General features: G+C 71.4%; 55 protein-coding genes and 1 tRNA gene (2 of these 56 running past the window's edge). 36 read left to right on the top strand and 20 right to left on the bottom strand.

All coding sequences use genetic code 11. The annotated features are described in order from the left end of the window. The 5 genes from K8Z49_RS16115 to K8Z49_RS16095 form a co-directional block, all read left to right on the top strand. On the top strand, positions 1-929 hold the 3' portion of the coding sequence (locus tag K8Z49_RS16115; RefSeq protein ID WP_412519470.1) for an amidase. 475 nt of this gene lie to the left of the window's left edge; only the last 929 of its 1,404 coding nucleotides appear in the window; the start codon falls outside the window, past its left edge; its stop codon occupies positions 927-929. Continuing rightward, positions 926-1,663: an enoyl-CoA hydratase/isomerase family protein gene (locus tag K8Z49_RS16110; RefSeq protein ID WP_111829884.1), complete on the top strand. Its 738-nt coding sequence runs from the start codon at positions 926-928 to the stop codon at positions 1,661-1,663. Before K8Z49_RS16115 ends, K8Z49_RS16110 begins: the two co-directional genes overlap by 4 nt. Beyond that, on the top strand, positions 1,660-2,820 hold the full coding sequence (locus K8Z49_RS16105; RefSeq protein WP_111829883.1) for an acyl-CoA dehydrogenase family protein: 1,161 nt from the start codon (positions 1,660-1,662) through the stop codon (positions 2,818-2,820). Before K8Z49_RS16110 ends, K8Z49_RS16105 begins: the two co-directional genes overlap by 4 nt. Further along, positions 2,817-3,614, top strand: a complete 798-nt coding sequence (locus K8Z49_RS16100) for a MaoC/PaaZ C-terminal domain-containing protein (protein ID WP_412519467.1) — start codon at positions 2,817-2,819, stop codon at positions 3,612-3,614. Before K8Z49_RS16105 ends, K8Z49_RS16100 begins: the two co-directional genes overlap by 4 nt. Before the next feature lie 1,060 nt (positions 3,615-4,674). Further along, positions 4,675-6,453, top strand: a complete 1,779-nt coding sequence (locus K8Z49_RS16095) for an IS481 family transposase (RefSeq protein WP_412521085.1) — start codon at positions 4,675-4,677, stop codon at positions 6,451-6,453. Between the two features lie 94 nt (positions 6,454-6,547). Here the strand turns inward: K8Z49_RS16095 and K8Z49_RS16090 are convergent, their stop codons facing one another. The 3 genes from K8Z49_RS16090 to K8Z49_RS16080 form a co-directional block, all read right to left on the bottom strand. Then, positions 6,548-7,972, bottom strand: a complete 1,425-nt coding sequence (locus tag K8Z49_RS16090) for a hypothetical protein (RefSeq protein ID WP_412519465.1) — start codon at positions 7,970-7,972, stop codon at positions 6,548-6,550. A 44-nt stretch (positions 7,973-8,016) separates the two neighbouring features. Beyond that, positions 8,017-8,553 carry a 2'-5' RNA ligase family protein gene (locus K8Z49_RS16085; RefSeq protein ID WP_412521083.1) on the bottom strand — a complete coding sequence of 179 codons (537 nt, stop codon included), beginning with the start codon at positions 8,551-8,553 and terminating at the stop codon, positions 8,017-8,019. A gap of 80 nt (positions 8,554-8,633) precedes the next feature. Next, positions 8,634-9,959, bottom strand: a complete 1,326-nt coding sequence (locus K8Z49_RS16080; RefSeq protein WP_412519463.1) for a helix-turn-helix domain-containing protein — start codon at positions 9,957-9,959, stop codon at positions 8,634-8,636. Positions 9,960-10,513: 554 nt separating this feature from the next. Between K8Z49_RS16080 and K8Z49_RS16075 the strand changes: the two genes are divergently transcribed. The 10 genes from K8Z49_RS16075 to K8Z49_RS16030 all read left to right on the top strand — a co-directional run bounded on the left by K8Z49_RS16075 (position 10,514) and on the right by K8Z49_RS16030 (position 17,757). After that, complete coding sequence (locus K8Z49_RS16075) at positions 10,514-10,828, top strand: hypothetical protein (protein WP_412519461.1); 315 nt, start codon at positions 10,514-10,516, stop codon at positions 10,826-10,828. Continuing rightward, positions 10,828-11,046 carry a hypothetical protein gene (locus K8Z49_RS16070; protein WP_250358785.1) on the top strand — a complete coding sequence of 73 codons (219 nt, stop codon included), beginning with the start codon at positions 10,828-10,830 and terminating at the stop codon, positions 11,044-11,046. The genes K8Z49_RS16075 and K8Z49_RS16070 overlap by 1 nt, the downstream gene beginning before the upstream one ends. A gap of 129 nt (positions 11,047-11,175) precedes the next feature. Continuing rightward, positions 11,176-11,907 (top strand): GntR family transcriptional regulator, encoded by a 732-nt coding sequence (locus K8Z49_RS16065; RefSeq protein WP_412521082.1) that lies wholly within the window; start codon positions 11,176-11,178, stop codon positions 11,905-11,907. Between the two features lie 223 nt (positions 11,908-12,130). Then, on the top strand, positions 12,131-12,472 hold the full coding sequence (locus K8Z49_RS16060) for a plasmid replication, integration and excision activator (RefSeq protein ID WP_412519459.1): 342 nt from the start codon (positions 12,131-12,133) through the stop codon (positions 12,470-12,472). After that, entirely contained in the window at positions 12,472-12,750 is a 279-nt protein-coding gene (locus K8Z49_RS16055) for a hypothetical protein (protein WP_412519457.1), read from the top strand. The genes K8Z49_RS16060 and K8Z49_RS16055 overlap by 1 nt, the downstream gene beginning before the upstream one ends. Next, a complete protein-coding gene (locus K8Z49_RS16050) occupies positions 12,747-13,043 on the top strand; it encodes a hypothetical protein (protein ID WP_412519455.1) in 297 nt (98 codons plus the stop codon). The genes K8Z49_RS16055 and K8Z49_RS16050 overlap by 4 nt, the downstream gene beginning before the upstream one ends. A gap of 82 nt (positions 13,044-13,125) precedes the next feature. Further along, positions 13,126-14,583 (top strand): FtsK/SpoIIIE domain-containing protein, encoded by a 1,458-nt coding sequence (locus tag K8Z49_RS16045; RefSeq protein WP_412519453.1) that lies wholly within the window; start codon positions 13,126-13,128, stop codon positions 14,581-14,583. Positions 14,584-14,639: 56 nt separating this feature from the next. Then, positions 14,640-16,268: a replication initiator gene (locus K8Z49_RS16040; protein WP_412519451.1), complete on the top strand. Its 1,629-nt coding sequence runs from the start codon at positions 14,640-14,642 to the stop codon at positions 16,266-16,268. After that, on the top strand, positions 16,265-16,462 hold the full coding sequence (locus tag K8Z49_RS16035) for a helix-turn-helix transcriptional regulator (protein ID WP_412519449.1): 198 nt from the start codon (positions 16,265-16,267) through the stop codon (positions 16,460-16,462). Before K8Z49_RS16040 ends, K8Z49_RS16035 begins: the two co-directional genes overlap by 4 nt. Next, on the top strand, positions 16,459-17,757 hold the full coding sequence (locus tag K8Z49_RS16030) for a tyrosine-type recombinase/integrase (protein ID WP_412519447.1): 1,299 nt from the start codon (positions 16,459-16,461) through the stop codon (positions 17,755-17,757). The genes K8Z49_RS16035 and K8Z49_RS16030 overlap by 4 nt, the downstream gene beginning before the upstream one ends. 289 nt (positions 17,758-18,046) lie before the next feature. On the opposite strand, the gene K8Z49_RS16025 is transcribed toward K8Z49_RS16030, so the two are convergent. Next, a tRNA-Arg gene (locus K8Z49_RS16025) sits at positions 18,047-18,120 on the bottom strand. 105 nt (positions 18,121-18,225) lie between these two features. On the opposite strand from K8Z49_RS16025, the gene K8Z49_RS16020 reads away from it, so the two are divergent. Genes K8Z49_RS16020 through K8Z49_RS16005 form a run of 4 tightly spaced genes read left to right on the top strand, consistent with a single transcriptional unit; the run spans position 18,226 to position 22,083 of the window. After that, the gene (locus tag K8Z49_RS16020; protein WP_412519445.1) at positions 18,226-19,017 is read left to right on the top strand and encodes a phosphotransferase enzyme family protein; all 792 of its coding nucleotides are present in this window, start codon (positions 18,226-18,228) and stop codon (positions 19,015-19,017) included. Next, complete coding sequence (locus tag K8Z49_RS16015; RefSeq protein ID WP_338071930.1) at positions 18,992-19,897, top strand: cobalamin biosynthesis protein; 906 nt, start codon at positions 18,992-18,994, stop codon at positions 19,895-19,897. Before K8Z49_RS16020 ends, K8Z49_RS16015 begins: the two co-directional genes overlap by 26 nt. After that, a complete protein-coding gene (locus tag K8Z49_RS16010) occupies positions 19,894-21,405 on the top strand; it encodes a cobyric acid synthase (RefSeq protein ID WP_412519442.1) in 1,512 nt (503 codons plus the stop codon). The genes K8Z49_RS16015 and K8Z49_RS16010 overlap by 4 nt, the downstream gene beginning before the upstream one ends. A 45-nt stretch (positions 21,406-21,450) precedes the next feature. Next, positions 21,451-22,083 carry a hypothetical protein gene (locus K8Z49_RS16005; RefSeq protein ID WP_021592203.1) on the top strand — a complete coding sequence of 211 codons (633 nt, stop codon included), beginning with the start codon at positions 21,451-21,453 and terminating at the stop codon, positions 22,081-22,083. Between the two features lie 6 nt (positions 22,084-22,089). Here K8Z49_RS16005 and K8Z49_RS16000 read toward each other — a convergent pair whose 3' ends face one another. Then, complete coding sequence (locus tag K8Z49_RS16000; protein WP_412519440.1) at positions 22,090-23,628, bottom strand: ArnT family glycosyltransferase; 1,539 nt, start codon at positions 23,626-23,628, stop codon at positions 22,090-22,092. A gap of 120 nt (positions 23,629-23,748) precedes the next feature. Between K8Z49_RS16000 and K8Z49_RS15995 the strand changes: the two genes are divergently transcribed. Beyond that, positions 23,749-24,390, top strand: a complete 642-nt coding sequence (locus K8Z49_RS15995; protein ID WP_412519438.1) for a LysE family translocator — start codon at positions 23,749-23,751, stop codon at positions 24,388-24,390. Between the two features lie 4 nt (positions 24,391-24,394). Here K8Z49_RS15995 and K8Z49_RS15990 read toward each other — a convergent pair whose 3' ends face one another. After that, positions 24,395-26,206, bottom strand: a complete 1,812-nt coding sequence (locus K8Z49_RS15990) for a serine/threonine-protein kinase (protein WP_412519436.1) — start codon at positions 26,204-26,206, stop codon at positions 24,395-24,397. A gap of 113 nt (positions 26,207-26,319) precedes the next feature. Between K8Z49_RS15990 and K8Z49_RS15985 the strand changes: the two genes are divergently transcribed. Next, positions 26,320-27,270, top strand: coding sequence for an alpha/beta hydrolase (locus K8Z49_RS15985; RefSeq protein WP_235206385.1), 951 nt, complete (start codon positions 26,320-26,322; stop codon positions 27,268-27,270). A gap of 45 nt (positions 27,271-27,315) precedes the next feature. Here K8Z49_RS15985 and K8Z49_RS15980 read toward each other — a convergent pair whose 3' ends face one another. The 4 genes from K8Z49_RS15980 to K8Z49_RS15965 all read right to left on the bottom strand — a co-directional run bounded on the left by K8Z49_RS15980 (position 27,316) and on the right by K8Z49_RS15965 (position 32,280). Then, the gene (locus tag K8Z49_RS15980) at positions 27,316-29,043 is read right to left on the bottom strand and encodes a serine/threonine-protein kinase (RefSeq protein WP_075022586.1); all 1,728 of its coding nucleotides are present in this window, start codon (positions 29,041-29,043) and stop codon (positions 27,316-27,318) included. Positions 29,044-29,121: 78 nt separating this feature from the next. After that, positions 29,122-30,483, bottom strand: a complete 1,362-nt coding sequence (locus K8Z49_RS15975) for a DUF4389 domain-containing protein (RefSeq protein WP_024935015.1) — start codon at positions 30,481-30,483, stop codon at positions 29,122-29,124. A gap of 73 nt (positions 30,484-30,556) precedes the next feature. Further along, positions 30,557-31,519 carry a quinone oxidoreductase family protein gene (locus tag K8Z49_RS15970; RefSeq protein WP_075022588.1) on the bottom strand — a complete coding sequence of 321 codons (963 nt, stop codon included), beginning with the start codon at positions 31,517-31,519 and terminating at the stop codon, positions 30,557-30,559. Between the two features lie 80 nt (positions 31,520-31,599). Then, on the bottom strand, positions 31,600-32,280 hold the full coding sequence (locus K8Z49_RS15965) for a TetR family transcriptional regulator (protein WP_412519433.1): 681 nt from the start codon (positions 32,278-32,280) through the stop codon (positions 31,600-31,602). Between the two features lie 300 nt (positions 32,281-32,580). Between K8Z49_RS15965 and K8Z49_RS15960 the strand changes: the two genes are divergently transcribed. From K8Z49_RS15960 to K8Z49_RS15950, 3 genes are all read left to right on the top strand, one after another. After that, positions 32,581-32,853, top strand: coding sequence for a hypothetical protein (locus K8Z49_RS15960; RefSeq protein WP_024935014.1), 273 nt, complete (start codon positions 32,581-32,583; stop codon positions 32,851-32,853). A 106-nt stretch (positions 32,854-32,959) separates the two neighbouring features. Then, positions 32,960-33,235 carry a DUF6504 family protein gene (locus K8Z49_RS15955; protein WP_083597953.1) on the top strand — a complete coding sequence of 92 codons (276 nt, stop codon included), beginning with the start codon at positions 32,960-32,962 and terminating at the stop codon, positions 33,233-33,235. Between the two features lies 1 nt (position 33,236). After that, positions 33,237-36,575: a DNA polymerase III subunit alpha gene (locus K8Z49_RS15950; protein WP_412519431.1), complete on the top strand. Its 3,339-nt coding sequence runs from the start codon at positions 33,237-33,239 to the stop codon at positions 36,573-36,575. A gap of 21 nt (positions 36,576-36,596) precedes the next feature. Here K8Z49_RS15950 and K8Z49_RS15945 read toward each other — a convergent pair whose 3' ends face one another. The 4 genes from K8Z49_RS15945 to K8Z49_RS15930 all read right to left on the bottom strand — a co-directional run bounded on the left by K8Z49_RS15945 (position 36,597) and on the right by K8Z49_RS15930 (position 39,649). After that, a complete protein-coding gene (locus K8Z49_RS15945; protein ID WP_021598496.1) occupies positions 36,597-37,274 on the bottom strand; it encodes a DUF4328 domain-containing protein in 678 nt (225 codons plus the stop codon). Positions 37,275-37,368: 94 nt separating this feature from the next. Next, positions 37,369-37,701, bottom strand: a complete 333-nt coding sequence (locus tag K8Z49_RS15940) for a hypothetical protein (RefSeq protein ID WP_021598497.1) — start codon at positions 37,699-37,701, stop codon at positions 37,369-37,371. A gap of 84 nt (positions 37,702-37,785) precedes the next feature. Beyond that, entirely contained in the window at positions 37,786-38,433 is a 648-nt protein-coding gene (locus K8Z49_RS15935; protein ID WP_075022592.1) for a response regulator, read from the bottom strand. Between the two features lie 25 nt (positions 38,434-38,458). Then, a complete protein-coding gene (locus K8Z49_RS15930) occupies positions 38,459-39,649 on the bottom strand; it encodes a sensor histidine kinase (protein ID WP_024935013.1) in 1,191 nt (396 codons plus the stop codon). A gap of 317 nt (positions 39,650-39,966) precedes the next feature. Between K8Z49_RS15930 and K8Z49_RS15925 the strand changes: the two genes are divergently transcribed. Together K8Z49_RS15925 and K8Z49_RS15920 are read left to right on the top strand one after the other, a co-directional pair. Further along, the gene (locus tag K8Z49_RS15925) at positions 39,967-40,182 is read left to right on the top strand and encodes a hypothetical protein (RefSeq protein ID WP_021597557.1); all 216 of its coding nucleotides are present in this window, start codon (positions 39,967-39,969) and stop codon (positions 40,180-40,182) included. 141 nt (positions 40,183-40,323) lie between these two features. Continuing rightward, positions 40,324-41,124 carry a methyltransferase domain-containing protein gene (locus K8Z49_RS15920; protein ID WP_021597556.1) on the top strand — a complete coding sequence of 267 codons (801 nt, stop codon included), beginning with the start codon at positions 40,324-40,326 and terminating at the stop codon, positions 41,122-41,124. A gap of 7 nt (positions 41,125-41,131) precedes the next feature. Here the strand turns inward: K8Z49_RS15920 and K8Z49_RS15915 are convergent, their stop codons facing one another. The 5 genes from K8Z49_RS15915 to K8Z49_RS15895 form a co-directional block, all read right to left on the bottom strand. Beyond that, positions 41,132-41,551, bottom strand: a complete 420-nt coding sequence (locus tag K8Z49_RS15915; protein WP_021597555.1) for a DUF3592 domain-containing protein — start codon at positions 41,549-41,551, stop codon at positions 41,132-41,134. Positions 41,552-41,576: 25 nt separating this feature from the next. Then, entirely contained in the window at positions 41,577-43,286 is a 1,710-nt protein-coding gene (locus K8Z49_RS15910; RefSeq protein WP_024935012.1) for an acetolactate synthase large subunit, read from the bottom strand. A 98-nt stretch (positions 43,287-43,384) separates the two neighbouring features. Continuing rightward, positions 43,385-44,404, bottom strand: a complete 1,020-nt coding sequence (locus K8Z49_RS15905; RefSeq protein ID WP_111830921.1) for an LLM class F420-dependent oxidoreductase — start codon at positions 44,402-44,404, stop codon at positions 43,385-43,387. A gap of 123 nt (positions 44,405-44,527) precedes the next feature. Next, positions 44,528-44,728, bottom strand: coding sequence for a DUF397 domain-containing protein (locus K8Z49_RS15900; RefSeq protein ID WP_021597552.1), 201 nt, complete (start codon positions 44,726-44,728; stop codon positions 44,528-44,530). Beyond that, entirely contained in the window at positions 44,725-45,570 is an 846-nt protein-coding gene (locus tag K8Z49_RS15895; protein WP_021597551.1) for a helix-turn-helix domain-containing protein, read from the bottom strand. Before K8Z49_RS15895 ends, K8Z49_RS15900 begins: the two co-directional genes overlap by 4 nt. A 199-nt stretch (positions 45,571-45,769) precedes the next feature. Between K8Z49_RS15895 and K8Z49_RS15890 the strand changes: the two genes are divergently transcribed. Further along, complete coding sequence (locus K8Z49_RS15890) at positions 45,770-46,282, top strand: ATP-binding protein (protein WP_021597550.1); 513 nt, start codon at positions 45,770-45,772, stop codon at positions 46,280-46,282. Here the strand turns inward: K8Z49_RS15890 and K8Z49_RS15885 are convergent. Next, positions 46,279-46,923 carry a TetR/AcrR family transcriptional regulator gene (locus K8Z49_RS15885; protein ID WP_075022595.1) on the bottom strand — a complete coding sequence of 215 codons (645 nt, stop codon included), beginning with the start codon at positions 46,921-46,923 and terminating at the stop codon, positions 46,279-46,281. The genes K8Z49_RS15890 and K8Z49_RS15885 overlap by 4 nt on opposite strands. 74 nt (positions 46,924-46,997) lie before the next feature. On the opposite strand from K8Z49_RS15885, the gene K8Z49_RS15880 reads away from it, so the two are divergent. The 9 genes from K8Z49_RS15880 to K8Z49_RS15840 form a co-directional block, all read left to right on the top strand. Further along, positions 46,998-47,633, top strand: coding sequence for a GNAT family N-acetyltransferase (locus K8Z49_RS15880; RefSeq protein WP_075022596.1), 636 nt, complete (start codon positions 46,998-47,000; stop codon positions 47,631-47,633). After that, the gene (locus K8Z49_RS15875; RefSeq protein WP_075022597.1) at positions 47,630-48,109 is read left to right on the top strand and encodes a hypothetical protein; all 480 of its coding nucleotides are present in this window, start codon (positions 47,630-47,632) and stop codon (positions 48,107-48,109) included. The genes K8Z49_RS15880 and K8Z49_RS15875 overlap by 4 nt, the downstream gene beginning before the upstream one ends. A gap of 2 nt (positions 48,110-48,111) precedes the next feature. Beyond that, positions 48,112-49,356, top strand: coding sequence for a bifunctional cobalt-precorrin-7 (C(5))-methyltransferase/cobalt-precorrin-6B (C(15))-methyltransferase (locus K8Z49_RS15870; protein WP_111829873.1), 1,245 nt, complete (start codon positions 48,112-48,114; stop codon positions 49,354-49,356). A 13-nt stretch (positions 49,357-49,369) separates the two neighbouring features. After that, entirely contained in the window at positions 49,370-49,966 is a 597-nt protein-coding gene (locus K8Z49_RS15865) for a precorrin-8X methylmutase (protein WP_021597545.1), read from the top strand. Continuing rightward, positions 49,963-51,027 (top strand): Rv2231c family pyridoxal phosphate-dependent protein CobC, encoded by a 1,065-nt coding sequence (gene cobC, locus K8Z49_RS15860; protein ID WP_412519425.1) that lies wholly within the window; start codon positions 49,963-49,965, stop codon positions 51,025-51,027. Before K8Z49_RS15865 ends, cobC begins: the two co-directional genes overlap by 4 nt. A gap of 15 nt (positions 51,028-51,042) precedes the next feature. Then, positions 51,043-52,140, top strand: a complete 1,098-nt coding sequence (gene cobT / locus K8Z49_RS15855; RefSeq protein ID WP_412519423.1) for a nicotinate-nucleotide--dimethylbenzimidazole phosphoribosyltransferase — start codon at positions 51,043-51,045, stop codon at positions 52,138-52,140. A 130-nt stretch (positions 52,141-52,270) separates the two neighbouring features. Further along, on the top strand, positions 52,271-53,509 hold the full coding sequence (cobA, locus tag K8Z49_RS15850) for a uroporphyrinogen-III C-methyltransferase (protein ID WP_021593094.1): 1,239 nt from the start codon (positions 52,271-52,273) through the stop codon (positions 53,507-53,509). Further along, on the top strand, positions 53,506-55,602 hold the full coding sequence (locus K8Z49_RS15845; protein WP_256255467.1) for an AAA family ATPase: 2,097 nt from the start codon (positions 53,506-53,508) through the stop codon (positions 55,600-55,602). The genes cobA and K8Z49_RS15845 overlap by 4 nt, the downstream gene beginning before the upstream one ends. Beyond that, positions 55,599-56,221, top strand: the 5' portion of a protein-coding gene (locus K8Z49_RS15840) for a GTPase family protein (protein WP_412519421.1). It continues 1,087 nt past the right edge of the window; the window shows 623 of its 1,710 coding nt (coding positions 1-623); the start codon lies at positions 55,599-55,601; its stop codon lies beyond the right edge, outside the window. The genes K8Z49_RS15845 and K8Z49_RS15840 overlap by 4 nt, the downstream gene beginning before the upstream one ends.

Raw genomic sequence — 56,221 nt, 5'->3', positions numbered from 1 at the left:
CCAGCGGCGGCGCCGCCGCCTCCGTCGCCGCCGGCATGGCCGCCGTGGCGGTCGGGTCGGACGGCGGCGGCTCCGTCCGCATTCCCGCCGCGTTCTGCGGGCTCGTCGGCGTCAAGCCGACCTGGGGCCTGTGCCCCGACGAAGGCGGCTTCCGCGCGATGACCGAGTTCGCCTCGCCCGGGCCGCTGGCCCGGTACGTCGACGACGCCCGGGTGATGCTCGGAGTCCTCGCCGACTCCGGCTACCCGCGTCGCAAGGTGCCGACCGAGCTGCGCGTCGCCTGGTGCCCGCGTCCCGAGGACCGCCCGGTGGCCCCCGGCGTGGCCGCCCTCGTCAAGGAGATCGCCATGCTCCTCGCCGAGCAGGGACACCGGGTCGAGGAGCACGACGCGCCCGTCGGAGGCTGGCAGGAGATCTTCGGTCCTCTCGTCCTGGACGACGAGGACCGCGAGCGCAGGCACCTCCTCGTCGAGTCGCCCGACCTGATCACCGGATATCAGCTGAGCACGCTGCGTGCCGCCCGCCACCTGCCCGCCGCCGAGGTGGACGCCGCACGCCGGGCCCTGCCCCGCTACCGTGCGCGGGTCGAGGCCCTGTTCGAGTCGTTCGACATCCTCGTCACCCCAGCGACCGCCGTTCCGGCCTTCCCGCTGGGAGAGCGCCCGAGGCGAATCGATGGACAGCCCGTGTCCTCACTGTGGGGCGCCTTTCCGTTCGCCGTGCCGTTCAACGTCGCGGGCGTACCGGCCCTCAGCCTGCCCTGCGGCACTACCGCGAGCGGCCTGCCCGTGGGCGTCCAGCTCGTTGCCGCGCCGCGGGCCGAGCACCTGCTGCTGGACGTCGCCGAGGACATCGAGGACGCGGTGGCCTTCGACCGTGAGCCGCTACGGCGTCGCTGGTCGCCGACCGCCGCGGGCACGGACCGATGACCATCGACGTGCGCCGTGACGGCCCGCTGTGGAGTGTGCGGCTGGCCGCACCGGAACGGCGCAACGCCCTCTCCCGCCTGATGCTGGCCGAACTGCGGAGAGTCCTCGCATCGGCGGACGACTGCGGCGGGATGGTCCTCACCGGCGAGGGCGGCGCCTTCAGCGCGGGCGCCGACCTGCACGACCTCTCCGGTACACCGGACGATCTCGCCTACGACGACGACCTGTCCGGAACGGTCCACCTCATCCGGACGGCCCCGTTCCCCGTACTGGCGGCGCTCGAAGGCCCGTGCGTCGGAGCCGCGGTCGAGCTCGCACTGGCCTGCGACCTGCGCGTGGCGGCATCGGACGCCTTCCTGCAGATACCCGCGGTCAAGCTCGGGCTCCTCTACAACCCGCGCACGATCGCCCGCCTGCACCGGACCCTCCCGCGCGACACGGTCACCCGCCTGGTCCTGCTCGGCGAGCGCTTCACCGCACGCTCGGCCCAGGCGGCGGGCCTGGTCAGCGAGGTGGCCCAACCCGGCGCGGCCGCCGCACGAGCCGAGGAGATCGCCACCGGGATCGTGCCGGGTCCCTCGGCCTCGTTCGCGGCGACCAGGCGGCTGCTGGCCGACCTGGACCTCGGAGCATTCGACGCCGAGCACTGGCACCGCGTCCGGCTCGACCTGCTCGGCTCGGACACCCGCCGCCGTGCCGTCGCGGCGGCCAAGGACAGATTGGAGCAAAAATGATCAACCCCGCAGACTTCCTGGACGTGGAGATGTCCCTCGGCGACGAGGAGCGCATGATCCAGGAGACGGTCCGCCGGTTCGTCCACGAGCGCGTCGCACCCCACGCCGGAGGCTGGTTCGAACGCGGCGAGTTCCCGCGGGAGCTGGCGAAGGAGCTCGGCGCGCTCGGCCTCCTCGGCATGCACCTGGACGGTTACGGGTGCGCCGGGAGCAGCGCCCTCGCCTACGGCCTGGCCTGCCTGGAACTGGAGGCGGGAGACAGCGGACTGCGCAGCTTCGTCTCGGTGCAGGGGTCGCTGGCGATGTTCCCGATCCACCGCTACGGCTCGGCCGAGCAGAAGGAGCGCTGGCTGCCCGGCATGGCGACCGGCGAGCTGATCGGCTGCTTCGGGCTGACCGAACCTGATTCGGGCAGCGACCCGGGCGGGATGCGCACCACCGCCCGGCGCGACGGCTCCGACTGGATCCTCAACGGCACCAAGATGTGGATCACCAACGGCTCCCTCGCGGACGTGGCCGTCATCTGGGCACGGACCGACGACGGGATACGGGGCTTCCTGGTGGACACCGCCACCCCCGGATTCGCCGCGAGCCCGATCGAGGGAAAGCTGTCCCTGCGGGCCTCGGTGACCGCCGAACTCACCCTCGACGAGGTCCGGGTGCCCCAGGCGGCGATGCTGCCCGGCGCGCACGGCCTGCGCGGACCGCTGTCCTGCCTGAACGAGGCCAGGTTCGGCATCCTGTTCGGCGCGGTCGGCGCGGCCCGCTCCTGCTTCGAGACCGCGCTGGACTATGTGCTGCACCGCGAGCAGTTCGGCAAGCCCATCGCCGGCTTCCAGCTCACCCAGCACAAGCTCGCGGACATGCTCGTCCGGGTGAACAGGGCGCACCTGCTGGCCCTGCATCTGGGCGGGTTGAAGGACGCGGGGCGCCTCACACCGGAACAGGTCAGCTTCGGGAAACTGGACAACGTCCGGCAGGCGCTGCACGTGGCACGCGAGGCCCGCGGGCTCCTGGGCGCCAACGGCATCTCCCTCGAATACCCGGTCATCCGGCACATGACCAACCTGGAGTCCGTCTCCACCTACGAAGGGACCACCGAGGTGCACACCCTGGTGCTCGGCCAGGCCATCACCGGAATGGCGGCCTTCCGATGATCGCCGTCCCCGACCTGGCCGGACACGACCTCGGCACCCGCACCATCGCCTACACCGAACGGGACGCGATCCTCTACGCCCTGAGCGTCGGCGCACGCGCCGGCGACCTGGACCTGGTCTACGAGCGCGATTTGCGCGTCCTGCCGACCTACGGCCTGGCCCTCGGCCTGTGGACGGTCGAGGCCGCGGGCGCGCTGGGCGCCTACGATCCCCTCCGCTCCCTCCACGCCGCCCAGAGCCTGGAGGTCCGCCAACCCCTCCCACCGGCCGGAACCCTCGACCTGACCGGCCGCATCGCCGCCGTGTGGGACAAGGGAACGGCCGCGATCATCGAAGTCGAAACACGGTGCCCGCAGTTCACCGCGACGTACTCGATCTTTCTACCCGGCCACGGCGGCTTCGGAGGCGAACGCGGCCCGTCCATACCACGCACCACCACGCCGGGCGACTGGCACGCCGACCATCCGACCAGCGAGTCGCTGGCGGCCCTGTACCGGCTGACCGGCGACCTCCACCCAGTCCACATCGACCCGGATGTGGCCGCCGAATCCGGCTTCGACGGGCCGATCCTGCACGGGCTGTGCACGCTGGGCATAGCCGCCCGAACCGTCGCCGCCGCAGCGGACGCCCACCCCTGCGACCTCACCGAACTGCGGGCCCGCTTCGCCGCCCCCGTCCGCCCCGGCGCCGTCCTTCGCCTCTCCGCGACCGTCCCGGAAAAGAGAACAGTGACCTTCGCCGCCCTGGTCAACGAAAAGCCAGTACTCAACAGCGGCTACGCCCGCTTCACCTAGCCCGAGCCTCGAAATGAGCCGAGCGCCGGCGTGATGTGAACACAGCGAGGTCCCCGTCGAACGCGTGCTGTGGTTGAACGCGGGCGTCCATGCTCCCGAGGCGGGCGAACGGGCTGGGCGCGGTGTCGAGCCGATGTTGCGTGTTTACGCTATGTGCATAGACCGGCAACGGGACGTCGCCAACCAGCGCCATCAAGGGTGTGTTGGCATGATCGGCAACTGCCGTGGAGAGGCATCGGGGTATTCCGGGGCCTGGTCAGAGCCCGGATGGCCTGGTTGAAGGGGCGCGCCCGGCAGGATTCGAACCCGCGACCGTCGGATTAGAAGATCGGTTCCGCTTCGACCTGCCCCACCACCGATGACCTGGGCGAGATCATCCGACCACCGCTCCGCCACTCAAGATCATTCCGTACATACTCCGGATCTTGTGTTCGTGGCTTGTTGCCGCGCGCTCGGCGGTCTCTGTGGTGCCCGTAGGCGTGCGGCGTAGCCGCTGTTCTTCCCCACCTTCCTTCCCCCGACCCGTCGAGACCCGTACCTAGCGGCGGACGGGTTCTGTCAAGGGTGGCGAAGCCATCACGAAGTGACGCCCGTAGGGCGCCGTTGACAGGTTCCGGCCGCCGCCATCCTCAAGCCATCGGGTCGGGGGAGCCCCGTGCCATTCCACGCCAGTTGGCAACATCCCTGTACTGCCGATGGCTGGTGCCTCGGATCGAACGCCAGCTCTGGGCGGCGGCGCGACCTCGTGACGGCCGTCTGTTTGGCGCACAGGCCGGCGGCGTCGCGATGCGCGGCCCGGCGCGGCCGTCCGGTGACCGGCGCCCACGCCGCACGCTCCGGGCGGCCAGGCGCGGGGCCGCGCAGCGGCCCAAGCGCCGCCGCCCCTTGATCCTAAACAGCCCAATTCGGCAGCCATCCGTACTTGCGCAGTGTCCTGTCCCGGGACATGCTTGACATCTCTGTCCCATCACATGCTTGACGGGTGCCTGTTCGGCTTGGCTGTCGCGTGTTCGTTTGCGGGCGTCGCGTGTCAGGGAGGCCGGGATTGGGCCTGGTCGAGTTGTCGGTGGTGGAGCAGCGGTATCGGGCGGTGCTGCAGGTGCTGGCGGGGGTGCCGGTGATCGAGGTGGCGGCCCGGTTCGGGGTGTCGCGTCAGAGCGTGCATGCCTGGGTGAAGCGTTATCGGGCTGAGGGGCTGGCGGGGCTGGCTGATCGGTCCCGGCGTCCGGTGTCTTCGCCGGGTCAGATGAGTGCGCAGGTGGAGGCCGTGGTGTGTGAGCTGCGGCGGGAGCATCCGCGGTGGGGTCCGGTGCGGATCGTGCATGAGATCGGTCGGCTGGGTGTGGTGCCGGTGCCGTCGCGGATGGGCGTGCATCGGGCGCTGGTGCGGCATGGGTTGATCGAGCCGGGCCGGCGGCGCCGCAAGCGGGAGGAGTTTCGCCGCTGGGAGCGCGAGGAGCCGATGGCGTTGTGGCAGATGGACATCGTCGGCGGGGTGTTGTTGGCCAATGGGTCGGAGTGCAAGGTGGTCACCGGGGTGGATGACCATTCGCGGTTCTGTGTGGTCGCTGAGGTGGTGCCGCGGGCGACGGGCCGGGCGGTGTGCCTGGCGTTCGCGGCGGCGTTGCGTGAGTTCGGGGTGCCGGGTGAGGTGCTGACCGATAACGGCAAGCAGTTCACCGACCGGTTCGGGCATGGCGGTGAGGTGCTGTTCGACCGGATCTGCCGGGACAACGGCATCGTGCACCGGCTGACGCAGCCTCGCTCACCGACCACGACGGGCAAGGTCGAGCGGTTCCACCAGAGTCTGCGGCGAGAGCTGCTGGATGACGCGGTGCCGTTCGATGACCTGCCTGCGGCCCGGGCTGCAGTGGCGGGCTGGGTGGTCGAATACAACACCCGCCGCCCGCATCAATCGTTGGGCATGGCGTTCCCGGCCGACCGGTTCGACACCCGCACCGCCCAGGGCGAGCAGGAGCTGCTGCCGTTGCGGCTGCCCGCCGCGGTCCGCCTGGCCGCCGTCCCACCGGCCGCCCAAGAAGCCGAACCCGCCGACCCTGCCGGCACCGATGTGCAGGCGCAAGCCGCCCAGATAAGGGTGTGGGACGGCGGGGCAGTGGAGTTCGAACGAACCGTTCCGGCCAGCGGGAACATGTTCGTGGCCGGTCGCCAGTTCTGGCTCGGCCCCGCCCAGGCCGGTGTCACGGTGACGTTCTGGGCCGACACCGATGTCATCCACCTGCTCAACGCCGGGTCCCGGATCAAATCCGTGCGCTCACACCTGTCGACCGCCGACCTGACCGCACTGGCCGCCCGCGGAGCCCGTAAAGCCGGGCCACCCCCGTTGCCGCCACCCGAAGACGGCGAGGCGGGAGAGGTCGACCGGACCGTCAACAAGGACGGCAACGTCGGCCTGGGCGGCCGCATGGTGCTGGCCGCAGAGATCCTGCGCGGCCGCCGCGTCGGCATCCGCATCGAACCCGCCACCCTGATGTTCTTCGACCCCCAAACCCGCGAACTGCTGCGCACCCGCCCCAACCCGTTCACACCCGACCAGGTCCAGGCGCTGCGCGGACTACGGCGGGCCGGTCCACCGCCCCGGCCCCGCACCGAACCGGTCACCGTTCAGCGGCGGGCCAGCAACAGCGGCGTGGTCATGGTCACCGGGCAAAAGATCGCACTGGGCCGCCTGCACGCCGGCCGGGTGGTGACCATCCACGTCGCCGACACCACCCTGGCCATCGAACTGGGCGACGACGACGTGCGGACGGTCCGCCGGACCACCACCCAGCCCGTCCGAAGCATCAAGGCTCACCGGCCCCGCAAGGCCGCCCCATGATTCCTAGAACATCCGTCAAGCATGTCCTGGGACCAAAACGTCAAGCATCTCCTGGGACTAGACATCCGTACTTGCGCAGTACCAAACGCACTGATCAGGGCTTCAGAAGTGAAACCTGTCCCTTGGCTACAAACTTTCCAGCGCGATCAACAAACAAGCCAAAAGCATTGAACGATGAGCATACATTGGAAAATTCTCTTTCCTTGCGGAATGAAAAATGCTCCTGCTCGGCATCAACCCCGGCGAGGTCGAGGGCCAATAGACGCACGACCAAGGTTGCGACCTTTTGGACAAGAAGAGTCTCCTCGGGTTTTGGAAACTGTCCGCGATCGTAATGCTTGATCGTATTGTAATTGTTTGCCATTGCTTTGGCTAGGCCAACGCGAGAGTTTGCTATCCCGGCGCACGAAACTCCTGTTTTAGATAGGCACCGAAAAGCGAACGTCGCCGTGGTCGGGCGATTCGACCCGGAATAAGTTTCACGTTCTCCACTAACAAGCCCGATAATGTTTCCTGCCGCCTCGATCGCCATCGACGCGTTGACTACTGAGTTTTCTAGGCCAACTTCCTTGGCATTCATTGAACTCAAAGCCGGATAGATAAATCGTTCCCAATCTTTGAATCTGTCCGCCCAGTCCCGTAGGGCTGGTCCACCTACCTCGCTAGCCGAAGCCAGCGGCTCGCTGAGCATTTTGCTGTCAGGCTTGGCTCGCCTGTACTCCTGCACAGTATCTCGGCTAATTAATTCACAGAAGGAAAAATGCCTGAGCTTTCCACTCATCGCTCTCTCAGGAAAGCGTTTGTCTCGGACGAAGTGTTTCCGGTAATAGACCATAGCCCCGTGAACCAGGGCTACCAGAGTTTTGACCTTGCGGTGCTCATCCAGGTGAGTGGATATCGGTCGCGGGTCGTGAAATGTGCTTTCCAGGTACACGACCTCATCTACAAGATAGCCGCCGCCCGGAGATTTGGCTGACCAATTGATAGAAAGAGTCATTTTGGCCGCACCTTGCCACCAGGTGATGCTCTGTGTAGTTTCGATTTCAACCACAACCTTCTTCACAAGGTTGCTCTTGTCTACAACTTGTTTATCCTTTATTGAGCTGAAGTTCGTCCATTCGGCAAGTCCGTCGAAGTGCGACCGAAGCGTCTTTACTGTTAAGGGATCACCTAGATCCCCCTCTCGCTGCTTAAGAACCACCTCGGCGGGGGCAATTTTCCCCAGAGCTATTCCTAGACCCAGCTGGGCTGAATAACCAGAAAATCGACAATCGAAAAGTGTTAGGATGCCATCGTTTGACACAAATAGAACGTTTTTGGGCGGAACTTTTTCACTAAACCATTTTTTAGCACTATCAAACTGTCCAGTACTGGCGTACTCAAAATAGGGAACTTCAACACGAATGCCGCGTCCCTCATTGAACAACAGATTGCCGACCACGTAGGGAGTTCCTTCAACTCCATCGATCATAATCCCAGTCAGTGAGTCTCCGGGAGTTAGAGATTTGATGTTGGCCATTCCACACTCCATTTTGCCGAGTATTCTTGTATCTTACCAATTGATCAAGTGCACACCCGTCCGACGGGGTGCCAATTCCAGAGGCGTTCGGGGCCCTGTTGGTTGACGAGAGTTACGGCGTTGATCGTAAACTGGTTGGTTGGGATTTCTCGGCCTAGTGCGGTGATGAGTGGTTCGGCCGGTTGCTCGGTCTCGCTGTAGGCGAGAGTCATATGCGGGGTCCACTGGGTGGGACCTTCGGTGTGACCCTCGCGGCCGGTCACTTTAAGGGTGGCCGTCTGGATGGCGTTGCGGATTTGCTTCAAGGGCTCGGCGGGCTGGACTTCTGCGGCGATGGCCTCGGGGTGATAGAGGATTCGACCGAGCCGAACGGCGACAGGTGGGAGTTCGGCGAGTAGTTCGGATGCGGCGCCGAGCATGTCCTGTTGCTGCTCGCCGGTGATCTCCTCAGTGGGCCCGACCACGAGTGTGGTGACGTGAAGCCATTCGAGCGGTGGCATGTGGAGGCCCGGGAAGTCGGCGAGTCGCTTCCGAGCAGTCTCGGCGGCGTTGCGGGCTTCGGGTTGATCGCCGAGGAGGATGTGCCAATAGATCGTGCCCTGGCCGGGTCTGGGTTCTTCGCGGTTCTGTCAACGGTTGATCATCTGCGTGGGCAGAGGGCTCATGGACTCTCCAGGTCGGGATCGTCGGTCAAGGCTGCGGCGTTAAAGTCGCGGATCTGCTGTCGGAGTTGGATCGCGAGCGGGCTGTCTCGGTATTGAGGATGGCTGAGGCGGCGGTCCAGGTCGGCTAGATAGCGCGTGACGGTTGTCAGGCGCATTCCGGGGTCGAGCGTAAGCAGCTCGGCGAGTTGTTCGGCGGTGCCCTCGAGGTCGCCCTTGAGTAGATGTGCCACGCCGGTACCGACGCGGATCTGAGCCCAGATCGCGGGCGCGACGGGGGCTCCGTTCGCCCATGCGGTGTCAGCCATCTCGGCGGCTTGTAGTGCTGCGTCGGGATCGCCTGTCCGGTTGGCCACAGACAAGGCAAAGAGGGCCTGGCGCTCGTGGGGGAAGGACCAGACCGACAGATCCGCGGTGCCGTCGTGGAGGTTCTCGGCGGACTTTTCGGCGCGGGTGACGGCTTCGCGTGCTCTGCTCTTGTCTCCGACGATGGCGGCGGCGTTCGCCTCGTACCACGCGAGTTGTGTCTTCATCGGTGTGTGCGGACTGGCCTCGTAGCCCTGTCGGGAGAGGTCGGCGGCTTCGATGAGGCGGTTTTGCCAGCGGGCCGTCTTGGCTTGGGCGTACCACGCGTACGACTCGTTGGCTCCGGCCTCCCGGGCGAGCATGAGCGCGGTGGTTCCGTACTGCTCGGCCTTGGCGTCGATGTCGACGTCACCGAAGATCACGGCTGCGTGTGCGAGGAGATCGGCGTTGATGCGCAGTAGCTCGCGTATGTGGCGCGGCCGAGGGCGGCGGTTTTCCAGTAGGCACTGTGTGCGGCGATGAAGGTGCAGCACTTGGGGGAGAAGCCGTTTCGCCGGCACCTGCGTATGCGCGGCAGCCAGAGACGAGGTTGACCGTGCCAGTCCCTCGATCGTCTCGTCGGTGGTGTCGCTGGCGGTAAGCCACCGAGTCAAACGAGAGATGTCATCGGCGCCTGCCAGCTCTCCCGCCTTGGAGGAATCAGCCTTGGGGTCCGTGCCCTGTGTGGGCGTTGGCTGAGTGCTCGAACGTGGCCGGGGGATGGTGACGGCTGATGCGCTCGGGCGTCGTCGTGGTGCCAGGCCCAGGGTCATGCGGGCGGTCTCGGGCATGTGGAGCCCGTCGGCGATGCGCTCGAAGACTTCCAGGGTGGTGACCTGGCGACTGCCCTTCATGGTCTCGCTGACCTTGCCCTGAGACATGCCGCAGGCGATGGCGATCTGGGTCTGGCTGGCGCCTGCGTACTGACGCAGCAAGTGGAAGACGGTGCGGATGTCTCGCGAGGTCAGTGCCTGGGTCATCTGCGGGTGGTCCCACAGTGATGCGGGGATGGCGATCGGGTCTGACGCCCGCCTCGACATCGGGTCTCCCTCCGCGTGACTCGTCATGGCTGAGCGTATATCCCGTGGCGGGATACCGCCTGGGAATGGGTCCCGGCCGAAATCTGGCAGATGTTGGTCGGCATGACGCAGCAGCAGGCAACGGGCAAGGCGGACTGCGGCTCCTGTGGCGGCCGTGGGTGGAAGTTCGTGCACCCTCGGCGGGCGGTGCTGGTGGGTCTGCCGGGTGGTTCGGGTCCGGTGGTGCAGCGCAGGCCGTGCCGGTGGTGTGTGCCGGTGGGCGGGGCGCGTGCGGCGTAGTCCAACAAGCTGCGGGGCCGGCGGGCGTTGGTGGTGGCTGTCGGTGTGGTCGTGCCGGTGCTGGGTGCGGCTGTGCTGGCTAGGGGTGTGGGTCACTCCGGGTCGCTGGGCCTGTCGGTCCCGCTTCTGTTTCTCGTGGGGAGTGGTGGCGTATGCGTGAGCCGGTGAGGGCTCGGGCGGTGGATGGCGCGTGGCGCCCGGCCGCTAAGGCGTTGGTGGCCGAGCTGGAGCGGCGCGGGCTGGTGGCGAGGGTGATGGGGCATGGTGCGGTGCGGGTGCGGAACCCGGCCGGTGAACCCGTCCCCGGCGTCGCGCAGGGGCAGGGGTTCGGCCCGGGGCTGGGGCAGGAGGTGGTGTGCCGCCGCCGTGACGGGGTGCTGTGGTGGTTGTGGGTGTGGTCGGGACCGACCCGCCAGTCTCCGCCGGAGTTGGAGCCGTTGTGCCCGGTGGCGGACGCTGCGGTCGCGGTGGAGCGGATCACGCGGGTGCTGGCTGTGCCGTTCGCCAGCTCGCCGAACGGGTGCCGGTGATGGGGGTCTCGTGGATCGCCTCGGCCGAGGAGACGAGCGCGGCGGTCGCGCGGATTGAGCGGGAGTTCTCCGGGGTGGTGGCCTGGTACGGGCGAGCCACTGGCGCGTGGTGGGCGATGGTGCGCCTCCCCAACGATGTGCGCCTGGTGGAGGCGGTGAGTCCGCGGGAGTTGCGGGAGGCGATCGTGCACGCGCGCGGCTGGCCGTGGCCGAGGTGACCGGGTGGGGGCACGGTGTGTTCATGGTGGTCGATGTGGTTCCGGGGGCGTGACGGCTGAGACTGTGGGCGCTACGCTGCCGTGAGGTGCGCTTATGCGGTCAAGCGTCAGAGTCGTCAGGTGGTCGTCATGTCGAGCTTGGAGTTCGAACCCCCGAAGTATGCGCGGGTGGTGCTGGAGTTGCGTCGCCGGATCGAGAACGGTGACTACCCGCCCGGCGCCCTGCTCCCCTCGGAATCGCAGCTCGTGCGGGAGTTCGCAGTAGGGCGGACCACCGTGGTGCGGGCGTTGCAGATGCTTCAGCAGGACGGATGGATCATCCGCGAACACGGGCGCGGCTCGTTCGTCAAGGGGCGCCCCGCCTCGTCGGCGCGGCCGTCTCGTCCGGGCCTGGCGGTGCTGGATCAACCCGAGACCACTGCGGGCGTGCGGCTGGTCGACGTCGGCCCGGTCGATGCCCCGGCGCCGGTCGCCGAACTATTCGGTGCGGGTGGTGGTCGGGTGGTGGCGCGTCGGTGGGTGACCGAGCGGGACCGGGTCGCCTCGGAGGTGGTGACGTGCTGGTTCCCGCAAGAGCTGGTGTATGGCACCGACCTGGACAAGCCTGACCCGCTACCGGTCGGGCTGCGGGCGCATCTGCGCACGGTCAAAGACCTGCGCATCGACCACATCGTCGAACGGCTGACCGCGCGGCTCCCGGCCGGCGACGAGACCCGCCAGCTCGGGATCAAGAAGTCTGAGCCGGTGTTGTCGGTGCTGGCGAGCCTGCATGACGCTGCGGACGCGGTGCGGTTCGTCGCCGAGGTCGTGATGCCGGGGTCGCTGCATGAACTGGAGGACGTGTACAGCGTCCCGGACTGACCCGGCGCCCGGCTGACCTGCCCATCTCTGAAATGTGATGCAGGTCACCCTCACGATTACTTGTCCGGTCGAGTGTGCGAGGTACTTTCAATACATGCACTCGTCCGAACAAGCGGACGAGTGAATGTCTGGAGGTGGCCGCTGTGGCGGTGCAGGGTCCGTTCAAGGTCGCGTTCGGGGATGTGTTCCGTTCGGGGCGTTCGTCAAGGGCGGGGTGGAGCCGGTGCGGGACTTCGACCGGTCGACCCGGGAGAACTTCGTGCAGGCGCGGGACAAGGACACCGGCGAACTCGTCTGGGCCGTGGAGGTCCTGGACGCTGACCCGGAGTCCAAGGGCACGTTCAAGGTCAAGCTGGCCGGGCCGGTGCAGCCGGTGGTGCCGGAGGCTCCGTCGGGGTTCCCGTTCGTGCCGGTGGAGTTCGACGGTCTGAGTGTGACGCCGTACGTCAACAGCGGCACGGGCCGTTTGGCCTACTCGCTCAAGGCGTCGGCGGTGCGTCCGGCCAACTTCAAGGGCGGCGCGGGCCGCGCGGGCAAGGACAACGCGGCGAAGGATGCGGCGTGATGGCGGGCGGGCGCATGTCGTCGCTGTCACTGCCCGTCGACACCTCGGCCTCGGTGCAGTTCAAGCCGTTCCGGGCGCGTACGCCACTGTTCACCGTGTCGGCGGGTCGGGTGCTGGTCACCCTCACCCTTCCCGAACGGGTCAACGCCGGGGACGTGGAGTTCGCGCGGGCGCTGGCCGAGCAGGCGGCGGCGTACGCGGTGGAGGTGGAGCGGCTGTACCGCCCCGGCGCCCCTCCCTCGTCGGGGCGGTCCTCGCGTAAGGGGGTGGCGGCGTGAAGGAGGGATACGGCTCGCTGGGCGTCCACTTCGGCGCGGACACGCGCTTTGACTGCCACGTCTACCCCGACGACCCGCCGACCGCGCCGATTCTGACGGTCTCCACGCCGGGCCTGTCGCTGGCGCTGTCCAACCGGGGACGTGGTCTGGAGGAGGGCGACCTGCACAACGCGCGGCGGCTGCTGGAGGTCGTCACCCGGTTCACGGCCGAGGTGGAGCGGCTCCACGCCCTCTACGGCTTCACGGCCGAGTCCCCCGAGTCCCCCAGGTCCGCCGAGAGCACGGCGGCCTGATGTAGGTGGGGCGGCTGGAGCTGGTACCTCCGGCCGCCCCGCTTCCCTCTCCCCTCAAACCCCCAAGAAGAGGTCATCCATCATGGCATGGGAGTTCCGCAAGCTCCGTCCCGGCGACAACGTCGCCGTCGAAGCACAACGCGACCCGTTCGCCGCCCCCAAGTGGGCGCCCCCGGTCTGGCACATGCCCGAAGGGCTCGTGCTCCTGGTCAACGCCGTCCGCGTCCTGGTCCGCACGCTCGTGTTCCTGGCCCGCAACATCGTCCCCGTTTCGGTCCTGTCCGGCCTGGCCTGGCTCGGCGTCCGGTTCGGACGGACGGTCCCCGTCCTGGTCCTGGCCCTCGTCGCCGTGGCGCTGGGTGTGTGGGCCGGAGTGGACCGTCCGTCCTTCGTCCGGTACGCGGCCCGTCCGGCGCGGGCACGGTGGCGGCTGGTGGCGGTGTACCGGCGGCACTGGCAACCCGTCCTGGTCACCGCCGGGTTGACCAAGGTGCACAAGGGGCGGGAGTACCTGCCCTCCCTGGTCCGCGTCCGGTCCGGTCCGACGTCTGACCGTGTCCTGGTGAAGATGCTCAAGGGGCAGGCTCCGGACGCGTGGGAACGGGTCGCGGTCAACCTCGCGCACGGCTTCGGCGCCACCCTCGTCCGCGTCCGCGACGGGGGCCGTCCGGGACGGATCTGGCTGGAGTTCGTCCGCAAAGACGCCCTCGCCGTCCCCATCCCCGCACTCCCCGTCCCCGACCCGTCCGAGGTCGACCTGTCTGGCCTGGTGATCGGACGGGCCGAGGACGGCTCACCCTGGCGGCTGCGACTGCTCGGCACCCACGTGCTGATCGCGGGCGCGACAGGGGCCGGCAAGGGCTCGGTCATCTGGTCCACCATCCGCGCACTCCTCCCGCTCATGCTCGGCGGGCCGGTGGAGGTGTGGGCCGTCGACCCCAAACGCATGGAGTTGTCGTTTGGGCGGGCGCTGTTCGAGCGGTACGGGCGCTACTCCTCCGATCCCAAGGGCGGCATGGTCGATCTGCTGGAGGCGGCGGCCGAGGACATGAACGCGCGGGCGGAGCGGTTCGCGGGTGTGACGCGGTCGTTCACGCCCAGCCATGAGTTTCCGTTCCGGGTGATCGTGGTGGATGAGCTGGCGTTCCTGACCGCCTACTGCCCCGAGAGGGACCTTCGGAAGCGGGCCGAGTCGGCGCTGGCCGTGCTCACCTCACAGGGCCGGTCGGTGGGGTATTGCGTGATCGGGGCGCAGCAGGACGCGCGCAAAGAGGTCAACAATCTCCGCAACCTGTTCCCCGACCGCATCGCGCTGCGGCTCGATGAAGACGAACAGGTCGACATGGTGCTCGGCGACGGTGCCCGCGACCGTGGCGCGCTCGCTGATCAGATCTCGTCGGTTCCGGAGATCGGCGCGGGCGTGGGGTTCGTCCGGCTGGAGACCACACCGGATCCCGTGCGAGTGCGGGCCGCGTACGTCTCCGACGCTGACATTCGGGCCATGGTCGCGCTGGCCTTTCCGGATGTGGAGGCGGCGTGACACAACTCGCCCTCGACGGCTCAACTCCGGCCGAGTCCGAACCCGGTCCGGAACCGGTGGTCAAGACCCTGGCTCCGCTGGCGCGCGGGGTGTTGGAAGCGGTCGCGGTCGAACACGGCGTGTGCATCCGCCCCGTCCCCATGCGCCGCGTCGACCTGACCACGGGCGCGGCGGAGATGGTGTACGTCCCGTGCGGTCACACGCTGGCCTCGGTGTGCCCGTCGTGCGCCGAACGCAAGCGCAAGCTGAGGGCTGTGCAGTGCTCCCAGGGCTGGCACCTGGACACCGAACCCGTCATCACCCGGGCTGATCCCGATGACGAGCAACGCGCGTGGATGGAGTTGCGGGCGCAAGCGGCGGCGGCCCGTGACCGCGCATCCCAGGACGGGACGGCGGACGGGGAAGGGCCGGAGTTCTGGGATGCGGTTGTGCGTGACCTCGACAACGAACTCGAACGCACCGGCGTGCGGGGCTCACTCAAGACCGGTGAGCAGACCAGGGGCCGGCGCACCCGGTCGACCCGGCGGCGGCAGGATGCGCCGGACCTTCCTCGGCGGCCGGTCGACTCGCGCACGGTCGGCAAGGTGTTCCGGGGCCGTGATGGCAAGACGTTCCGGCCGTCGATCTTCCTGACCCTGACGCTGGACTCCTACGGGCGGGTGCGCTCGGACGGAACCCCGGTCGACCCGGACACCTACGACTACACCCGGGCGGCACGGGACGCGTTGCACTTCTCCAAGCTGGTCGACCGGTTCGTGCAGAACTTGCGCCGGTTCGTCGGCTACGACGTCCAGTACTTCGCCACCGTCGAACCCCAACGCCGTCTCGCGCCCCACCTGCATATGGCCATCCGCGGCACGATTTCGCGGGCTGAGCTGCGGCAGGTGGTGGCGGCCACCTATCACCAGGTGTGGTGGCCCTCGACCGACCGTGTCGTCTTCGAGGGTGAACACCTGCCGGTCTGGGACGACGTGGCGGGCGAGGACGGCGGCGGCTACCTCGACCCGGCTACCGGTGAGGTCCTCCCCACCTGGGATGAGGCGTTGGACGCCCTCGGCCAGGACCAGGACGCCGAACCGCTTCACGTGGTGAAGTTCGGGCGGCAGATCGACGCCCAGGGCGTCATGCCGGACTCGCCCGAGTCGCGCAAGCTGATCGGCTACCTGACCAAGTACCTGGTCAAGGGCGTCGCCGAATGCCACACCGCCGAGACTGCGGCGCAGCGTGAGCACGTCGACCGGATGGCCGAGACGCTCCGCTACGAACCGTGCTCGCCCACCTGCGCGAACTGGCTGCGCTACGGCGTCCAACCCAAGAACCCCCGCAAAGGGATGACGCCGGGCTACTGCAAGGGCAAGGCACACCGACGCGAACATCTCGGTTACGGCGGTCGTCGCGTCCTGGTCTCGCGTAGGTGGTCGGGCAAGACGCTGGCCGATCACAAGGCCGACCGTAAGGCGTGGGTACTGGCGCGGCTCGCTGAGGCCGGTGTGCCCGTCACCAACCCGGCCGACCCGAACGCCGTCCACGTCTGGGAACGCGCGGGGCCTGGCGACCCCGACGTCAAGCCCACAGACCAACGGCTCCTGCTCCTGATCAACGAACGCATCCAACGGCGCCGCCAGCTCGACGCCGCAACCCGCAACCCCACCCCAGAACTTTCGGCATCTGCGGAGGCAGCGTGAGCGGCAAGCGCGACGAACTACTCACCGTCGACCAGGTGCTCGAAGCGCTCGGCGGGATCTCCCGGCGGACTTTCTACCGCTGGCGCGAGATCGGTAAGGCTCCGGCCGGGATCAAGCTCCCGAACGGCGAGATCCGCATCTACCGCAGCGATCTCGACGCTTGGCTCTGGTCCCTACGGGAGGAGGCGGCGTGAACTCGTCCTACAAGGTCAAGTTCTGGGAGATCAGGCCGAACAAGGCTGGGGTTAGGTCGAGTAAGCCGGGCAAGGTCATCTCCTACACCGTGCGTTGGACCGTCAGCGGGCGGGAGAAATCGCGGACGTTCGAGAAGTCGGCGCAAGCGAAGAACTTCCTGTCTGACCTGCGGCAGGCTGCAAAGAACGGCGAAGCGTTCGACCTGGACTCGGGGCTTCCGGTGTCCATGCTCAAGGCGGTGACGGCGCGCACGTGGCTGGAGTTCGCGCGGGCCTACGTCAAAGCGCGCTGGCCACACGCAGCGGCCAAATCCCGTGAGGGCCTCACCGACACCATGACCGCCGTGACGCTCGTGTTCGTCAGGGACATGCCGGGACGTCCGGACGCTGCCCTTCTCCGTGTCCTGCTTCGGCAACACGTCTTCGTCCCGGACGCTCGCCGTCCAGACATCTCGCCTGACCTCGGCAAGGCACTCCGCTGGCTGGAGTCGGCGTCCATCCCCATCACCGATCTGGAGGAACCGCGGTTGGCGCGGGCCGCGCTGGAGACTCTCGCGCTTCAACTGGACGGGCAGCCGGCGGCCTCCTCGACCTTCCGACGCAAGCGGGCGGTGTTCAAGCATGCGCTCGGCTATGCGGTCGAACTGGGAGACCTGGCGGCGAACCCCCTCGACCGTGTGAAGTGGCGTCCACCGAAGCAGAACGGGGCCGTTGACCGTCGCGTCGTGGTGAATCCTGCGCAGGCTCGGGAACTGCTGACCGCAGTGTCCTACGTCGGCCGGTCGCGCGGGCCTCGGCTGCGGGCGATGTTCGCGTGCATGTACTTCGCCGGTCTTCGTCCGGCTGAGGCTGCGGGGCTCCGGCGGCAGGACTGCGAACTTCCGGCAACTGGCTGGGGCCTGATCACGATCAAGAAGACGCGGCCCCAGACCAACAAGCGCTACACCGACTCGGGGGAGACCTTCGACGATCGCGGGCTCAAGCATCGGGAGGGCGATATCGTCCGGCCGGTCCCGATCCCTCCTGAGCTGGTGGCGATCCTCCGGGAACACCTTGACGCCTTCGGTGCGGCCGAGGATGGGCGGTTGTTCGTCACCGGTGGCGGCCAGTCGTTCTCCGGCTCGGCCTACGCGCAGGTCTGGAAGCGGGCTCGCGTCCTGGCGCTGACCCCCCGATCAGGTCGAGTCGCCGTTGGCAGCCAGGCCGTACGACCTTCGGCATGCGGCTGTGTCGCTGTGGCTGAACGCGGGCGTCCATGCTCCCGAAGCGGCCGAACGTGCCGGGCACGGCGTTGACGTGATGTTGCGTGTTTACGCTAAGTGCATAGATGGGCAACGCAACGTCGCCAATCAGCGCATCGAGGATGCGTTGGCATGATCGGTAACTACCAAGGAGAGGCTCCGGAGTATTCCGGGGCCTCTCTCCGCTTCTGTGTTGACCTGCGGAAACGTGGGACAAGTCATTCCGCGTATGTTCCGGGAACAGTGCCGCGCGGCTGCGTTCGGTGGCATCTGGCTGCATCCGGGCGATCTGACGCGAGGAGTGTTCTCGCAGGTCAGAGCCTAGATGGCCTGGATATGGGGGCGCGCCCGGCAGGATTCGAACCCGCGACCGTCGGATTAGAAGTCCGATGCTCTGTCCAGCTGAGCTACGGGCGCTCGGCGCCCGGCGGGACGCCGGGACACAGTGTAAGGGGGCCGGTCGTTCGGCTCCACATCTATAACGGCGTCGGGGGTGGGGCGGGGGTTCTATCTTGGGGTGCTGTGGCGGTGAACTTTGAGGTTCCGCTCTCCGGTGGGGACGTGTCGGAGGGCGTGGTGCGGGTGGGGGAGACGGTGCGCAGGCCGTTGCGGGCGCACAGTCCGGCGGTGCATGGGGTGCTGCGGCATCTGGAGGCGGTGGGGTTCGACGGGGCGCCGCGGGTGCTGGGCATCGATGAGGTGGGGCGGGAGGTTCTCAGCTGGGTGCCTGGGGAAGTGCCGGATCGGCCGCTTGAGGCGCAGTACGTTTCGGAGGACGTGCTTCGGGGTGTTGGACGGTTGCTCAGGCGCTATCACGAGGCGGTGGCGTCCTATGAGGCGCCGGCCGGGGCGCCGTGGGACGGGGAGACGTCCAATCTGGACGGGGAGCCCGAGGTCATCGGGCACTGTGATGTGACGCCCGAGAATGTCGTGTTCAGGGGCGGGGCGCCTTGTGCGCTGATCGATTTCGATCTGGCTCGGCCTACAACGCGGTTGTTCGATGTGGTGACCGCGCTGCGGCATTGGGGGCCGATTGCCGATCCGGCCGATCGGGATGCCGTGTTGTACGGGGCCGAGGTGGGGCGCAGGCTGCGGGTCTTCTGTGATGCCTATGGGCTGGATCGGGAGTTGCGGCGGGATGTGCTGCCGGCGGCTCGGGTGAGGTTCGAGCGGTCTTACCGGGCGATGCGTGAGAAGGCTCAGGGCGGGGGCGGTTGGGGGCGTATCTGGCAGGGGGGCGCCGGGGCGCGGATTCGGCGGGCGCAGGATTGGCTGGAGCGGCACTGGGATGAGCTTGATGCGCGTCTCTGGTGAGGGTTTGGTGCTCGGGGTCGTTCTGGACGCGCTTTTCGGGGATCCGAAGCGGTGGCATCCGGTGGCCGGGTTCGGGCGTGTCGCTGCGGTGGGGGAGCGTTGGATCTATGGGGATTCTCGGTGGCGAGGGGTTGTTTACACCGGGGTTCTCGTGGGGTCGGTGGGTGTGGGCGGGTTTGTGCTTGAGCGGGTTGGTCGGCGGCCTGGGGTGCATTGTCTTGTGACTGCGGGGGTTACTTGGGCTGTGCTCGGTGGCACTTCTTTGGGGCGTGAAGGGTTGTTCATGGCCCGGGTGCTGGAGCGTGGTGATGTGGAGGCGGCGAGGGGGCGGCTTTCTCATTTGTGCGCCCGGGATCCGCGGGGGCTGGATGCGGCTGCGTTGAGCAGGGCCGTTGTCGAGTCGGTGGCCGAGAATACTTCGGATGCGTCGATCGCTCCGTTGGTGTGGGGGGCGGTGGCGGGTATTCCGGGGTTGCTCATGTATCGGGCCGTGAACACGCTGGACGCGATGGTCGGGTACCGGAGTCCGAGGTATGAGCGGTTCGGGTGGGCGAGTGCGCGGCTCGATGATGTCGCCAACTGGGTTCCCGCGAGGGTGACCGGGGGATTGGTCGCGCTCCTTTCGGGGCGAGAGGCGTGGCGGGTGCTGATAAGGGACGGGAGTAAGCATCCGAGTCCCAATGCCGGACGGTGCGAAGCCGCGTTCGCCGGGGCGCTCGGGGTGCGGCTGGGGGGCACGAACGCCTATGAGGGACGGGTCGAGCATCGGCCCGAGATGGGGGACGGCAGAGCGCCCGAGGTCGCGGACATCAGGCGGGCCGTCAGGCTTTCGGCGGTCGTGACGTTCGCGGCGGCGGCCATCGTGTGGGCCGTCAGATGAGCGGCCTCCTGGTGGCGGGGACCACGTCCGATGCGGGGAAGAGCGTCGTCACGGCGGGGTTGTGCCGGTGGCTGGCGCGGAGGGGTGTGCGCGTCGCGCCGTTCAAGGCCCAGAACATGTCGCTGAATTCGATGGTGACGGTTGGTGGGGCGGAGATCGGGCGGGCGCAGTACATGCAGGCTCAGGCGGCGGGGGTCGAGCCGGCGGCGAGGATGAATCCGGTGCTGCTCAAGCCGGGGAGCGATCGGCGAAGTCAGGTCGTCGTTCTGGGACGGCCTGTGGCGGAAGTCGACGCGCTCCAGTACGGGGAGCACAAGGAATGGCTCAAGGGCGTTGTTCTGGAAAGCCTCGACGAGTTGCGGGCCGAATACGACGTGGTGGTGTGCGAGGGGGCCGGGAGCCCTACCGAGATCAATCTGAGGGCCGGCGACATCGTCAACATGGGGCTGGCGCGGGCGGCGGATCTGCCGGTGATCGTGGTCGGCGACATCGACCGGGGCGGTGTCTTCGCGTCGCTGTTCGGCACGGTCGCGTTGATGGAGCCGGAAGACCAGGCTCTCGTCGCGGGGTTCGTCATCAACAAGTTCCGGGGTGCTCCGGAACTGCTGGCGCCGGGGCTGGAGCAGCTCAAGATGCTCACGGGGCGGCCGACGCTCGGGGTGCTGCCCTGGAAACTCGGCCTGTATCTCGACTCCGAGGACACTCTGGTGTTGGACGCGCCGCGTCCGCGCGCGAGAGCGGCCCATGGGAAGGAGACGCTGCGGATCGCGGTCGTCAGGTTCCCGCGCATCTCGAATTTCACCGACATGGACGCGCTGGCCTGCGAGCCCGGTGTCGTGGTCCGCTATGCCGCGAGCGCCGGGGATCTGGCCGAGGCCGATCTGGTCGTGCTGCCGGGGACGCGGGCCACGGTCACCGATCTGGAATGGCTCCGCGACAGGGGGATGGCCGGCGAGATCCAGAAGAGGGCCGATGAGGGGCGCCCTGTACTTGGTATTTGCGGCGGTTACCAGATGCTCGCCGGGGAGATCCTGGACGAGGTCGAGTCGAGAAAGGGCAGGGTCGAAGGGCTCGGTCTTCTTCCCGCGAGGGTCGAGTTCGGGGCCGAGAAGACCCTGGGACGCCCACAGGGCAGCGCCTATGGCGAGGATGTTCATGCCTATGAGATTCACCATGGGCACGTCGAGGCGTATGGCGAGCCTTTCCTCGATGGCTGCCGGAAGGGTGCCGTCTGGGGGACGACGTGGCATGGTGCCATGGAGAACGACGGGTTCAGGCGGGCCTTTCTGGAAGACGTGGCCCAGCATGCCGACCGGGACTTCACCCCGGCCCCGGACGTCTCGTTCCGCGCGCTGAGGGAGGCGACGCTGGACACACTGGGCGATCTCGTCGAACAGCACATGGACACCGACGCCTTGGGGCGGATCATCGAGGGCGGTGCGCCGGCGGGCCTGCCCGTCGTCCCTCCCGGTGGTGCGCCGGAACCGCCCGCCACGGCGGTAGGGTGATCCACTCGTAGGCACAGGCCGTAACAGGACCAGGAGGAACGTCCCGTGACCGACCCGCGGTCCAGTCTGATCGTCCCGCTGATGAAGGCGCGGGTGCCGGCCGAGGTCCAGCTGGAGTTCCCGCTCCCGGCGGACGAGGACCCGATCCGCGACCCGTTCGCCGCCGACCTCTACGTCACCTACGCGCTGGAGATCTCCGACGAGGGCGTCCCGTCCGGCCGGCGGTACGAGCACGTCGCCCGGCGGCACTGTGCCGAGCTCGGCGTGGCGCCGGGCGAGCTGCGGCGGCACGCCGTCATCAACCTGCGCGACCGGCGGCCCGAGCTGAGCCTCAGCTGGTATCCGGACGTGCGCGCCGTGACGGTGTCGCTGGGCGGGGCGGGGCGCCGCGGGAGCCTGGAGTCCGGCCTGCTGCTGGACGAGGGGTTCCTGGAGAAGCTGGCCCAGGACGTGGAGGGCGACCTCGTCGTGGCCGCCCCCGCGCGGGACGTGTTCGTCGCGTCCGGTACCGGCCACCCGGACGGCGTCGACCGGCTCCGCTGGGCGGTCGCCCAGGTGTGGGCGGAGGACCGGGGAGACGACGGCGCCGACCCCGCCTGGGACGTCCCAGCCGGGAGCCTCCTCACACACGACCTGCTGGTACGCCGCGCCGGCGCCTGGGACGTCCTTCCGGTGTGAGGGCCGCTACGAGAGGCGCCTGAACTCGGGCCACAGCTCCGTCCACGGCGCGCGCTGCCCGCGGCACACCCATACCGGTTTGCCCTGTTCCTGGTTGTCGAGGCCGACGCCGTTGTCGATGCGGCCGACCGGGCGGACGTCCGTCCAGTACCGGCGCAGCCCGGCCCCTTCCGCGACGTCTTCCGGCCCCACCACGATCGTGGGGCCGCGTCCGTCCGGCGGGCGCCCGAAGTACCAGTAGCCGTTGTGGCCGCTGTAGGCGCGCGGAAGCCCCAGGGCGGGCCCGTACCTGTCGAGCGCGCCGGCCTCGCCGTAGTTGCTGACGACGATCGTCGCCGCGGCCCGCTCACCGGGCGGCAGCGCGTCGCGGACGGCCGCGACCCGCGCGGCGAACCGGGGCCAGCCGACGGTCTCCGCCGAGTCGGCGTTGACGACGGGCTGCGGCGTGTCGGCCAGCCACCTCAGCGGGTACACCGGCAGCGTCAGCAGGACGGTCGTGACGGCGGTGATCACATACGCCGGGGCGGACGCCGCCCAGCCCCAGCCCCGCGGTGCGCCGTGCCGCTCGATCTCCACGGCGCCCGCCGCCCAGAGCCCCGCCCACAGCTCGCTCAGGTAGTACGGCTTCCCGGCGGTGACGAGGAAGACGACGTTCAGCAGCACGTACGCGTGCCCGAGGAAACGGTACGTTCGCAGGTCGTCGGACCGGTACGTCCGCCACAGCCCGTAGATCCACAGCCAGGACGGCAGGACGCCGGTCAGGAGCAGCTGGAACGGGACGAACCCGGGCCGTCCGCCGAAGTCGCCCTTGCCGGCGATCGCGTCGGCCATGTCGAGTTGCGGCCAGCCGTGCCGCGCCTGCCAGACCAGTCCCGGCATGACCGCGGCGATCACGACGAGCGCCCCGGCCCAGAGCAGCGGGCGCCGGAGGAAGTCGCGCGGTCCCGACAGCAGCATCCCGGCGACCAGCGCGATCAGCAGGAACGCCGCCAGGTACTTCACGTTCAGTGCCAGCGCCGACGCGATCCCCACGGCGAGCAGCAGCCGCTGATCACGGGTCCGGACCCATCGGACCACCAGCCAGACGATCACGGTCGACAGCAGCAGGTCGAGCGTCGCGGTGACGAAGATGTGGCCGGCCGCCACGGCGAACGGGCAGACCGTGAAGGACGCGGCCGTCAGCAGCTGCGCGCGCCGTCCACCGTCCATCTCCCGGGCGGTCAGCGCGGCGACCAGCACGCCGCAGGCGGCGAGCACGGCGGACGGGACGCGCAGCGCGACCAGCGAGTCGCCGAAGACCGCGGTGATCGCCCGGACGAGAACCGGCAGCAACGGCGGCTGGTCCGGGTATCCCCAGGCCAGATGGCGTCCGGCGACCCGGAAGTACAGCTCGTCGCGGTGGTGGCCGTACCGGGCGCTGACGGCCAGGAGCACCACGCCGAGCGCACCGCCCATCAGCAGCACCGGCTTCCAGGCGACCGCCGGGACGGTCGGGGGAGTGGTGACATCGAGGGGACCGGACGCCGCTGAGGCGGGGGCGGACATGATCCGAACCTATGCGGGCACTGTGGCCTGCGTCACGAGCCGGACCCGTCCGGCCTGGGACACCGCGGGGGCCCGAAAAATCGATGGGACGATCCGGGCGGCCTGCGTAGGGTGCGGGCCATGGTGTCGACGCATCAAGTGCTGGCCTTCTCCGCGATGGCCTTCGCCATCATCGTGATTCCCGGGCCCACGGTGTTCTTCGTGGTCGGACGCGCCCTGGCCCACGGCCGGCGGACGGCGCTGACCAGCGTCGCCGGCAACGAGATCGGCGCGCTGCTGCTGTCGGTGACCGTCGCGCTCGGCGTGGGGTCGATCGTGGAACGGTCCGTGATCGTGTTCACGACGGTCAAGCTGGTGGGCGCCGCCTACCTGCTGTACCTCGGCGTGCAGGCGTTCCGGCACCGGCACTCCCTGCAGGCGGAGCTCGGCGGGACCGGCCCCGAGGTGGGGAACCGGGCCCGCGATCTCTGGCAGGGGTTCGTGGTGGGCGTCACCAACCCGAAGACCACGGTGTTCTTCGTGGCCGTGCTGCCGCAGTTCGTCGTCCGCGAGCACGGGCACGTCCCGCTGCAGATGCTGGTCTTCGGGCTGATCTTCAGTTTCATCGCGCTGCTGTGCGACAGCGTGTGGGGCCTCGCCGCCGGGACGGCCCGCGCGTGGTTCGCCCGCTCGCCGCGCCGTCTCGCGGCGATCGGCGGCACCGGGGGCCTGATGATGATCGGCCTCGGGGTCACCGTCGCCGCGACCGGCCGCAAGGAGTAGGGCCTCAGAGCGAGCAGAGCGAGAAGTCGTCGAAGACCGCTTCCGGCCAGCCGGTCGCGTCCTCGGGACGGACGACGAGCAGCCCGCTCGGCCCCGGCTCGCCCTCCGAGGGCGGGGTGGCGGCGGACGAGGCGACCGGCTTGCCGTTCACCCACATCGCGAGGTCGATGTTGCCGCCCTCGCCCTTGGTGCACGCGGCCTGGAGCCGGTTGTCGCCGTCGCGGAGCCCGGGGACGGTGCCGGTCGTCACGGTCGTCGGCTGCCCGGACGACAGGCGGGCGATGCGCGCGCGCCCGTCCCGGCTGAGGAGGAACGCGTAGCCGGAGTCGCCGTGGCAATACACCCCCGCCTCGCCGGCGGCGTCCTTCGGCGAGACCTTGACCTCGATGAGCTGCGAGTCGGGGATCTTCTCCACCGGCGCGGCGGCGGTCGTGCGCGTCGTCGTCGGGAGGACATGGAGCTCGTACTTCTTGTCGCGGTAGGACGCGTCCGCGGCGGGCGTGGTGGCCGTCTTCCAGCCGGAGCCCTCGTCGCTGAAGTTGTCGTCGAAGATCTCGTCCTCGACGTCCGGCGGCCCGTCGCCGAGGTCGGCCGCCGCCGTGGTCCCGGAGTCCTGCGGGGTGCGGTCGCCGCCCGGCAGGTTGAGGACCCCGATCACGGTCGAGACGGCGACGACCGCGCCGACCGCGACCATCAGCAGGCCGTGGTTCCGGTGCGGCGACGGCCTCTTCGCCAGGGCCGCCGCACGGGCCGCGGCCGGCATTCCGACCGGGTGCGTCGGCTCGTCCACCGGCGGCTCCGGTGGGCCCGCGGCACGCGTGGGCGGCACGGAATCGACGCTCGTCGCAGGCGCAGGCGCAGGCGCAGGCGCAGGCGCAGGCTTGGGCGCGGGCTTCTCCGTCTGCTCCGGCTCCTCTTCCGCAGGTGCCGGCTCCGCCCGCACCTCCGCGGGCTCGGCGGTCGGCTCCGACGCGGGCAGCGCGACCGTGGGCGGCGTCGCGGGCGGCTCGTCCTCGCCGGTCAGCGCCTGGATCAACTGCTTCACCGCCGGACGGTCCGCGGGATCCTTCGCGAGCGAGCGGGCCACCAGGTCGCGGACGGCCGGGTCGAGGCCGTCCAGGTCGGGGTCGCCGGCCGTCACCCGGTTGATCGTCTCCGGGAGCGACCCGCCGCCGAAGGGGGCGCGTCCCGTGCCCGCGAAGGCGACGACGCACCCCCACGAGAACACGTCCGCCGCCGGGGTGATCTCCTCGCCGCGCATCAGCTCCGGTGCGATGTAGGCGGGGGTGCCGACGAACTGGCCGGTCCTGGTCGGCCCGTCCGAGGCGTCCAGCGCGCGGGCGATGCCGAAGTCGATCACGCGCGGGCCGGTCGGGGAGAGCAGCACGTTGGACGGCTTGAGGTCCCGGTGCACGATCCCGGCACCGTGGATCGCGCTCAGCGCGGTGGCGATGTTGACCGCGAAGGACTCCAGGTCGCCGCCCCGCAGCGGCCCCTCCCGCTTGACCGCCTCTTCCACGGAGGGGCCGTTCACGTACTCGGTGACCACGTACAGCGGGTCGCCGTCCAGCCGGGCGTCCAGCACCGCGGCGGTGCAGAACCGCCTGACCTGCCGCGCGGCGGTCACCTCGCGGCGGAACCGCTCGTGGAACGCCTCGTCGTCGGCCAGCTCCGGGTTGATGACCTTGACCGCGACCTGCCGGTCACCGCCGTCCTCGCCGAGGTAGACGGTGCCCATGCCGCCGCGGCCGAGGCGGGCGGTGAGGCGGTACGGCCCGAGCCGGCGCGGGTCACGGTCACGAAGCGGCGCCTGCATGGCTCGACTCCCGGGGGCGAGGGCTCTTTTGTGGTTCAGTCTGACGTACGGTCAGTGTCTTTGACGCGGGACCACGGTGGATCAGTTCGCGGCATATGGGAGGAATTGTGGACGTGACGGCGGATGTGCTCGGCCCCGGCTACGAGGCGATCGAGCTGCCGATGGGCCGGGACGCCGAGGGCGAGGTCGTGGCGACGCTGGTGCGGCGGCGCGGCACCGACCCCTCCCGCCGGGCCGTGCTGTACCTGCACGGGTTCGTCGACTACTTCTTCCAGAAGCACCTGGCCGATTTCTACCTCGATCTCGGCTTCGACTTCTACGCGCTCGACCTGCGCAAGCACGGGCGCTCCCTGCGCCCGCACCAGACCCCGAACTACGTGGAGAGCCTGTCGGACTACTTCCCGGAGATCGACGAGGCGGTGCGGATCGTCCGGGACGTGGACGGGCACGACACGCTCCTGCTGAACGGCCACTCCACCGGCGGCCTGATCGCGGCCCTGTGGGCCGACCGGGTGCAGGGCCAGGGCCTGGTGGACGGCCTGTTCCTCAACAGCCCGTTCGTGGACCTCGCCGAGCCGCCGGTCCTGCGCAAGGTCGGTGCCGGCCTCGCGCGTGCGCTGCGCCCCCGCTTCCCGAAGGCCGCGCTGCCCGCGGGCGTGTCCGACCGGTATCCGCGCAGCCTGCACCGCGACCACGAGGGCGAGTGGGAGTTCGACCTCGCGTGGAAGCCGCTGCTCGGGTTCCCGGTGCGGGCGGCGTGGCTGGCCGCCGTCCGCCGCGGCCAGCTCCGGCTCCGGCGCGGCCTGGACGTCGACGTGCCGGTGCTGGTCATGGCGTCGACGCGCAGCGTCCGCCCGACCCGCAAGGTGCTGGACGTGACGGGCGCCGACGCCGTCCTGGACGTCGAGCACATGGCCCGCTGGGCACCGCGGATCGGGCGTCATGTGACGTTCGTCCGGATCGACGGGGGTCTGCACGATCTCGTGCTGTCCGCCGAGCCGGCCCGCACGCAGGTCTTCGCGGAACTGACCCGCTGGACGAACGGCTACCTGCCCGCCCGCTGACCCTCGGGCATCGGCCCGGCGGCCTGCCGGCGTCCGCCCGGCGGGTTACTGGATCTTCGACATGTCGAAGTCGTCGAACCTCACGGTGATCTGCTGGGCGGCGTTGCCGCCGCGCTCGCCCGTCAGGGCGACCTTGCCGTTGGGCAGCGGCTGGTCGGTGTCGGTCTCGTCGATGACCTTGTCGCCGTTCACCCAGAGCCGCAGGCGCACCTTCGGGCCGTCCTTCTCCTGGCCTTCGCAGGCGACCTGGAGCCTGTTCTGGCCGTTCGCCTCGAAGCCCGGCACCGAGTCGGGGCTCGCCAGCTCCTTCGTGCCGAGGTCGCCGTTGACCTTGCGGAGCACCGCGCCCTTGCCGTCGTTGCGGAGAAGGAACACGTACTTCTTCTTGCCGGCCTCGTTCATGCGGCATTCCACGCCGAACCGGCCGTCGGCGGGACCCTCGGCCGACGCCGTGACGGTCACCAGCATCGGGTCGGGGAAGTCCTCCACCTTGTCCTTGGGCACCGTGCGGCTGATCGAGCCGGTCGTGCCGGAGGTCTTCAGCTGGTACTTGCCGTTCACGTAGTCGTACTCGTCGAGGATGCTGTCGCCCCAGCCGGAGTTGGAGTCGGAGAAGTCGTCGGCGAACGCGGTGGCCAGGTTGTCGTCGGGCGGGCCGTCCGAGCGCAGCACCGTGAATCCCACGACGGCGAGCACGGCCAGCACCGCGACGGCCGCCCCGGCGATGATCAGCGGGCGCCGGAGCTTCGCGCCGCCCCGCCCGGGGCGCGCGTCCTCGCGGGTCGCGTTCCCGCCGAGCTGGGCGGTCGGCTGCTGGAAGGCCGCCTGCGCGGTGGGCGCCTGCCCGCCGGTCCCCTGCCCGGCCGCTCCCTGCACGGTGGGGCCGGCCGCCGGGCCGTGCCAGCTCGCCTGGACGGTCTCGGCGAGCGTCGCCGGATCGGTCTTCTCGTTGCCGACGAGCCGCCCGAGCAGGTCCTGGACGGACGGCCGGTTGCGCGGGTCCTTGTCGAGCGCGGCGGCGACGACGTCCCGCAGGCCGGGGTCGAGGCCGTCCAGCTTCGGCTCGTCGTGCGCGACGCGGTAGAAGATCTCCGGGACCGTGTTGCCCGCGAAGGGCGCGCTGCCCGTCCCGGCGTAGGCGACCACGCAGCCCCAGGAGAACACGTCGGACGCGGGGGTCACCTGCTCGCCGCGCAGCAGCTCGGGCGGCAGGTAGTTCGGCGTCCCGACGAACTGGCCGGTGCGGGTGGGACCGTCGGCGGCGTCGAGGGCGCGGGCGATGCCGAAGTCGATGACGCGCGGCCCGGTCGAGGACAGCAGGACGTTGGCGGGCTTGAGGTCGCGGTGCACGATCCCGGCGCCGTGGATGGCGGCGAGCGCGGTGGCGACGCCGACCGCGAGGCCCTCCAGGTCGGAGCCGGGGAGCGGGCCGCGTTCGGCGACGGCGCTCTCCAGGCTCGGCCCCTCGATGTACTCGGTGACGACGTACAGCGGGTCCCGGTCGAGCTCGGCGTCCATCACGGGCGCCGTGCAGAACCGGCGCACCTGCCGCGCGGCGGTCACCTCCCGGCGGAACCGGTCGCGGAACGGGCCCTCCCCGGCCAGCTCCCGGTTGATCACCTTCACCGCGACGCGGCGTCCGGACGGATCCTCGCCGAGGTAGACCGTCCCCATGCCGCCCCGGCCGAGCCGGCCGACCAGCCGGTACGGGCCGAGCTCCGCGGGGTCCTCGGGGCGCAGGGCCTCGCCGTTCTCTCCTGCGTGCGTGGTCATCGTGGTCCTGACGGAAATATCGGGAGTCTTTGCGGTAGCACCCTAGCGGCGCCACCGTCTTTCCGACGCGCGAAGGTGTCAGCGCGTTCGGCGCGCCCGCGGAAGAGTCCGGAACGGCGGCATCCTCTCGCCGGTGAGCCCGAACGCGTACGCCACGACCCGGCCGGACCACCGCTGGCATCCGACGACCAGGGCGTACAGAGCGCGCGGGTACCGGCCGGTGAACGGGATCACCAGCCAGCTGACCATCATGACGAGCACCAGCGCGGTGTACATGACCAGCATGACGACCAGGTGCGGGATCACGAGAAAGCCTTTGAGCAGCATGAACCAGCGCCTCGGGCCGCGCCAGGAGTCCGGGAACGGCAGGTCGACCATGACCGTCGGCTCGTCCGCGGCCGGCTCCACGGTGGCGCCGGCCTGCCGCGCGGGCTCGGGCTCCCGCGCGTCGACGGGGCGGGAGCGCTCGCCCGGCACCGGCTCGGCGGCGGGCGGCGTGCCCGGCTCCGCCCCCCGCGCCGGGTCTTGCCCCTGAACCGGCTCCGGAACCGGCGCTTGCGCAGGCCCGAACCCGTGCCAGGACGCGGATATCGTCTCCACGGCCTGTTCCAGGTCGGCCCTGTCCTGGCCGACGAGCCGGGTGAGGATCTGCCGGGCGGTCGGGCGGTTGCGCGGGTCCTTGCCGAGCGCGGCGGCGACGATGTCGCGCAGTCGCGGGTCGAGGCCGGCGAGGTCGGGCTCGTCGTGCTCGATGCGGCGGAACGTCTCCGCGACCGTGGTGGCGTGGAACGGGGGACGGCCGGTCCCGGCGTAGGCGACGACGCAGCCCCACGAGAACACGTCCGACGCCTGCTCGACCGGCTCGCCCCGCAGCACCTCGGGCGCGATGTAGGCGGGCGTCCCGACGAACTGGCCGGTGCGGGTGGGGCCGTTCGGGGCGTCGAGGGCGCGGGCGATGCCGAAGTCGATGACGCGCGGGCCGGTCGAGGAGAGCAGGACGTTGGCGGGCTTGAGGTCGCGGTGCACGATCCCGGCGCCGTGGATGGCGGCGAGCGCGGTGGCGACGCCGACCGCGAGGCCCTCCAGGTCGGAGCCCGGCAGCGGCCCCTTGTCGCGGACGGCCTTCTCCAGGTTCGGCCCGTCGATGTACTCGGTGACGATGTACGGCGGGTCCTGGTCGAGCTCGGCGTCGATCACGGGCGCGGTGCAGAACCGGTGGACGCGCCGCGCGGCGGTCACCTCCCGGCGGAACCGGGCGAGGAACGCGGGCTCCCCGGCCAGCTCCCGGTTGACGACCTTCACCGCGACGCGCCGCCCGTCCGGCTCGGCGCCGAGGTAGACGGTGCCCATGCCGCCGCGGCCCAGCCGGCCGAGCAGGCGGTAGGGCCCGAGGACACGGGGCTCGTCGTGCTCCAGGGGTCCGGCGGCGGTCGTCGTCATGGGGGGTGGCGCTCCTCGGAAGATCGTCTCTCCGGGCCCACCCTAAGGGAGCCGGCGGGCTCCCGGAGGGCCGCTAGGGGATCACGAGGAGCTTCCCGGTGGTCCGCCGCGCCTGCAGATCGTCGTGCGCGGCGCGGGCGTCGGCGAGGTCGTAGCGGTGCCCGACACGGACCTTCACCTCGCCCGATCCCACCCAGCCGTAGACGTCGGCGGCGCGCTCCAGCAGCTCGTCCCGCTCCTCGACGAAGTGGCGGAGGGTCGGCCGCGTCAGGTACACCGACCCGGCGCGGTTGAGGCGCTGCGGATCGAACGGCGGGACGGCCCCGCCGGCCGCCCCGTACAGGGCCAGGGTGCCGCGCCGCCGGAGGCTCGCGAGGCTCCCGTCGAACGTGGGCGCTCCCACGCCGTCGTACACGGCGGCGACGCCCGCGCCGCCGGTCAGCTCCCGGACCCGGTCGGCGAAACCGTCGTAGCCCATGGTGACGTCCGCGCCGGCGGCCTTCGCGAGCTTCTCCTTCTCCGGGGTGGACGCCGTCGCGAGGACCCGGGCGCCGAGCGCCTTGGCCGCCTGGGTGAGCAGCAGGCCCATCCCGCCCGCCGCCGCGTGCACCAGGACGGTGTCGCCCTCCTTGACCGGATACGTGGACCGGGTGAGGTAGTGCGCCGTCATGCCCTGCAGCAGCGACGCGGCGGCGTCCTCCAACCCGACCCCGTCCGGGACCGGGACGGCCTTCGCCACCGGGACGGCGGCCTGCTCCGCGTAGGAGCCCTGCACGTCGGACCAGGCGACGCGATCTCCCACGGAGAACTCCCGGACGCCGTCGCCGACCGCGACGACCGTCCCCGCCGCCTCAAGGCCCGGCGTGTACGGGAGCTCCTGCTCGTAGGCGCCCGTGCGGTAGTAGACGTCGATGAAGTTGACCCCGGCCGCCGCCACGTCGACCAGCACCTCGCCCGGACCCGGCTCCGGGGCGGGACGCTCGGCGGGCTCCAGCACCTCGGGGCCGCCGGTGCGGGTGACGACGATCGCACGCATGGGATGCTCCTGGCTGGCCGGCTGCGGCGGACGATCCGGAGAACCCGGGGTGCTCGCCGGCTATTCCGGCCGCGGAGCGGTCACACCCAGTCGCGCATCGTCTGCGCGGCGAGCGTCACCGCCCGCTCGACCCGGGCCGCGACCGTCCCGGCGTCCCAGATCTCCCGGCGGGCGCACTCCTCGAACGCGACCTTGACGGTCGCCAGGTAGAACGCGACCAGGATCCGCGGCCGCGGGTCGTTCTCCAGGTCGACGCCCTCCCGCCGCGCGATCTCGGCCGCGAGGGCCTCGGTGGACGCCGAGTACCGCGCCATCTGCGCCGCCATCAGCGACGGCGTCGCCTCGATCACCTGCCGGACGCGGCGCCACCGGGCGCCGTCGGCCGGGTCGCCGTCGGCGATCGTGCGCAGCACCACGCGCAGCGACTCGAACAGCGCGGTGAACGGCCGTTCCCCGGGGGGACGGGCGGCGAGCGCCTCGCCCATGAGCTGGTCGTGCTCGGAGAGGAAGCTCGTGACGACGTCCTCCTTGGTGCCGAAGTAGCGGAAGAACGTCCGCTGCGACACCTCGACCGCCGCCACGATCTCGTCGATCGTCGTGGCCTCGTATCCCTTGGCGAGGAACAGGTCCAGGGCCGCGTCGATGAGCGCGAGCCGGGTCCGCTGCTTCTTGCGCTCGCGGAGCCCGGCGAGGGCGCGGCCCTGCTCGGGGGCGGGGTGGTGGGTGTGGCCTGACGGGTCGCCGGCGGGGACGGCGCTCATCGGCTCGCTCCTTCTGTCAGCCTGACGCGGGCGGTGCGCGTCTCACAGAGGCTTCTATCACGGACGGAGCCTCCGCATGGACGCCGGGTTCCAGGAACGGAACGATTGGCGCACGACGGCGCGGCACGTCGCGCCGCTCCCCGCGGACCATCCCCGCGAGAACGCGGAACAGCCCTCCCACTCTCCGGATTCTCGCTGCGCAGCCGCGGTTTTCGGGCCATGCTGGAGCACGGTCACCAACCGTCGCCGGACGATCGCCCATGGTCATCCGGGCGGCATGGACCTGCTGAGGCGGCTGATGTGTCTGTAGTCGGTGGGCGCGACATCGCCGAGGTGCGCAGGCGTCACCTCGCGGCGCTCGCGCGCGAGCTGGAGGCCCGCGGCCTCGCCTGGAGGTTCGCCGGGCCGGACGGGTCGCTGCTGGCGGTGCTCGGCCCGCGGACGCGGCGCCGGCTCATGGTCGTCGCCACTCCCTCCGGCGACACGTGGCTCTATCTGTGGCCCGGCGGCGGCATGGCCGACGTCACCGAGCTGACCGGGGTCGCGGAGCGTATTCGCGCGCTCCTCGGCTGACCCCCGCCTTGCTCCCGGGACGGGGGCTTCCCTAGACTCGGGTGCGAACGTCTGTTCGAACGTCCGCATGTTCTTCCCCCGTGCGGTGAGCGCGAGGGGGAGGCAGATGACACGCGTGTTCGGCGATCCGGTGGACGTCTGGGTGAGCGATGGGCGTCCGGTCCGGTTCGTCTGGCGTGGCCGGCTCTACACCGTCCGGCGGGTGCTGGAGCACTGGGTCACGACCCGCGACTGGTGGCGGGAGCAGCGCCCCGACGGCGAGGCCACCGGCGAGCGGGAGTTCTGGCGGGTCGAGGCGACCCCGGACAGGGAGATCGGCGTCTACGAGCTGCGTTATGACGTGGCGGCCGACAGCTGGCTGCTCTCCCGGGTATGGGACTGACGTGCATATTCATGTCGCTTCGTCCTATTCGCTCCGGTTCGGGGTCGCGCCGCCCGCGGCGCTGGCCGAGCGCGCGGCGGGCCTCGGCATGGAGACCCTGGCGCTGACCGACCGCGACGGGCTGTACGGCGCCGTCCGGCATGTCCGGGCCTGCGCCGACGCCGGCATCGGAGCCGTCGTCGGCGCCGACCTCAAGGTCGTCTCGACCGGCGAGGAGCGCATCGTCGTGCTCGCCGAGGGCCGCGCCGGCTGGCGGTCGCTGTGCCGGCTGGTGACGGCGGCGCACGCGGCGGGCGAGCGCGGGAACCCGCTGGTGACGCGGGAGATGGTCGGCGCCCACGCCGACGGGCTCATCGTGCTCCTCGGCCCGATGTCGGACGTGGGGCGCGCCGTCACCGGGCGGCGCCCCGACGTCGCGGCGGCGCGGCTGGCCGCCTGGCGGGACGCGGCGGAGACCGTGATCGAGATCGTGGACCACCGCGACCGGGGCGACGGCCCGCGCGCCGCCCGCATGCTGGCGCTCGCCCGCGAGGCCGGGGTGCCCGCCGTGCTGGGCAACGCCGTCCGGTACCTGGATCCGGCCGACCATCCGGTCGCGCAGGTGCTGGACGTGACGCGCCGGCTCGTCCCGCTGGACCGGCGGCATCTGGACGACCGGACCGGCCAGGCCTACCTGAAGCCGATCCCCGAGATGCGCCGGGTCGCGGAGCTGAGCTGCGGCCCGCGGGAGGCCGAGGCGCTGCTGGCGGAGACCCGGCGGCTCTCGGAGCGCTGCGTCCTGGACCCGGGCCGCGACCTCGGCATGGACGAGGTCCACCTGCCGGCCGTCGGCGGCGAGCCCTACGCCCGCCTCGTCGCCCGGTGCGCCGAGGGGACGGCGAGGCGCGGGCTCGCCGGGTCCCGCAAGGCCGCGGACCGGCTCGACGCCGAGCTCGGCGTGATCGCCCGCAAGGGCCTGGCGCCGTACTTCCTCACGGTCGCGGACGCCGCCGCGCTGATCAGGTCGCGCGGCATCCGCTGCGCCATCCGCGGCTCGGGCGCGGGCAGCCTGGTCACCTACCTGCTCGGCATCGGCGACCTCGACCCGCTGCGGCACGACCTGGTCATGGAGCGGTTCCTCGCCGACAGCCGCGAGGGCCTGCCCGACATCGACCTGGACGTGGAGTCGGCGCGGCGGCTGGAGGCCTACGAGGCGCTGTTCGACCGGTTCGGGGCCGACGCCACGGCGTGCGTGTCGATGATGGAGACCTACCGGGCGCGCAGCGCGCTGCGCGACGTCGGCAACGCCGTCGGCCTTCCTCCGCACGAGATCGACGCGATCGCCAAGGCGTTCCCGCAGATCAGGGCGAGCCAGATCCGCGCCGCGCTGGACGACCTGCCCGAGCTGCGGCAGAGCGGCCTCGCGGCGGGCCGCCTGGAGGTGCTGTTCCGGATCGCCGAGCGCCTGGACGGCCTGCCCCGCCACATCGCCATGCACCCGTGCGGCGTGCTGCTGTCGGACCCGGGCCTGCGGGACCGCACGCCGATCGAGCGGGCGGCCGTGGGCTTCCCGATGAGCCAGTTCGACAAGGACGACGTCGAGGCGATGGGCCTGCTCAAGCTCGACGTGATCGGCGTCCGGATGCAGTCGGCGATGGCGCACGCGGTGGCGGAGGTCGCCCGGCTGACCGGGGAGGAGATCGCGCTGGAGGACGTCCCGCGCGACGATCCCGCGACGTACGAGCTGGTCCGCACGTCCCGGACGCTCGGCTGCTTCCAGATCGAGTCGCCCGGCCAGCGGGAGCTGATCGGCCGCCTCCAGCCGCGCGACCTGGACGACCTGGTCATCGACATCTCGCTGTTCCGTCCGGGCCCGGTCAACTCCGACATGGTGTCGCCGTTCCTGGAGGCCCGCGCCGGCGTCCGGGAGCCGGAGTACCCGCATCCCGACCTCGAACCGGTGCTGCGGGAGAGCCTCGGCGTGGTGGTCTTCCACGAGCAGGTGCTGCGGATCTTCGACGTGATGACCGGATGCGGGCTCTCCCAGGCGGAGGCCGCGCGGCGGAGCCTGAACCACGAGCGCGGGCAGGCCGTCGTCGGCGCCTGGTTCCGGCAGCGGGCGCTGGCCCGCGGCTATGACGGGCCGACCGTCGACCGCGTCTGGCGGACGCTGACCGCGTTCGGCGCGTTCGGCTTCTGCAAGGCGCACGCCGCGTCGTTCGCGCTGCCCACCTACCAGTCGGCCTGGCTGAAACGGCACCACACGGCCGCCTTCTACGCCGGCGTCCTGACCCACGACCCCGGCATGTACCCCAAGCGGGTCATCCTTGACGACGCCCGGCACTTCGGCGTGCCGATCCTGCCGCTGGACGTCAACCGCTCGGCGGCGGACTGGCACGCCGAGCCCGTCTCCGAGGGCGGCCCGACCGGCATCCGGGTCGCGTTGAGCGAGGTCAGGGGAATCTCCGCCGCCGAGGTCGGCGCGATCGTCGATGCCCGGCCCTACGCGTCGCTGACCGACTTCCGGCGCCGCGCCCGGGTGTCCCGCCCGACCGCGGAGCGGCTCGTCCTGGCCGGGGCGTTCGACACCGTCCACGACGGCGTCCCGCGCCGCGACCTGCTCTGCCGGGTCGGCGCCCTCGACCGCGCCACCGCCCGTCCCGGCCGCGTCCCCGAGGGCCAGCTTCCGCTCGGCGACGCGACCCCGCCCGGCCCGGCCGAGGAGATCCCGGCGGGCGGGCTGCCGCCGATGACGCCCGCCGAGGTCGTCGAGGCGGAGCTGGACATCCTGGGCATGGACGTCAGCCGGCACATCATGACGTTCTACGCCGGCCTGCTCGCCGGAATCGGCGCCGTCCGCGCCGCTGACCTGCCGGGACGCCCCGACGGGAGCGACGTCCTGGTCGCCGGCGTCAAGGTCGCCACCCAGACCCCGGCGGTCAGGTCGGGCCAGCGCGTCATCTTCGCCACGCTGGACGACGCGACCGGCCCGGTCGACCTCACGTTCTTCGAGTCGGTGCAGGACCGGTGCGCCGCCACCGTCTTCGGCTCCTGGCTCCTGGTCGCCCGCGGCCGCCTCCGCCGCGCCGGCGCCCGCGCCGTCTCGATCACCGCGAACGCCTGCTGGGACCTGAACACCCTGTACGAGGAATGGCGCCGCGGCGGACCGGACGCCGTCCGCGCGGCCATGGCGCGCCCGGCCGTCCCCGGCCGCCCGGTGGGCCGCCGCATCGTCCAGCCGACCGGCTTCGCGATGTCCCCGTACTCCGACATCGGCCACGCGGGCCCGGCCGTCAAACGCCCGCCCAAGACCGCCCTATGGCACACCAGCCAAGGCAGCTCAGGCCCCCCGCCCTCCTAGGAACCCCGCCTGCGCAGGGGGCTAATCCCGCAGTACCTGGATCCGGGTGATCTGGAAGACGGTGGCCATGCAGAGGGCGGCGGCGAGGGCCTGGAAAGCGGCGGCGGCGACGCCGACGTGGACGTCGAAGCGGGCTTCGGCGAGGGTGTCGACGCTGCCGTGCGTGAAGGCGTAGCCGAGGAGGAGGCCGAGGATGGCGCAGGCCCACCAGCCCGCGACGACGAGCCCGGCGGCCTGGCGTTCGGCCGTCCGGTAGCGGCCGCTGTTCACCCAGACCTCGTACACCACGCGGGGCGGGAGCCACAGGTTGACGACCGGGAGGAACCAGCCGAGGAGCACCCAGGCGCGGTGGTGCCGGTGGGGGCCGGGGGACTGCCGGTACGCGCGCCAGAGCCAGGTGAGGTACAGCAGGCCGGTGACCCCGGCCATGATCGTGCCGATCGTGAACACGTCGGCGTAGGGGGCGAGGGCCTTGCCGGTGGCGGCCGCGTCATAGCTGTCGTGGGTCGCCCCGCGCAGCGGTTCCGCCATCCTGAGCAGGCTGATCCCCGAGCCGAGGGCGACGAAGGCGTTGAAGCCGAGCAGCATGAACACGGCCACGCCGACGGCGCGGAAGTCGCGGCGCCGCGCCCACGCGCCGCAGGCCGGGCACCGGTCGACCTCGGTGGGGATGATGTCGCCGCACAGCGCACACGGCATGATCCACCTCCCTGGTCTTTGCGGTCGCCTGCTCCGGATACTACGTACGTTTGACCGACTCGGCCCAACGCGGGTTCGGGGTCTCACCGAATCGTCACACGTGGAACACGAGCCGTGTCGCCGCGTAGGCGGCGGCGGCGGTGACGGCGGCCCACGCGGCGAGGCGGGCGAGGCCGCCGGTGGACAGCAGCCGCTCGGGACGGAACCCGGTCACGGCCAGCAGTGCCCACCATTCGGCGGTCAGCGCGATCGTGGCGTGCAGCGACCCGAAGCCGATCAGCGAGAAGAGCAGGACGACGCCCGCCGGGGTCGCGGTGTGCGCGAACAGGGCGGGGGCGCGGGCGGGCCCGCGCAGCCCGTTGCGCAGGCCGGCGAGGACGGCGCCCCAGCCGGCGGCGCACAGCGCCCAGATGACCAGGACGGTCACGGGCAGGCCGTTCAGCGACTCCGGTGCCAGTGCCGTCCCTCCCCGTCTCGCCGCGTCCCGTGCCGGTGCCCGTGCCCGTGCAGGTCAGGTCATGAGGCCCGACTCCCAGGCCCAGGCCGCCGTCTCCACCCGGTTCCGGGTGTTCAGCTTGCGGGAGAGGCTCCCGAGGTGCGTCTTGACCGTGGAGAGCGACACGAACAGCTCCCCGGCGATCTCCTCGTTCGTCCGGCCGCGCGCGACGAGCCTCACCACGTCCAGCTCCCGGCCGGTGAGCGGCTCGCTGGGCTGTGCGGGCACCGGGCGGGGCCGGGCCAGCCGCTCCAGGAGCCGGACGGTGATGGACGGCGACACCAGCGACCCGCCGTTCGCCGCCGCGCGGACGGCCTCCACCAGCAGTGCGGGGCCGCTGTCCTTGAGCAGGAACCCGACCGCGCCGCCGCGCAGCGCCCCGTACACGTACTCGTCCATGTCGAAGGTGGTGACGATCACGATGCGGGGCGGGTCCGCGACGCCGGGGCCGGCGAGGGCGCGGGTCGCCTCCAGGCCGTCCATCCGCGGCATCCGGATGTCGAACAGGCACACGTCGGGGCGCAGCCGGTGGGCCAGCGCGACGGCCTCGGCGCCGTCGGCGGCCTCCCCGACCACCTGCATGTCGGGCTGCGAGTCGACGATCATCCGGAACCCCGTCCGGACCATCTCCTGGTCGTCGGCGATCAGTACGCGGATGGCCACCCACCGATTCTGTCAGCAATCGGGATCAGCCGTCCCCCGCGGGCAGAAGCGCGACGACCTCCCAGCCGCCCTCCGGGCGCGGGCCCGCGTGCAGCCGGCCGCCGAGGGCGCCGATCCGCTCGGCGAGGCCGGTGAGCCCGAACCCGCCGGACGGCAGCCGCCGCCCGCGCCCCCGCCCGTCGTTGCGCACCGCGACCTCGACGTCGCGCCCGACGCGCGCCACCGACACCCGCACGTTCGCGGCGTCGGCGGCGTGCTTGCGGATGTTGGTCAGCGCCTCCTGGACGACGCGGTGGGCCGACGCCGCGACCTCGGGCGGCAGCGTCCCGAGGCCGGGGGCGAGGGTGAGCGCGGCGGGCGGGTGGGTGAACCCCTCGACGAGGTCCTTCAGCTGCGCGAGGTCGCCGAGGGGACGGGTGGAGCCGCCGTCCGGGAGGGCGTCCCCGTCCGGCGCGTTGACGTGCTGGGCGTCGCGCAGCAGGCCCACCATGCGGCGCATCGAGGTGAGCGCCTCGGTGCCGGCCTTCTCGATCCCGCCGAACATCCGGTCGAGCTGCTCCTGCGTCGGCCCCGCCCCGGCCCCGGCCGCGAACCGGGCCGCCTGCGCCTGGACGACGATGCCCGTCACGTGGTGGGCGACGAAGTCGTGCAGGTCGCGGGCCAGCTCCAGCCGCTCGTCCCGCCGCGCCGCCGCCAGCGACCGGGCCCGCCGGGCGTCCAGCGCGCGCAGGTAGAGGCCGACGCCGAGCGCGATCGCCACCGCGATGCCGAGCGGCGCGGTGATCAGCGCCGCCGCGAGCACCGACCAGCGCATCGGCACCGCGAGGATGGCCGCGCCGAGCAGCACCGCAGTCGGGATCAGGGGCTGGCGGCGGGTCCGCCACACCGTCCGCGTCATGACGATCAGCAGGGCGCCGATCTCCGCGAACACGCTCGGGGCGCCTTCCTCCGGGTAGTCCGTGAGGCCGAGGAACAGGGTGCTGAGCACCGACAGCGCGCCGGCGGCGACCGCCCACGGCAGCAGGAGCCGCCGTCCCATCACCGCGGCGACGCCGGCGACCGCGGCGATGACCACCATCCACAGGACGGGAGGGTCCTCGATGGCGGCGTACGCGCAGGCCAGGAGGAACAGGGTCACGAACGCCGTGTACGCGACGCGCACCATGCAGCCGCCCACCGAGTGGATGCGGTCCAGCTTCGACGCGACGTCGCTCACGCTGCCGCAGCGTAGGGCCTCGTGACCGCCGGGGATATCGACCATTCGGCCGACCCTGCGCGCGAGGCCGTGTCCGGTGCGCCCGGGGTGACCCGCCCGTTGTCGCTCTCCGTGACGCGCGGCCCCGCTCCGCATCCTGATGGATCGAATGGACGTTCGAGAATGTCAGAGGTGCTGAGTAGCGTTGACCTTGTGATTTAGGAGACACCTGGGAACAGGTGTCGAACCGAGTGGCTTGTAACGACGTACCTAGGGGTATGTGACAACCGGTGGCATCCGCACAGGCGCGGCCCGCCAGGTTCGGAAGGGGTGTTGGCATGAAGGCGACCGGCACGTTCCATCTCTCCCGCCCGCGGCTGGACGGGCCCGCCGAGCGGACCGTCGTGGAGCCGTGGCTCACCCAGCTCTCCCACGCGACGCTGAACGCCTACGCCGAGACCACGGGCCCGCTGGCCGAGGTCGAGGCCCTGCCCGTGCGGCCGGTTCCGGCCGTCCGGTCCCTGCCCGCCCGCCGGGTCGCCGCCGCGGCCTGACGCACTCGTCGAGAAGGGGATCGAGGCACCGGCCTCGGTCCCCTTCTTCGTGCCCGCTATGTCTCGCATATTGATACAGAGTTCTCGTATTGTGAGAAGTGGTCGTACGGTGGGGGCACCGGACACAGAGAGGCGACCCCGATGACCGCGAAGGCGACCTACACCCACGGCCACCATGAGAGCGTGCTGAGCGCCCATCAGTGGCGCACGGTCGAGAACTCCGCCGCCTACCTGATCGAGCACCTGCGTCCGGGCCTGTCCGTGCTGGACGTCGGCTGCGGCCCGGGCACGATCACCGCCGGGCTCGCCGGACGCGTGGCGCCCGGCCGGGTCGTGGCGGCCGACTCCGCGGAGGCCGTCCTGGAGGAGGCCCGCAGGAACACCGCGAGCCTGGACAACGTCGAGGTCGCGGTCGCCGACGTCCACGCCCTGGACTTCGCGGACGGCGCCTTCGACATCGTCCACGCCCACCAGGTCCTGCAGCACATCGGCGACCCCGTCCACGCCCTGCGCGAGATGCGGCGCGTCACCAGGCCCGGCGGGCTCGTCGCCGTGCGCGAGGCCGACTTCGGCACGATGATCTGGTATCCGGAACCGCCCGGCATGGACGCCTGGCTGCCGGTCTACTACAGGGTCGCGCGGGGGAACGGCGGTGAGCCCGACGCCGGGCGCCGCCTGGTCTCCTGGGCCCGCGCCGCCGGCTTCACCGACGTCACCGCCTCCGCCTCGGCCTGGTGCTACGCCACCCCGGAGGAGCGCGAGTGGTGGAGCGAGTCCTGGGGCGGGCGCCTGATCCGGTCGTCCGTCGCCGACCACGCCGTGGCCGGAGGGCATGCCACCCGGGAAGAGCTCCAGCGCATCTACGAGGCATGGAAGGAGTGGGCGGCCGCCGAGGACGGCTGGTACTCCGTCACCCACGGCGAGATCATCGCTCGGGTCTGAGCCCGCGTCACGCCGTCGAGCGACGTGTGCGGTAGGCGACGACGCCGGACAGGACCGCCCCGGCCGCGAAGAGCCCCACCAGGAACGGCGCCTTCGCCACGTCCTGGAACGGTGCCACGCTGCCCGCCGGGTCGTCGGCCGCGTAGACGACCTCGATCGTGCCGCCCTGCCGCACGGTCGCCGGCCAGCTGCGGCGGCGTTCCTCCACCCTGACCGCGCGGCCCTGGCGCGTGGTGAACTCGACCGTGATGTGCCCGGACGAGCGCGTGCCGTCGACGTCCAGGACCCGTGCCCTCGCCTTCTCCTTGCCTATCTGACCGGCCCAGGCGGCCACGGCGCCGCCGCCCCAGGTGACGGTGAGCAGCCCGAGGACGCAGGCGAGGACGATGCCCGTGATGTGGACGGGGCGCCGCATGGTGGCCGACATGTCCCCATGATCACTGATTCAAGGGTCAGAAGGGGCCCGTCAGGTCGCCGAGCTTGTCGGTCAGCTGGAGGTTGTGGGAGTAGTCGACCGGGACCGTGATGACGGAGACCGTGTCGTCGGCCAGGGCCTTGCGGAGGGTGGGGAGCAGTTCGGCGGCCGACTCGACGCGGTAGCCGCGGGCGCCGAAGCTCTCCGCGTACCGGACGAAGTCGGGGTTGCCGAACCGGATGTTCGAGCTGTGCCCGAGGTCGAGGTCCATCTTCCACTCGATCAGGCCGTAGGCGGAGTCGTCCCAGATGAGCACCGTGATCGGGATGTTCTCGCGGACGGCCGTCTCCAGCTCCTGGGAGTTCATCAGGAACGCGCCGTCGCCCGTCGCGGCGAGGACCCGGCGGTCGGGGTGGGCGAGCTTGGCGGCGATCGCCCCGGGGACGGAGAAGCCCATCGAGGACAGGCCGTTGGAGACCAGCAGCGTGTTCGGCTCGTAGGTCGGGTAGAGGCGGGCCATCCACATCTTCACCGCGCCGGTGTCGGCGAGGACGATGTCGCCGCGGCCCATGGCGGCGCGCACGTCGGCGACGACGCGGCGCGGGGAGAGCGGATGCCCGTCCTCGGTGGCGCCCTCGGCGAGCTCCTCCCGGAGCATTTCCCGGATCCTGCGACCTGTCGAGCGGAGCTCGTCCGTTGAATGGTGGTGGGTGGGGGCTGGAGGACGGTCTGTGCCGTTGACGTCGAAGCGGCGGTGGATGGAGTCGGCGAGCGCGCGGAGCGTGCTGGAGATGTCGCCCTGGACGCCGACCTCGACCGGGTAGTGGTCGTCGACCTCGGCGGGCGACGGATGGATGTGGATGATCTTCTTGTCCGCGGCCGGGTTGATCTTGACCGGGTCGAACTCCTGGAGCTCGTACCCGACGGTGATGAGGACGTCGGCCTCGTCGAACCCGAAGTTCACGTAGTCGTGGCGCATGAAGCCGACGGCGCCGAGGGCGTTGCGGTGGTCGTCGGGGAAGACGCCCTTGCCGTTGAACGTGGTCGCGACCGGCAGGCCGAGGCGCTCGGAGAAGTACACCAGGGCGTCGCTCGCGCCGGCGCGGGCGGCGCCGTGCCCGGCGAGCACGATCGGCCGCCTCGCCAGCGCGATCACGTCGGCGGCGCGGGCGAGCTGGGACGGCGACGGGTCCTGCGCGCGGACGACGTTCACCGGCAGCGGCGCCAGCCCGGCGGAGACCTTCGCGGCCTCCACGTCCTCGGGGATCGCCAGGTAGACGGCGCCCGGACGCTCGGTCTGCGCGGTCTTGAAGGCCTTGCGGACCATCTCCGGCAGCGCCTCGGCGGTGGGCGCCAGCTCCGCCCACTTGGTGATCGGGCGGAACAGCGACACCAGGTCGATGACCTGGTGCGACTCCTTGTAGATGCGGTCGAGGCCGACCTGCGCGGAGATCGCGACGACCGGGGTGCTGTTGGTGGTGGCGTCCGCGACGCCGAGCTGCAGGTTGATCGCGCCGGGGCCGAGCGTCGCGGAGGCCACGCCCGCCCGGCCGGTCAGCCGGCCGTAGATCTCTGCCATGAACGCCGCGCCCTGCTCGTGCCGGACGAGGATGTACCGGATCGCCGAGTCGTTCAGCGCGTTGACGAAATGGATGTTCTCCTCGCCCGGGATGCCGAAGACGTATTCGACGCCCTCCGCCTCAAGGGTCCTGACGAGCAGCCGGGCGGCGTCCTCCTGCGTGGACATCGTGTGTCCCATCTCCAGTCTGTGTTTCTCCTGGGGTGCGTCGGGTGCAGCACCCCGGTACCTACCTCCATTCCGCGAACCGATGTGTCGTTGCTCTCTTACGCGTCGGCCATTTCCTTGATCGCGCGGAGCGTGGGCTCGTCCTTCACCCCGGCGATCAGCAGGGTGGTGACGGGGCTGTCGCGCCACAGCGGGAGCCGCTCCCTGATCCGCCCGAGCGGGCCGAGGAGGGAGATGGCGTCGGCCAGCTCGTCCGGGACGGCCTTGACCGCCTCGTCGCGGCGGCCGTCCAGGAACAGCTCCTGGACGCGTTCGGCCTGCTCGGCGTAGCCGAGCCGGCCGATCAGGTCGAGGTGGAAGTTGCGGTCGCGGGCGCCCATGCCGCCGATGTAGAAGGCGAGCGGGATCTTGGCGAACTCCAGCGCGGACGCGAGGTCGTCGGTGACGATCGTGGTGACGGTCGCGGCGATCTCGAAGCCGTCCGGGCGGTTCGCCAGGGACGCGCCGAAGACGCCGTCGATCTGCTGCGGGTCGACGAACAGCGGCAGCCAGCCCTGCGCGACCTCGGTGGACAGCGCGACGTTCTTCGGCCCCTCGGCGCCCAGGTAGACGGGGATCTCCGGGCGGACGGGGTGCGCGATCGACTTCAGCGGCTTGCCGAGGCCCGTCCCGCCCGGGTAGGGGAGCGGGTAGTGCGGGCCCTCGCTGGTCACCGGGGCCTCGCGCCGCCACACCTGCCGGACGATGTCGAGGTACTCGCGGGTGCGGGCGAGCGGCTTCGGGAACGGCTGCCCGTACCAGCCCTCCACGACCTGGGGGCCGGACGCGCCGACGCCGAGGATCACCCGCCCGCCCGACAGCGCGTCGAGGGTGAGCGCGTGCATGGCGGTCGCCGCCGGGGTCCGCGCCGACAGCTGGACGACGGCGGTGCCGAGCTTGATCCGGGACGTGCGGGCGCCGTACCAGGCGAGCGTGGTGAACGCGTCGGAGCCGTACGCCTCGGCGGTGAAGACCGAGTCGTAGCCGCAGCGCTCGGCGGCCAGGACCGTCTCGGTCTGGTCGTCGGGGTCGCGCTGCCAGTAGCCGACGTTGATGCCGAGCTTGAGTTCCGCGGTCACGTTCACCCTCCGGTTGTCGACGCACCGCCGATACTAGAACTCGTTCTAGTTTTCTGGGAAGGGGGCCGCGCGCATGGCGAGGGGCCGCGGCGTGGCTCGCCGCGGCCCCCTGCCGTGTGTTCGCTAACTCTTCTTGATCGCGTCCAGGAGGCCTCGCCAGGCCGGCGGCTCCAGCACCAGGGCCGGGCCGGCGGGGTCCTTCGAGTCGCGTAGCGCGCGAAGACCGCTGGCCAGTGGCGCCACCTCGACGCACTGGTCGCCGCTCCCGCTGTGGGACGACTTGCTCCAGGTGGCACCGGTGAGTTCGCGCTGCAGGTTGGTCACGGGCTGCTCCTTGCTGCCTCGGCGATGAGGTGCGCGGAATCCTCGGGGGACAAAGCGGCCGCCTCGATCCGTTCGAAGCGATACCTATGTTTTGCTATTGCCTCGGCGCTCTCAAGGTAAACGTCGCCCATGGTGCCCTCTACGTAGGCGATATCTGGGTCTGCGGGGTCTGGATACGACAATATGGTGAAACGTCCGTCTAGGCCCGCATGCTCCTTTGCCGTGTATGGAAGTACCTGGATGGTCACGGATGGGTGGGTTTTCGGGGCGCCGGCGAGGGCGTCCAGCTGGCCCCGCATGACCTCCTCGCCGCCGATCGGGCGGTGCAGCACCGCCTCGTCGAAGATCACGTGCAGCCGGGGCGCGTCGGTGCGGTCCAGCAGCGCCTGGCGGATCTTCCGGGCGGCGATGCGGCGCTCGATGTCCTCCGGGCCCGGCAGCAGCCGGCCCGCCGTGATCACGGCGCGGGAGTACGGCTCGGTCTGCAGCAGCCCGTGCACGAGCTGCGGGTCCCACGTGCGGATGTGGGACGCCTCGTCCTCCAGCGCGACGTAGCTGCCCGCGAAGACGTCCTGGTAGGCCGTCCACCAGCCGCGCTGGCCGGCCTGCCGGGCGAGCGTGATGAGCGCGTCGCGATCCGGGCTCGGGACGCCGTAGAGGTCGAGGATGTCGGCGATGTCGCCGGGTTTCGGGCGCGTCTGGCTGGTTTCGAGGCGGGAGACGGTGGCGCGCGACCAGTCGAGCCGGTCCGCCACCTCCTGCAGGGTCAGGCCCTGCTCCTCGCGCAGCTTGCGGAGCTCCCGGGCGAGACGGCGGCCGCGGACGGTGGGGCGGTAGGTCATGGAAGTGGAGTCTTACCATTCCGCGGGCTCGCCACAACGCGATTGACGAACCCGGCAGGAAGGCCAGAGCAATTCGGTGAAGGGTGTTGCGTGCGTGAGAATCTCACGACACGCTTGTTTGCGTGACCGCCTGGGAACTCATGGTGACCGTCCGGGACGCTCACCCGGGCACGGAGCACGCAGACCGCGGGAGGAACCCGTGAACACCACGCCAGCCGACCTGACCACCGCGACCGTGGCCGACGCGACGAAGGGCGGCGATCAGGCCCCGGGCGACGGCGTGCCCGGGTGGGTGTGGGCCCTGCCGGGCGGCCCGGGATGCGCGGGCCACGCGCGCCGCGTCCTCGGCGACGCGCTCGCCTCGCTGGGCGTGCCGGTCGAGGTGATCGCCGACGCCCAGCTCATGGTGAGCGAACTGGCCACGAACGCGCACCAGCACGCCGGTGAGCACGGCCCGCACGAGCTGTGGCTCTACATGGGCGACGGGACGGCGGGCGAGGTGCGGTGCGCCGTCTTCGACGGGTTCGCCGACGTCGGCCTGCCCGTGTACTCCTGGACGTCCGGCGACTGCGGGCGCGGGCTCAGCATCGTCCAGGAGCTGTCCGGCGGATGCTGGGGCCTGCGGCGGACGCTGTCCCGGCTCGGGCCGTCCGTCCGCGGGAAGGCCGTCTGGTTCGCCCTCCCCGGGACCGCCGGAATCGGCCGCTCCTAGTCAGCCGCCTGCTCCGAGGCGGGCTTCTCCGGGTCGGGCTTCGCGGCGGGCTTCTCCAGAGCGGGGCCGATGTCGCTCACCAGGGCGAGCAGCGACCTGGCGAGGAGCGTGTGCACCTGGTCGCGGTCGAGGGTCTTCTCCTGGAGCCACTGGCGCGTCGCGGCGTCCGCCAGACCGGAGTAGACGCGCAGGACGGCCCGCAGCGTCTCGGTCGGCTCCGGCACCCCGAGGACGGCCAGCATGTGCTCGACCGTCTCGTCCCGGAACCGGTTGACGATCCTCAGCAGCTCCGGGTCCTGCCCGAACCCCTCGGCGTCCAGGGCGGCGAACCAGGTCGTCGCGTTCCGCTCGGCCGCGTCGAGGAACAGGTTCACGCACAGCTCGACCGCCTCGGGGAGCGTCGTCCGCTCGTCCGCCGGCGGCGCCTGCATCGCCGCCGCCGCCGTCAACCCCTGGACGACCTTGAGGAACAGCTCGCGCTTCGTCCCGAAGTAGTAGTGGATCAGGCCGCGCTGCACGCCGGTCTCCCGCGCGATGGCGGCCGTGGACACCTCGGCGTAGGGCAGTTCGGTGAACATCCTCCGCGCCACGCCCAGGATCTGGGCACGCCGTTCGTCCGGGGACAGACGCTGGTAACTCACCGCGACAGCCTATTCTGTGCGGGCGGCCTGGTGCTGTGCGAGCAGGGCTTGCGGGTGACGTGAGGGGAGCGCGCGTGGACGCTTTCAGAGGGGACGTGCGCCTGGAGGGTGAACGGCTGGTACTGCGCCCGTTCGGCCTGGACGACGCGCCCGCGCTGATCGACGCGATCCGCGCCGGGGAGGACTTCCTGCCGCCCAATTTCCCGGACGCCCTGGAGGCCGAGCCCCTCGCCTGGTTCCTGCGGGAGGGCGTCCACAAGGTCCAGCGGTTCGGCCTGGGAATCCATCTGGCGGTGACGGATCGCGATACCGGCGACCTGCGGGGCACCATCGGGCTGTTCAGGGTGAACTGGTCGCATCTGACGTCCGAGGTCGGCTACGGGATGCGGCCGAGCGCGCGCGGGCGCGGCTACGCCACCGAGGCCCTCTCCCTGGTCTCCGACTGGGCGCTGCGCCACTGCGGGCTCTTCCGCGTCGAGCTGCGCGCCATGGTCACGAACCACGCCTCGATCCGCGTCGCCCGGAAGGCCGGCTACCTGCGCGAGGGCATCGCGCGCGGTGCGGAACGCGACGCGGACGGCGTCAGCCGGGACATGGTCGTCTTCAGCCGCATCGCGACCGATCCACCTCCGGACGGCGCGCCGCGGCGGCCCCCGGACGGTGCCTCGGAGAAGCTCGTCGCCGACGACGTGGAGGGAAGGCACCGATGACCGCTGTGGAGAAGACGCTCGTGATGTACGGCGAGGGGGCGCGTGAGGCCGCTCGCCGGATGCTGCCGAAGCTGCCGGACGAGCGTTTCGTCCCGATCGAGCCGGAACGGCTGCGCGAGGCGGTCAAGGAGGGGCTCGTCCAGGTCATCATGGTCGCCCGCATGGAGGAGCAGGTCGCGTTCCTTGGCGGCGCGTCCGGCCTGCTGGAATCGATCACGCTGGACATGGACTGCGGGACGGCGATGGCGGGGAAGGTGGCCGAGGCCCCGGCGGTCCGGGACGTCTACGACCTGTGGGACGCCGCCGGCAAGCTCGGCCCGTGCGGGCGGGAGCTGTGCCGCAGGACCGCCGGCGAACTGGAGCGCCGCGCCGCCGGCATGGCAGGCGATTCGGACGTTCAGGTCGCCGCCCAGGTGGTCCTGCTGGACGCCACGGGGGAGAGCATGGTCGGCATGTACGGGCGAATGGCCCGGTAGCGATGCTGACGGTCGTCGGCCGTGACGGGTCTCCGCTGTGCGAGGCGGCCAGGCTGGCTCTGGAGAGCGCTTCGCTGGTGGTCGGTGAGCTTCGCCTGCTGAAGGATCTGCCGCTGGCGGCGGGCGCGCGGAAAGTCGCCACCGAGGATGTCGTCGAAGCCTTGCAGGGCGTCGATGTCGCCGAACAGGACGTCGTCCTCGTCGTGGACGGCGATCCCGGCTACTTCGGGATCGTCCGGGAGCTGCTCGAAAAGGGCCACGCGCCCGAAACCTTCCCTGCGGCGCCCCTGGTCGCGAGGGCCTTCTCCCAGGCGGGCCTGCCCTGGGAGGACGCGCTGGTCGTCTCCGCCAAGGACGGCCATCTGAGGCAGGCCGTCAACGCGTGCCGCGCCCATCCGAAGGTCGCGGTCCTGACCGAGCCGGGTGCGGGCCCGGCCGAACTTGCGCGCGCCCTGTTCCCGGTCACTCCTCGTTCGTTCGTGGTCTGCGAGGACTTGGGCGGGCCGGGGGAGAGGGTGGTCTACGTCCGTCCGGCCGAGGCGACCACCCGTCCTTGGAACGACCCCCAGGTCGTGCTCGTCCTGGACAACCGCCACGCGCTCGGTCGATCGAGCTGGCTTTCAGGTGCGGCGCCCAAGGCCGCCGGGTGGGCGCTGCCCGCGGAGGCCTTCGGCGAGGGGCCGGGCCTTCGTCCGGAAGTCCGCGCCCTCGTCCTGGCCAAGCTGGGCCCCCGCATCGGCGACATGGTGTGGGACGTCGAATCCGGCGACGGCTCGGTGGGCATCGAATGCGCGCGCTTCGGCGCGGCCGTCGTCGCCGTCGACCGCGACTACGCCGCGTGCGAGCTGGTGCGGGAGAACGTCCGCCTGCACGGCGTGAAGGTCGCGATGGCCTCCGGCGACATCCGGTCCACCGCCGGCCACCTTCCCCAGCCCGACGCGGTGTTCGTCGGCCCCGGATTCCTCGGACGGAGCGGACTGGAGGCCCTTCGCGCCTGCGCGGCCCTCGGGCCCTCCCGGGTCGTCGCCCTGGCCACGGCGGACGATGCCCAGGCCATACTGGACATGCTGGACGAGCAGGGCTTCACCGGCGACGCCGTCCGGCTCCAGGGCACCCCGCTGACCCCGCGGGGCGAGCCGGGAGAGCCCGTGACCGTCGTCTGGGGCGAGCGCGGCGCCCCGGCCCCCGCCTGGCGGCCGTCGCGGAAGAACCGCCCGATAGAGACCATTCCCGCCCCACCGGAGTAGCCGAGGAGCGCCGTTGACCGTCCGTCAGCCCCACCCGATCGAGGTGCGGTCGTATGAGATCCTGCGGTCCCGCGTCGATCTCTCCCCGATGCCGCCGCTGTGGCGGGCCGTGGCCGAGCGGGTGATCCACGCCACCGCCGACCTGGAGTACGCGGTGGACCTGGTGACCCGGGAGGAGTTCCTCGTCCAAGGCTGGGCCGCGCTCCGCGACGGGGCGCCGATCGTCACCGACGAGGGGATGGTCGCCGCCGGCATCAGCGCCCGCGACACGGTCTGCCACGCCGCCGACCCCGCCGCCGCGCGGATGGCCCGCGCCGCCGGCATCACCCGGTCGGCCGCGGCCGTCCGGCTCTCCTACTCCGAGGTCGGGCCCGGTGCGGTCTGGGCGGTCGGCTCCGCACCCGAGGCGCTCTCGGAGATCATCGCCCAACGGGTGAGCCCGGCCCTGGTCATCGGCATGCCGGTCGGCTTCGTCGGCGCCCGCGAGGCCAAGGAGGCGCTGCGCGCCGGCGGGCTCCCGCAGCTCAGCAACGTCTCGGAGAAGGGCGGGTCCGCCGTCGCGGCGGCCGCCGTCAACGCGCTCCTGTACTACGAGGCGGACCGGCCGTGACCGGCGAGGTGGACCTCCGCCACCACGGGGACGCCGAGGTCGGCGGCGGGCTCGCGGACTTCGCCGTGAACGTCCGGACGGGCACGCCCCCGGAATGGCTGGCCGCGCGGATCCGGGCGTCGATCGGCGACCTCGCCGCCTACCCCGACCCGCGTCCGGCCCGCCGGGCGGTCGCCCGCCGGCACGGCAGGTCGGCCGAGGAGGTGCTCCTCACCGCCGGCGCCGCGGAGGCGTTCGTCCTGCTCGCGCGGGTGCTCGCGCCGCGCCATGCGGTGGTGGTGCACCCGCAGTTCACCGAGCCCGAGGCCGCGCTGCGGGCCGCTGGGCACGAGGTGGAGCGGGTGGTCCTCGGCAAGGACTTCACCCTCGACGCGGTGCCTCCTTCTGGGGGGACGACCCCCCAGACCCCCCGGCAAGAACCTTTGGTCCCGGACGACACCGACCTCGTCGTCATCGGCAACCCGACCAACCCGACCTCCGTGCTGCATCCGGCGGACGTCGTCACCGCGCTGGCCAGGCCCGGACGGACCGTCGTGGTGGACGAGGCCTTCATGGACTGCGTCCCGGGCGAGCCGGAGACCCTCGCCACCCGCCTGCCCCCGGGCATCGTGGTCATCCGGTCCCTGACCAAGACATGGGGGCTCGCCGGGCTGCGCGCGGGCTACGTCCTGGCCGACCCCCACCTGATCGGACGGCTCGCCGAAGCGCAACCGCTCTGGGCGGTGTCCACACCGGCGCTCGTCGCCGTCGAGGCGTGCTCCGCACCGGAGGCCGTCGCCGAGGCCGAGGCGTGGGCCGTCCAACTCGCCGCCGAACGCGACCGGCTCGCCGCGGAGCTGTCGGCAAGGGGCCTGTACGTCGTCCCGGAGGCGCGCGCGTCGTTCCTCTGCCTGTGCGTGCCGGACGCCCTCGGCCTGCGGGCCCTGCTTCGGCAACGCGGCTACGCCGTCCGGCGCGGGGACACGTTCCCCGGCCTCGGCCCGGACTGGCTGCGCATCGCCGTGCGCGATCGTCCGTCCAACGACCGGCTGCTGGAGGTGCTCGGTGAGCTGGGCATCTGACCCTGAAAGGACGCCATGAGCCTCATCGAGGACACGATCGCCTCCATCACGCCGCCGAACGAGGCGGCCATGCGGGACGCCCGCGACCACCAGGCCCGGCTCACCAAGCCGCCCGGGTCGCTCGGCGTCCTGGAGGAGGTGTCGGTCCGCCTGGCCGGGCTGGCCGGGCGGTGCCCGCCGCCGCTGCCGGAGCCGGCCGCCGTCGCCGTGTTCGCCGCCGACCACGGCGTGCACGCCCAGGGCGTCACCCCGTGGCCGCGGGAGGTCACGGCGCAGATGGTCGCCAACTTCCTGGCCGGCGGCGCCGTCGTCAACGCGTTCGCCGCCCAGGTCGGCGCCGGCGTCACGGTGGTCGACGTCGGGGTGGCCGCCGAGCTGGACGCCGCCCCCGGCCTGCTCGCGCGCAAGATCGCGCACGGCACCGCCGACATGACGCTCGGGCCCGCGATGACCGCCGCCGAGGTCCGGCGGGCCGTGGAGACGGGCATCGAGGTGGCGCGCGACCTGGTCGCGGGCGGGGCGCGCTGCCTGGTCGCCGGTGACATGGGCATCGCGAACACCACCGCGTCAGCCGCGCTGATCGCCGCCTTCACCGGGCAGCCGCCCGAGCGGGTCACGGGCCGGGGGACCGGCATCGACGACGCCACCCACGCGCACAAGGTCGAGGTGGTCCGGACGGCCCTGGACCGGCACGGCCTGCTCGGCGGGGACGGCCTCCTCGGCGGGGCGGGCGCCGAGCCCCTGGAGGTCCTCGCGGCGGTGGGCGGCCTGGAGCACGCCGCGATCGCCGGGTTCGTCCTCGGCGCGGCGGCGCTGCGCGTCCCCGTCATCCTGGACGGGGTGATCTCCGGTGCCGCCGCCCTGGCCGCCGCCGCGCTGTGCCGCGACGCCCTCGGCGCGTGCGTCGCCGGACACCGCTCCGCCGAGCCCGGCCACGCCGCCGCGGTCGGCGAGCTCGGCCTGCGGCCGCTGGTCGACCTGGAGCTCCGGCTGGGCGAGGGAACCGGCGCGCTGCTGGCGTTGCCGCTGGTCCAGGGGGCGGTGCGGGTCCTGCACGAGGTCGCCACCTTCGACTCCGCCGGGGTGAGCGAGAAGGACGCCGGAGCGCCGTAACAGCGTGATCACGGAATGAGTCACGCTCGGCTATCGACTGCGCGGAGCCCCTCTCCATGAACTCCCCAACCCGAGTACCTTTGTTCCACAAAGACACCTGTCCGCCACCCGCGTCCGAGAGATCCGCCACGTGCCCCCGTACCTGCTAGGCCTGCGACTCGGCGGGCGACGCGTCCTCGTCGTCGGCGGGGGCCGGGTCGCCCAGCGCCGCGTGCCCGCCCTGCTGGACGCGGGCGCCGACGTCGTGCTGGTCTCGCCGGAGGTCACCGCCACCCTGGAGGGCCTCGCCGACCGCGGGCGCATCACCTGGCACCGGCGGCCCTACCGGCGCGGCGACTGCCGGGGCGCCTGGCTGGTGCAGGCCGTCACCGACGACGCCAAGGTCAACGGGGACGTGGTGGCCGAGGCCGACGGGGCGCGGATCTGGTCCGTCCGGGCCGACGACGCCGAGTCGTCCCCGGCCTGGACGCCCGCGAGCGGGCACGCGGGCGACGCGACCGTCGGGGTGCTGCTCGGCGGCGACCCCCGGCGCGCCGCCGGGATCCGGGACGCCGTGGTGACCGGGCTGCGCGACGGGGCGCTGGAATCCCGGCACTCCCGGCGCAAGCCCGCCGGCGTCGCGCTCGTCGGCGGCGGTCCCGGCGACCCGGGGCTGATCACCGTGCGCGGGCGGCAGCTGCTCGCGATGGCCGACGTGGTCGTCACCGACCGGCTCGCCCCCGGCGGGCTGCTGGACGAGCTCGCCGCCGACGTCGAGGTGATCGACGCCGCCAAGATCCCCTACGGCCGGACGGTCACCCAGGACCGCATCAACGAGTACCTGGTCGAGAACGCCCGGCAGGGGCGCTTCGTGGTCCGGCTCAAGGGCGGCGACCCGTTCGTGTTCGGGCGCGGCGGGGAGGAGGCCCTCCACTGCGCCCGCCACGGCGTGCCCGTCACGGTCGTCCCCGGCATCACCAGCGCGGTCGCCGTGCCGGCCGCCGCCGGCATCCCGGTCACCCACCGGGGCGTCGCGCAGGAGTTCCACGTCGTGTCCGCGCACGTCCCGCCGGATCACCCCGACTCGACCGTCGACTGGGAGGCGCTGGGCCGCGCGGAGGGCACGATCGTGCTGCTCATGGCGGTGGAGCGGATGGGGCTCATCGCACCGGCCCTCATGCGCTATGGTCGATCGTCCGGCACGCCGGTCGCCGTGGTACAGGACGGTACCCTTCCCGGCCAGCGGACGCTGACGGCGACGCTCGGCACGGTGGCCGGCGAGATGGCCGCCGGTGATGTCCGGCCCCCGGCGATCGTGGTCGTGGGCGACGTGGTGAACGTGGCACGAGAGATCGACGTGATTCGAGCGGACATGGGACGGGATCCGTGACACCCCCGGCAGAGCAGAGCACGGTCCACGACGAGGAGGCCGGCGCCGGCCGGGGACGCGGGATCGAGGAGCCCGCCCCCGGCGAGACCGCGGCGTCCGGCGAGAGCGCCGCGCCCGTTGGGAGCGCGGCGTCCGGAGACGACACCGACGCGTCCGAGAAGGGCACCCCCGACGCGGGAGGCGGGAAGACGGCGAGGAGAGAGCGAAGGTCCAGGAAGGGCGCGGCCGGGAAGGGCGCCGCGCCCCCGGAAGCCGTGAACCCGGACGCGGCGTCTCAGGAGGCCGCGTCCCCGGAAGACGCCGCACCCGGGCCCGCGGAGAAGCCCGAGCCCGCGGAGAAGCCCGAAAAGCCCGCCGCGCCCAGGCGCGGCAGGCGGCGCGCGCCGCGCGCCGGCGAGACGGTCCGGCAGGGCGAGCTGACCCGGGCCCTGGCCGCGCTGCGCGACCAGCTCGGCTCGTTCGAGTTCCTGCTGGACGTCCCCGGCGTCGAGCAGGCCCGCGAGGCCCGCGACGAGCTGCGCGCCCAGCTCGACGACTACGTCCTGCCCCGCATCCAGGCCGCCGGCGCCCCCATGCTGGTGGTGCTCGGCGGGTCCACGGGCGCGGGCAAGTCGACCCTGGTCAACACGCTCGTCGGCGCCCGCGTGAGCGCCACCGGCGTGCTGCGCCCCACCACCAGCAGCCCGATCCTCGTCTGCCACCCCGACCACGTGCAGTGGTTCATGGAGGGGCCGATGCTGCCGGGGATGGGACGGATCCGGGGCCCCGCACCCGACGCCATCGCGGGCGACCAACTGGTCATCATCGCCAGCGACGTGCTGCCGCCCGGCCTCGCGCTGCTCGACAGCCCCGACTTCGACTCCGTCTTCGAGGACCACTACGAGTTCGCGACCAAGCTCATGGCCGCGGCCGACCTGTGGCTGTGCGTCACCACCGCCGCCCGGTACGCCGACGCCCAGGTCTGGCAGATGCTCCAGCGCGCCAAGGAGAACGGCGCGACGATCGGCGTCGTCCTCTCCCGCGTCCCGCAGGGCGCCGGCGCCGGCGGCGGCGAGATCGTCGAGCACTTCGCCGAGATGCTCGACCGGCACGAGGTCGGCGACGCGCGGCGCTTCACCGTCCCGGAGACGCGGATCGAGGACAGCCGCCTCCCCGAGGAGGCCGTCGAGGACATCCGCGACTGGCTGACCGGTGTCGCCGAGGACGCCGAGGACCGCGAGATCGTCATCAGCGACACCCTCGCCGCCGTCCTGGACAGCTTCCGCACCCGCGTCCCGGAGGTCGCCCGGCAGGTCGAGGCCCAGGTCGGGCAGCGCACCGAGCTCGCCAGGGAGGTCGAGGCCGGGTACGGCACCGCGCTCGCCGAGCTCGACGAGGCCACCCGCAACGGCTCGCTGCTGCGCGGCGAGGTGCTGGCCCGCTGGCAGGACTTCGCCGGCACCGGCGACCTGCTGAAGTCCCTGCACGTGCAGCGGTCCCGGCGCGGCCGCGCCGCGAACCGGCGCCACCGCAGCCCCGCCCGGGTGCGCGCGCTCAAGGCGGCGCTGCGCAGCGGGCTCGAATCGCTCATCATGGCGTCCGCCGAGCACGGCGCCGAGCAGGTCCTCGCCCGCTGGCGCGACCACCCGGCCGGCGAGCAGGTCCTCGCCGGGGTGGACGCCGACCTCGGGCACGTCTCCCCTGAACTGTCGCGGCGCGTCACCCGCGCCGTGAGCTCCTGGCAGGACCACGTCCAGGAACTGATCCGCACCGAGGGCGTCACCAAGCGCTCGGTCGCCAAGCTGGTCTCGTTCGACACCGAGGCGGTCTCGCTCGTCCTGATGATCGGCCTGCTCGGCTACGGGACGTCCGACGTGGCCGTGGAGGGCGGCAACAGCGCCGTCCCGCAGCGGCTGCTGAAGGCGCTGTTCGGCGCCGAGTCCCTGCGCGGCATGGGCGCCAAGGCGCGCGCCGACCTGCGCAGCCGCATCGGGATGTTGTTCGACGAGGAGGCCATCCGGTTCGGGCAGGTGCTCGACTCGGCCGGCATCCCGGACGAGACCGTCCCCGTCCAGCTGTACCAGGCCACCTACAACCTCGAGGTTGCCCGATGACCACCTCGGCAATCCCCGCTAACTCGCCGGCGGGTACCGGCGGGTACCCGACCCTCGGCCCGTCCGGGCCCGGCGCCCCCGCCGAACCGGCCGGCCCGCCGGGGCTGATCGAGCGGCTCGACGGCCTCGACCGGCTCGTCCGGGCGGGTCTCGGACGGCTCGACCAGCCCGTCCTGGACGACGCCGACGCGCTGCTGGAGCGGGCCGGGCAGCGGCTGCGGCTCTCCGGCGAGCACACCGTCGTCACCCTCGCGGGCGGCACCGGAAGCGGCAAGTCCTCCCTGTTCAACGCCATCTGCGGGCTGGAGCTGTCGCCGACCGGGATGCGCCGCCCGATGACGTCGAAGGCCCACGCGTGCGTCTGGGGACTGGACGGCGCCGGCCCGCTGCTCGACTGGCTCGACGTCGACAAGCGGCACCGGTACGCCCGCGCCAGCGCCCTCGACCTGGAGCGCGCCGATGCCAGCCTGCAGGGCCTCGTCCTCATCGACCTGCCCGACCACGACTCCATCCAGGCGATGCACCGCGCCGAGGTCGACCGGTTCGTCACGATCGCCGACCTGCTCGTCTGGGTGGTCGACCCGCAGAAGTACGCGGACGCCGCGCTGCACCGCAACTA

The sequence above is a fragment of the Actinomadura madurae genome, from assembly GCF_047130825.1.
GTDB lineage: Bacteria > Actinomycetota > Actinomycetes > Streptosporangiales > Streptosporangiaceae > Spirillospora > Spirillospora madurae.
This window is presented reverse-complemented; position numbering and strand designations above follow the sequence as displayed.

Coding starts and splice junctions, on each gene's coding strand:
- K8Z49_RS15995 (WP_412519438.1), top strand. CDS start 23,749: ATGGTGTCGACGCATCAAGTGCTGGCCTTCTCCGCGATGGCCTTCGCC.
- K8Z49_RS16010 (WP_412519442.1), top strand. CDS start 19,894: ATGAGCGGCCTCCTGGTGGCGGGGACCACGTCCGATGCGGGGAAGAGC.
- K8Z49_RS15910 (WP_024935012.1), bottom strand. CDS start 43,286: ATGTCCACGCAGGAGGACGCCGCCCGGCTGCTCGTCAGGACCCTTGAG.
- K8Z49_RS16045 (WP_412519453.1), top strand. CDS start 13,126: ATGGCATGGGAGTTCCGCAAGCTCCGTCCCGGCGACAACGTCGCCGTC.
- K8Z49_RS15920 (WP_021597556.1), top strand. CDS start 40,324: ATGACCGCGAAGGCGACCTACACCCACGGCCACCATGAGAGCGTGCTG.
- K8Z49_RS15970 (WP_075022588.1), bottom strand. CDS start 31,519: ATGCGTGCGATCGTCGTCACCCGCACCGGCGGCCCCGAGGTGCTGGAG.
- K8Z49_RS16000 (WP_412519440.1), bottom strand. CDS start 23,628: ATGTCCGCCCCCGCCTCAGCGGCGTCCGGTCCCCTCGATGTCACCACT.
- K8Z49_RS16105 (WP_111829883.1), top strand. CDS start 1,660: ATGATCAACCCCGCAGACTTCCTGGACGTGGAGATGTCCCTCGGCGAC.
- K8Z49_RS16015 (WP_338071930.1), top strand. CDS start 18,992: ATGAGCTTGATGCGCGTCTCTGGTGAGGGTTTGGTGCTCGGGGTCGTT.
- K8Z49_RS16080 (WP_412519463.1), bottom strand. CDS start 9,959: ATGACCCAGGCACTGACCTCGCGAGACATCCGCACCGTCTTCCACTTG.
- K8Z49_RS15875 (WP_075022597.1), top strand. CDS start 47,630: ATGACCGCTGTGGAGAAGACGCTCGTGATGTACGGCGAGGGGGCGCGT.
- K8Z49_RS16090 (WP_412519465.1), bottom strand. CDS start 7,972: ATGGCCAACATCAAATCTCTAACTCCCGGAGACTCACTGACTGGGATT.
- K8Z49_RS15990 (WP_412519436.1), bottom strand. CDS start 26,206: ATGCAGGCGCCGCTTCGTGACCGTGACCCGCGCCGGCTCGGGCCGTAC.
- K8Z49_RS15955 (WP_083597953.1), top strand. CDS start 32,960: ATGACACGCGTGTTCGGCGATCCGGTGGACGTCTGGGTGAGCGATGGG.
- K8Z49_RS16100 (WP_412519467.1), top strand. CDS start 2,817: ATGATCGCCGTCCCCGACCTGGCCGGACACGACCTCGGCACCCGCACC.
- K8Z49_RS15945 (WP_021598496.1), bottom strand. CDS start 37,274: ATGCCGTGTGCGCTGTGCGGCGACATCATCCCCACCGAGGTCGACCGG.
- K8Z49_RS16065 (WP_412521082.1), top strand. CDS start 11,176: ATGTCGAGCTTGGAGTTCGAACCCCCGAAGTATGCGCGGGTGGTGCTG.
- K8Z49_RS15975 (WP_024935015.1), bottom strand. CDS start 30,483: ATGACGACGACCGCCGCCGGACCCCTGGAGCACGACGAGCCCCGTGTC.
- K8Z49_RS16070 (WP_250358785.1), top strand. CDS start 10,828: ATGGGGGTCTCGTGGATCGCCTCGGCCGAGGAGACGAGCGCGGCGGTC.
- K8Z49_RS15870 (WP_111829873.1), top strand. CDS start 48,112: ATGCTGACGGTCGTCGGCCGTGACGGGTCTCCGCTGTGCGAGGCGGCC.
- K8Z49_RS15965 (WP_412519433.1), bottom strand. CDS start 32,280: ATGAGCGCCGTCCCCGCCGGCGACCCGTCAGGCCACACCCACCACCCC.
- K8Z49_RS15925 (WP_021597557.1), top strand. CDS start 39,967: ATGAAGGCGACCGGCACGTTCCATCTCTCCCGCCCGCGGCTGGACGGG.
- K8Z49_RS16110 (WP_111829884.1), top strand. CDS start 926: ATGACCATCGACGTGCGCCGTGACGGCCCGCTGTGGAGTGTGCGGCTG.
- K8Z49_RS15980 (WP_075022586.1), bottom strand. CDS start 29,043: ATGACCACGCACGCAGGAGAGAACGGCGAGGCCCTGCGCCCCGAGGAC.
- K8Z49_RS15915 (WP_021597555.1), bottom strand. CDS start 41,551: ATGTCGGCCACCATGCGGCGCCCCGTCCACATCACGGGCATCGTCCTC.
- cobT (WP_412519423.1), top strand. CDS start 51,043: ATGAGCCTCATCGAGGACACGATCGCCTCCATCACGCCGCCGAACGAG.
- K8Z49_RS16055 (WP_412519457.1), top strand. CDS start 12,472: ATGGCGGGCGGGCGCATGTCGTCGCTGTCACTGCCCGTCGACACCTCG.
- K8Z49_RS15895 (WP_021597551.1), bottom strand. CDS start 45,570: ATGACCTACCGCCCCACCGTCCGCGGCCGCCGTCTCGCCCGGGAGCTC.